Origin of the sequence: Streptomyces sp. NPDC058246 (genome assembly GCF_042881985.1) — a bacterium.
GTDB lineage: Bacteria > Actinomycetota > Actinomycetes > Streptomycetales > Streptomycetaceae > Streptomyces.
This window is the reverse complement of sequence record NZ_JBHVWZ010000038.1, coordinates 1-57,671: the sequence shown is the minus strand read 5'-3', so window position 1 is coordinate 57,671 and position 57,671 is coordinate 1. Positions and strand designations below refer to the sequence as shown.

The 57,671-nt window shown below is 70.9% G+C and carries 48 protein-coding genes and 1 pseudogene (1 of these 49 running past the window's edge); 17 read left to right on the top strand and 32 right to left on the bottom strand.

Going from position 1 to position 57,671, the window contains the following annotated elements; translation table 11 throughout:
* From ACFVXA_RS35655 to ACFVXA_RS35630, 6 genes are all read left to right on the top strand, one after another.
* Positions 1-241 carry the 3' end of a sugar ABC transporter permease gene (locus ACFVXA_RS35655; RefSeq protein ID WP_383908731.1) on the top strand. It extends 668 nt beyond the left edge of the window, so only the last 241 of its 909 coding nucleotides appear in the window; its start codon lies beyond the left edge, outside the window; the stop codon is at positions 239-241.
* A 180-nt stretch (positions 242-421) separates the two neighbouring features.
* Complete coding sequence (locus tag ACFVXA_RS35650) at positions 422-2,101, top strand: glycoside hydrolase family 13 protein (RefSeq protein WP_389514335.1); 1,680 nt, start codon at positions 422-424, stop codon at positions 2,099-2,101.
* A gap of 282 nt (positions 2,102-2,383) precedes the next feature.
* Positions 2,384-3,766, top strand: a complete 1,383-nt coding sequence (locus ACFVXA_RS35645; RefSeq protein WP_362026204.1) for an alpha-amylase family protein — start codon at positions 2,384-2,386, stop codon at positions 3,764-3,766.
* Between the two features lie 144 nt (positions 3,767-3,910).
* A complete protein-coding gene (gene pulA, locus ACFVXA_RS35640; protein ID WP_390028297.1) occupies positions 3,911-9,316 on the top strand; it encodes a pullulanase-type alpha-1,6-glucosidase in 5,406 nt (1,801 codons plus the stop codon).
* 73 nt (positions 9,317-9,389) lie between these two features.
* Positions 9,390-11,036 (top strand): SpoIIE family protein phosphatase, encoded by a 1,647-nt coding sequence (locus tag ACFVXA_RS35635; protein WP_384024334.1) that lies wholly within the window; start codon positions 9,390-9,392, stop codon positions 11,034-11,036.
* 99 nt (positions 11,037-11,135) lie between these two features.
* Positions 11,136-11,492, top strand: coding sequence for a 5-carboxymethyl-2-hydroxymuconate Delta-isomerase (locus ACFVXA_RS35630; RefSeq protein WP_390028287.1), 357 nt, complete (start codon positions 11,136-11,138; stop codon positions 11,490-11,492).
* A 17-nt stretch (positions 11,493-11,509) separates the two neighbouring features.
* Here ACFVXA_RS35630 and ACFVXA_RS35625 read toward each other — a convergent pair whose 3' ends face one another.
* From ACFVXA_RS35625 to ACFVXA_RS35615, 3 genes are read right to left on the bottom strand one after another with little or no spacing between them, the layout of a single operon-like run.
* Positions 11,510-12,211 carry a TetR/AcrR family transcriptional regulator gene (locus ACFVXA_RS35625; protein ID WP_362026217.1) on the bottom strand — a complete coding sequence of 234 codons (702 nt, stop codon included), beginning with the start codon at positions 12,209-12,211 and terminating at the stop codon, positions 11,510-11,512.
* 56 nt (positions 12,212-12,267) lie between these two features.
* Positions 12,268-13,320, bottom strand: a complete 1,053-nt coding sequence (locus tag ACFVXA_RS35620) for a PDR/VanB family oxidoreductase (protein WP_390028285.1) — start codon at positions 13,318-13,320, stop codon at positions 12,268-12,270.
* Positions 13,320-14,225 carry a metal-dependent hydrolase gene (locus tag ACFVXA_RS35615; RefSeq protein WP_384024330.1) on the bottom strand — a complete coding sequence of 302 codons (906 nt, stop codon included), beginning with the start codon at positions 14,223-14,225 and terminating at the stop codon, positions 13,320-13,322. The genes ACFVXA_RS35620 and ACFVXA_RS35615 overlap by 1 nt, the downstream gene beginning before the upstream one ends.
* A gap of 344 nt (positions 14,226-14,569) precedes the next feature.
* On the opposite strand from ACFVXA_RS35615, the gene ACFVXA_RS35610 reads away from it, so the two are divergent.
* Entirely contained in the window at positions 14,570-16,081 is a 1,512-nt protein-coding gene (locus ACFVXA_RS35610; RefSeq protein ID WP_389471527.1) for an FG-GAP-like repeat-containing protein, read from the top strand.
* An 83-nt stretch (positions 16,082-16,164) separates the two neighbouring features.
* On the opposite strand, the gene ACFVXA_RS35605 is transcribed toward ACFVXA_RS35610, so the two are convergent.
* Together ACFVXA_RS35605 and ACFVXA_RS35600 are read right to left on the bottom strand one after the other, a co-directional pair.
* Positions 16,165-18,096, bottom strand: coding sequence for a hypothetical protein (locus tag ACFVXA_RS35605; protein ID WP_362026229.1), 1,932 nt, complete (start codon positions 18,094-18,096; stop codon positions 16,165-16,167).
* A gap of 48 nt (positions 18,097-18,144) precedes the next feature.
* A complete protein-coding gene (locus ACFVXA_RS35600; protein ID WP_362026232.1) occupies positions 18,145-18,654 on the bottom strand; it encodes a tetratricopeptide repeat protein in 510 nt (169 codons plus the stop codon).
* A gap of 156 nt (positions 18,655-18,810) precedes the next feature.
* Here ACFVXA_RS35600 and ACFVXA_RS35595 point away from each other — a divergent pair, with 156 nt between their 5' ends.
* Entirely contained in the window at positions 18,811-19,233 is a 423-nt protein-coding gene (locus ACFVXA_RS35595; protein ID WP_362026235.1) for a hypothetical protein, read from the top strand.
* A 113-nt stretch (positions 19,234-19,346) separates the two neighbouring features.
* On the opposite strand, the gene ACFVXA_RS35590 is transcribed toward ACFVXA_RS35595, so the two are convergent.
* The 9 genes from ACFVXA_RS35590 to ACFVXA_RS35550 form a co-directional block, all read right to left on the bottom strand.
* Complete coding sequence (locus ACFVXA_RS35590; RefSeq protein ID WP_383747174.1) at positions 19,347-20,918, bottom strand: DUF1996 domain-containing protein; 1,572 nt, start codon at positions 20,916-20,918, stop codon at positions 19,347-19,349.
* Positions 20,919-21,162: 244 nt separating this feature from the next.
* Entirely contained in the window at positions 21,163-21,819 is a 657-nt protein-coding gene (locus ACFVXA_RS35585; RefSeq protein ID WP_384024314.1) for a LuxR C-terminal-related transcriptional regulator, read from the bottom strand.
* Complete coding sequence (locus ACFVXA_RS35580; protein ID WP_389471531.1) at positions 21,804-23,075, bottom strand: sensor histidine kinase; 1,272 nt, start codon at positions 23,073-23,075, stop codon at positions 21,804-21,806. Before ACFVXA_RS35580 ends, ACFVXA_RS35585 begins: the two co-directional genes overlap by 16 nt.
* Before the next feature lie 306 nt (positions 23,076-23,381).
* Positions 23,382-24,380: an NAD-dependent epimerase/dehydratase family protein gene (locus tag ACFVXA_RS35575; protein WP_389471534.1), complete on the bottom strand. Its 999-nt coding sequence runs from the start codon at positions 24,378-24,380 to the stop codon at positions 23,382-23,384.
* Positions 24,381-24,487: 107 nt separating this feature from the next.
* Positions 24,488-25,102 carry a winged helix-turn-helix domain-containing protein gene (locus ACFVXA_RS35570; protein WP_389513805.1) on the bottom strand — a complete coding sequence of 205 codons (615 nt, stop codon included), beginning with the start codon at positions 25,100-25,102 and terminating at the stop codon, positions 24,488-24,490.
* Between the two features lie 329 nt (positions 25,103-25,431).
* Positions 25,432-26,352 carry a DUF6891 domain-containing protein gene (locus ACFVXA_RS35565; protein WP_389937950.1) on the bottom strand — a complete coding sequence of 307 codons (921 nt, stop codon included), beginning with the start codon at positions 26,350-26,352 and terminating at the stop codon, positions 25,432-25,434.
* A gap of 102 nt (positions 26,353-26,454) precedes the next feature.
* Complete coding sequence (glnII, locus tag ACFVXA_RS35560) at positions 26,455-27,483, bottom strand: glutamine synthetase (protein WP_362026254.1); 1,029 nt, start codon at positions 27,481-27,483, stop codon at positions 26,455-26,457.
* Between the two features lie 367 nt (positions 27,484-27,850).
* Entirely contained in the window at positions 27,851-28,528 is a 678-nt protein-coding gene (locus ACFVXA_RS35555) for a hypothetical protein (protein ID WP_390028284.1), read from the bottom strand.
* A gap of 275 nt (positions 28,529-28,803) precedes the next feature.
* Positions 28,804-29,163, bottom strand: a complete 360-nt coding sequence (locus tag ACFVXA_RS35550; protein ID WP_384024306.1) for an arsenate reductase family protein — start codon at positions 29,161-29,163, stop codon at positions 28,804-28,806.
* 164 nt (positions 29,164-29,327) lie between these two features.
* On the opposite strand from ACFVXA_RS35550, the gene ACFVXA_RS35545 reads away from it, so the two are divergent.
* Entirely contained in the window at positions 29,328-29,636 is a 309-nt protein-coding gene (locus ACFVXA_RS35545; RefSeq protein WP_362026263.1) for a hypothetical protein, read from the top strand.
* Between the two features lie 239 nt (positions 29,637-29,875).
* Here the strand turns inward: ACFVXA_RS35545 and ACFVXA_RS35540 are convergent, their stop codons facing one another.
* Complete coding sequence (locus ACFVXA_RS35540) at positions 29,876-31,090, bottom strand: winged helix DNA-binding domain-containing protein (RefSeq protein WP_390028283.1); 1,215 nt, start codon at positions 31,088-31,090, stop codon at positions 29,876-29,878.
* Between the two features lie 184 nt (positions 31,091-31,274).
* Here ACFVXA_RS35540 and ACFVXA_RS35535 point away from each other — a divergent pair, with 184 nt between their 5' ends.
* Complete coding sequence (locus ACFVXA_RS35535; RefSeq protein ID WP_389748840.1) at positions 31,275-31,751, top strand: hypothetical protein; 477 nt, start codon at positions 31,275-31,277, stop codon at positions 31,749-31,751.
* A gap of 99 nt (positions 31,752-31,850) precedes the next feature.
* Here ACFVXA_RS35535 and ACFVXA_RS35530 read toward each other — a convergent pair whose 3' ends face one another.
* Complete coding sequence (locus ACFVXA_RS35530; protein WP_390028282.1) at positions 31,851-32,648, bottom strand: alpha/beta hydrolase; 798 nt, start codon at positions 32,646-32,648, stop codon at positions 31,851-31,853.
* A 397-nt stretch (positions 32,649-33,045) separates the two neighbouring features.
* Here ACFVXA_RS35530 and ACFVXA_RS35525 point away from each other — a divergent pair, with 397 nt between their 5' ends.
* Positions 33,046-33,339: a hypothetical protein gene (locus ACFVXA_RS35525; protein ID WP_362026276.1), complete on the top strand. Its 294-nt coding sequence runs from the start codon at positions 33,046-33,048 to the stop codon at positions 33,337-33,339.
* Between the two features lie 18 nt (positions 33,340-33,357).
* Here ACFVXA_RS35525 and ACFVXA_RS35520 read toward each other — a convergent pair whose 3' ends face one another.
* The 3 genes from ACFVXA_RS35520 to glnA form a co-directional block, all read right to left on the bottom strand.
* On the bottom strand, positions 33,358-33,978 hold the full coding sequence (locus ACFVXA_RS35520) for a hypothetical protein (protein WP_383747155.1): 621 nt from the start codon (positions 33,976-33,978) through the stop codon (positions 33,358-33,360).
* A 24-nt stretch (positions 33,979-34,002) separates the two neighbouring features.
* Entirely contained in the window at positions 34,003-34,926 is a 924-nt protein-coding gene (gene htpX / locus ACFVXA_RS35515) for a zinc metalloprotease HtpX (protein WP_362026346.1), read from the bottom strand.
* 322 nt (positions 34,927-35,248) lie between these two features.
* Positions 35,249-36,658, bottom strand: a complete 1,410-nt coding sequence (gene glnA, locus ACFVXA_RS35510; protein ID WP_362026282.1) for a type I glutamate--ammonia ligase — start codon at positions 36,656-36,658, stop codon at positions 35,249-35,251.
* Between the two features lie 199 nt (positions 36,659-36,857).
* Between glnA and ACFVXA_RS35505 the strand changes: the two genes are divergently transcribed.
* A complete protein-coding gene (locus ACFVXA_RS35505; RefSeq protein ID WP_389748838.1) occupies positions 36,858-37,328 on the top strand; it encodes an RDD family protein in 471 nt (156 codons plus the stop codon).
* 151 nt (positions 37,329-37,479) lie between these two features.
* Here ACFVXA_RS35505 and ACFVXA_RS35500 read toward each other — a convergent pair whose 3' ends face one another.
* From ACFVXA_RS35500 to lipB, 4 genes are all read right to left on the bottom strand, one after another.
* Complete coding sequence (locus ACFVXA_RS35500) at positions 37,480-38,181, bottom strand: DUF4191 domain-containing protein (RefSeq protein WP_362026288.1); 702 nt, start codon at positions 38,179-38,181, stop codon at positions 37,480-37,482.
* A gap of 81 nt (positions 38,182-38,262) precedes the next feature.
* Positions 38,263-38,460: a hypothetical protein gene (locus tag ACFVXA_RS35495; protein WP_362026291.1), complete on the bottom strand. Its 198-nt coding sequence runs from the start codon at positions 38,458-38,460 to the stop codon at positions 38,263-38,265.
* A gap of 293 nt (positions 38,461-38,753) precedes the next feature.
* Positions 38,754-39,719: a lipoyl synthase gene (gene lipA, locus ACFVXA_RS35490; RefSeq protein ID WP_362026294.1), complete on the bottom strand. Its 966-nt coding sequence runs from the start codon at positions 39,717-39,719 to the stop codon at positions 38,754-38,756.
* Positions 39,720-39,958: 239 nt separating this feature from the next.
* The gene (gene lipB / locus ACFVXA_RS35485) at positions 39,959-40,756 is read right to left on the bottom strand and encodes a lipoyl(octanoyl) transferase LipB (protein WP_383748224.1); all 798 of its coding nucleotides are present in this window, start codon (positions 40,754-40,756) and stop codon (positions 39,959-39,961) included.
* 384 nt (positions 40,757-41,140) lie between these two features.
* Between lipB and ACFVXA_RS35480 the strand changes: the two genes are divergently transcribed.
* Complete coding sequence (locus tag ACFVXA_RS35480; RefSeq protein WP_383748222.1) at positions 41,141-42,619, top strand: regulator; 1,479 nt, start codon at positions 41,141-41,143, stop codon at positions 42,617-42,619.
* 12 nt (positions 42,620-42,631) lie between these two features.
* On the opposite strand, the gene ACFVXA_RS35475 is transcribed toward ACFVXA_RS35480, so the two are convergent.
* Both ACFVXA_RS35475 and ACFVXA_RS35470 read right to left on the bottom strand, forming a co-directional pair.
* Positions 42,632-44,017, bottom strand: a complete 1,386-nt coding sequence (locus ACFVXA_RS35475) for an NAD(P)/FAD-dependent oxidoreductase (RefSeq protein ID WP_390028281.1) — start codon at positions 44,015-44,017, stop codon at positions 42,632-42,634.
* Positions 44,018-44,364: 347 nt separating this feature from the next.
* Positions 44,365-45,282, bottom strand: a complete 918-nt coding sequence (locus ACFVXA_RS35470) for a TIGR01777 family oxidoreductase (protein WP_390028280.1) — start codon at positions 45,280-45,282, stop codon at positions 44,365-44,367.
* A gap of 62 nt (positions 45,283-45,344) precedes the next feature.
* Here ACFVXA_RS35470 and ACFVXA_RS35465 point away from each other — a divergent pair, with 62 nt between their 5' ends.
* Positions 45,345-45,842, top strand: a complete 498-nt coding sequence (locus tag ACFVXA_RS35465) for a GNAT family N-acetyltransferase (protein ID WP_383748217.1) — start codon at positions 45,345-45,347, stop codon at positions 45,840-45,842.
* Between the two features lie 122 nt (positions 45,843-45,964).
* Here the strand turns inward: ACFVXA_RS35465 and ACFVXA_RS35460 are convergent, their stop codons facing one another.
* Positions 45,965-46,630, bottom strand: coding sequence for a TetR family transcriptional regulator (locus ACFVXA_RS35460; protein WP_362026310.1), 666 nt, complete (start codon positions 46,628-46,630; stop codon positions 45,965-45,967).
* Between the two features lie 142 nt (positions 46,631-46,772).
* On the bottom strand, positions 46,773-47,957 hold the full coding sequence (locus ACFVXA_RS35455; RefSeq protein WP_384026529.1) for a MarP family serine protease: 1,185 nt from the start codon (positions 47,955-47,957) through the stop codon (positions 46,773-46,775).
* 135 nt (positions 47,958-48,092) lie between these two features.
* Between ACFVXA_RS35455 and ACFVXA_RS35450 the strand changes: the two genes are divergently transcribed.
* On the top strand, positions 48,093-49,037 hold the full coding sequence (locus ACFVXA_RS35450; RefSeq protein WP_384026526.1) for a peptidoglycan recognition protein: 945 nt from the start codon (positions 48,093-48,095) through the stop codon (positions 49,035-49,037).
* Positions 49,038-49,229: 192 nt separating this feature from the next.
* A complete protein-coding gene (locus ACFVXA_RS35445) occupies positions 49,230-49,472 on the top strand; it encodes a hypothetical protein (RefSeq protein ID WP_362026319.1) in 243 nt (80 codons plus the stop codon).
* A 123-nt stretch (positions 49,473-49,595) separates the two neighbouring features.
* Here the strand turns inward: ACFVXA_RS35445 and ACFVXA_RS35440 are convergent, their stop codons facing one another.
* From ACFVXA_RS35440 to ACFVXA_RS35425, 4 genes are all read right to left on the bottom strand, one after another.
* Complete coding sequence (locus ACFVXA_RS35440) at positions 49,596-50,114, bottom strand: DUF4240 domain-containing protein (protein WP_362026349.1); 519 nt, start codon at positions 50,112-50,114, stop codon at positions 49,596-49,598.
* Positions 50,115-50,260: 146 nt separating this feature from the next.
* Positions 50,261-51,238, bottom strand: a complete 978-nt coding sequence (locus ACFVXA_RS35435) for a helix-turn-helix transcriptional regulator (protein ID WP_390028279.1) — start codon at positions 51,236-51,238, stop codon at positions 50,261-50,263.
* 217 nt (positions 51,239-51,455) lie between these two features.
* Positions 51,456-54,161, bottom strand: coding sequence for a pyruvate dehydrogenase (acetyl-transferring), homodimeric type (gene aceE, locus ACFVXA_RS35430; protein WP_362026328.1), 2,706 nt, complete (start codon positions 54,159-54,161; stop codon positions 51,456-51,458).
* Between the two features lie 275 nt (positions 54,162-54,436).
* A complete protein-coding gene (locus ACFVXA_RS35425) occupies positions 54,437-55,060 on the bottom strand; it encodes a GntR family transcriptional regulator (RefSeq protein WP_362026331.1) in 624 nt (207 codons plus the stop codon).
* A 277-nt stretch (positions 55,061-55,337) separates the two neighbouring features.
* Between ACFVXA_RS35425 and ACFVXA_RS35420 the strand changes: the two genes are divergently transcribed.
* Positions 55,338-56,252 (top strand): hypothetical protein, encoded by a 915-nt coding sequence (locus ACFVXA_RS35420; RefSeq protein ID WP_390028278.1) that lies wholly within the window; start codon positions 55,338-55,340, stop codon positions 56,250-56,252.
* Positions 56,253-56,452: 200 nt separating this feature from the next.
* Here the strand turns inward: ACFVXA_RS35420 and sucB are convergent.
* Positions 56,453-57,595, bottom strand: a pseudogene (sucB, locus tag ACFVXA_RS35415) (2-oxoglutarate dehydrogenase, E2 component, dihydrolipoamide succinyltransferase); the annotation flags it as partial.
* Positions 57,596-57,671 lie beyond the last annotated feature (76 nt).

Below are 57,671 nucleotides of genomic sequence, written 5' to 3'. Positions count from 1 at the left end.
CGCCGCCTTCTACAGCTTCATCACCGCGTTCGGCGAGGTCGCCTTCGCCTCGACGTTCATGCTGGACGACACGAAGTACACCTTCGCCGTCGGTCTGCTGAGCTTCGTCAGCGAGCACGACGCGCAGCGCAACCTGATGGCCGCCACGGCGGTGCTGGTGGCGATACCCGTCTCCGCGTTCTTCTACCTTGTGCAGAAGAATCTGGTGACCGGCCTCACCGCGGGTGGGACGAAGGGCTGACCCTTCCCCACGAGGACTCCCGCGCGCTCACGGCGCGCGGGTGGCGGCCGCGGTGCCCCTCCGACCCCGCCGGCACCGTGGCCGCCTCATTTCCCCGCCCCCCGACGCATCCAAGACCCGAACTCCTCCCCACTCTCGGCTCCACTCGAGCGGGGGGACCCCCATCGCATCAAGGACGCCATGAGCCAGCACTCCGCCGACCAGGCCCCGAACTCCGCTCTCGCCACCGTCGCCGGCCACCGCGACTGGTGGCGCGACGCGGTGATCTACCAGGTCTATCCGCGCAGCTTCGCCGACAGCAACGGCGACGGCATGGGCGACCTGGAGGGCGTACGTTCCCGACTCCCGTACCTGCGCGACCTCGGCGTGGACGCCGTGTGGCTCAGCCCCTTCTATGCCTCGCCGCAGGCCGACGCCGGGTACGACGTGGCGGACTACCGGGCCGTCGACCCCATGTTCGGCAACCTCCTGGACGCCGACGCCCTCATCCGCGACGCCCATGAACTGGGCCTGCGGATCATCGTCGACCTCGTCCCCAACCACTCCTCCGACCAGCACGAGTGGTTCAAGCGGGCCCTGCGCGAGGGCCCCGGCTCGCCGCTGCGGGAGCGCTATCACTTCCGCCCCGGCAAGGGAAAGAACGGCGAACTCCCGCCCAACGACTGGGAGTCCATCTTCGGCGGCCCGGCGTGGACGCGGGTGACCGAGCCGGACGGCACCCCCGGCGAGTGGTACCTGCACCTCTTCGCGCCCGAGCAGCCCGACTTCAACTGGGACCACCCGGCCGTCGGCGACGAGTTCCGCTCCATCCTGCGCTTTTGGCTGGACATGGGAGTGGACGGCTTCCGCATCGACGTCGCCCACGGGCTCGTCAAGGCCGAGGGCCTGCCGGACCTGGGCGACCACGACCAGCTGAAGCTGCTGGGCAACGATGTCATGCCCTTCTTCGACCAGGACGGCGTGCACGCCGTCTACCGGCAGTGGCGCACGATCCTCGACGAGTACGACGGTGAGCGCATCTTCGTCGCCGAGGCGTGGACCCCCACGATCGAGCGCACCGCCAACTACGTGCGCCCCGACGAGCTGCACCAGGCCTTCAACTTCCAGTACCTGGGCACCCATTGGGACGCGGCCGAGCTGCGCTCCGTCATCGACCGCACCCTCGACGCGATGCGCCCGGTGGGCGCCCCCTCCACCTGGGTGCTGTCCAACCACGACGTGACCCGGCACGCCACGCGCTTCGCCAACGAGGCCGGGCTCGGCACCCAGATCCGTACCGCCGGCGACCGGGAACTGGGGCTGCGCCGCGCACGGGCGGCGACCCTGCTGATGCTCGCGCTGCCCGGCTCCGCCTATCTCTACCAGGGCGAGGAACTCGGCCTGCCGGACGTCGTGGACCTGCCGGACGAGGTGCGCCAGGACCCCGCCTACTTCCGGGGCGCCGGCCAGGACGGGTTCCGCGACGGCTGCCGGGTGCCGATCCCCTGGACCCGTACCGGCTCCTCGTACGGCTTCGGCAGCGGCGGCAGCTGGCTGCCGCAGCCCCCCGAGTGGGCCGAGCTGAGCGTCGAGGCGCAGACCGGGGTGGAGGACTCCACTCTGGAGCTGTACCGCGGCGCGCTGGCCGTCCGGCGTGCCGAGGCCGACCTCGGCGCGGGCGACACCGTCACCTGGCTGAAGGCGCCCGAGGGCGTACTCGCCTTCCGTCGCGGCGCGTTCGTCTGCACCGCGAACACCGGGGGCGAGGCCGTGACCGTTCCGGCGTACGGCCGTGTCCTGCTCGCCAGCGGCGAGGTGAGCCTCTCGCGGCACGGTGAGGCGAAGCTGCCCGCGGACACCACCGTGTGGTGGGCGGTCTGACGCACACGTGAGGGGTGCTCCGGTCCCGGGGGGATCGGAGCACCGCCGTCCGCGTCGCTCGCGCTGCTTCCCGCAGTTGTCGGCCGCCACCGCCGACGTGCCGGTCGTGAGGGTGCTGTTGGCGCGAGCCGCCCGGGGGCTGACACCTTGGAGCGTGGGACTGCTGAAGGGGCTGAGTCAATAAGGTAGTTGAAAGTTCTTACGACATCTTGCTGAAACTTGATTGCAAGGGATACCTTCCGGAATCCCCCCACCCGCACAACGAAGTGCAGGAGCAATCACATGGCAAGGAAAACGCTCGCCGCCTCGTTCGCCCTCGCGGCGGGACTGGCGGTCTCGGTGGCCGTCCCCCCGGGTACGGCGGCGGCCTCCCCGCCCGGCACCAAGGACGTCACGGCCGTCCTCTTCGAGTGGAAGTTCGACTCGGTCGCCAGGGAATGCACCAACACACTGGGCCCGGCCGGTTACGGCTACGTCCAGGTGTCCCCGCCCGCCGAGCACATACAGGGCTCGCAGTGGTGGACCTCGTACCAGCCCGTGAGCTACCGGATCGCCGGCCGGCTCGGTGACGCGACCGCGTTCCAGAACATGGTCAGCACGTGTCACGCGGCGGGCGTCAAGGTCGTGGCGGACACGGTGATCAACCACATGGCGGCCGGTTCCGGCACCGGCACCGGCGGCTCTTCGTACACGAAGTACAACTACCCGGGCCTGTACTCCTCGTACGACATGGACGACTGCACCGCCACCATCAGCGACTACACCAACCGTGCCAACGTGCAGAACTGCGAGCTCGTCGGGCTCGCGGACCTGGACACCGGCGAGGAGTACGTCCGCAAGACGATCGCCGGGTACATGAACACCCTGCTCGGCTACGGCGTCGACGGCTTCCGGATCGACGCGGCCAAGCACATACCGGCGACCGACCTCGCCAACATCAAGTCGCGGCTGAGCAATCCGTCGGTGTACTGGAAGCAGGAGGTCATCTACGGCTCCGGCGAGGCCGTCCAGCCGACCGAGTACACGGGCAACGGCGACGTCCAGGAGTTCCGGTACGCGTACGACCTCAAGCGGGTCTTCAACAACGAGAACCTCGCCTATCTGAAGAACTACGGCGAGGGCTGGGGCTATATGAGCAGCTCGGTCGCGGGCGTCTTCGTCGACAACCACGACACCGAGCGCAACGGGTCGACCCTGAACTACAAGGACGGCGCGAACTACACCCTGGCGAACGTCTTCATGCTCGCCTATCCGTACGGCGCCCCCGACATCAACTCCGGCTACGAGTGGTCCGACGCGGACGCCGGCCCGCCCAACGGCGGTACCGTCAACGCCTGTTGGCAGGACGGCTGGAAGTGCCAGCACGCCTGGCCGGAGATCAAGTCGATGGTCGCCTTCCGCAACACCACCCGCGGCCAGTCCCTCAGCAACTGGTGGGACGACGGCGCCGACGCCATCGCGTTCGGCCGTGGCAGCAAGGGCTATGTGGCCATCAACCACGAGTCCTCCACCCTGACCCGGACGTACACCACCTCGCTCGCCGCGGGCACGTACTGCAACGTCCAGAACAACACGAGCGTCACCGTGAACAGTTCGGGCCAGTTCACGGCGACCCTGGGCGCCAACACGGCACTGGCGATCTACGCCGGCAAGTCCAGCTGCTGAAAGCCCTTGCCGCACCTTGCAAGACTCTTGCTGTAAACCTTGCGTGAGCGATACGGTCACGCGGGCGTTCGGCACCGAAGCCGGAACGCAGCGCGGGGTCGGACCCGAGTACGCCGTAATCGCTAGGAGTTCACACCTGTGGACCTGATACCGAGAGGGCCGGCGCGCCGCCCCGGCCGCTTCAGGCTGCGCGCAGCCGTCCTCGCCGCCGCGCTGGCCGTATCGCTCGCACAACCCCTCGCCGCGCGGGCCGAGACCCCGCCGGCGCCCCCCTCCGACGCGAAGCTCGCCGCCGCGCCCGCCCGGCACGACGACACCCGCGAGCAGTTCTACTTCGTGCTGCCGGACCGGTTCGCCAACGGCGACACCTCCAACGACGAGGGCGGTCTCACCGGGTCACGCCTGGCGACCGGCTACGACCCCACCGACAAGGGCTTCTACCAGGGCGGCGACCTCAAGGGCCTGACCAAGAGGCTCGACTACATCAAGGGGCTCGGCACCACCGCCATCTGGATGGCGCCGATCTTCAAGAACCAGCCCGTGCAGGGCACCGGCAAGGACGCCTCGGCCGGCTACCACGGCTACTGGATCACCGACTTCACCCAGGTCGACCCGCACTTCGGCACCAACAAGGACCTGGAGACGCTGATCTCCAAGGCCCATGCCAAGGGCATGAAGGTCTTCTTCGACGTCATCACCAACCACACCGCCGACGTCGTCGACTACGAGGAGAAGTCCTACGACTACCTCTCCAAGGGAGCCTTCCCGTATCTGACCAAGGACGGTGTGCCCTTCGACGACGCCGACTACGCGGACGGCACCTCCAAGTTCCCGGCCGTCGACACCGACTCCTTCCCCCGCACCCCGACCGTGCCGGCCGCGAAGAAGAACACCAAGGTCCCGTCGTGGCTCAACGACCCGACGATGTACCACAACCGCGGTGACTCCACCTTCGCCGGCGAGAGCTCCACGAACGGCGACTTCTCCGGCCTCGACGACCTGTGGACCGAGCGTCCCGAGGTCGTCGGCGGCATGGAGAAGATCTACGAGCGGTGGGTGCGCGACTTCGGCGTCGACGGCTTCCGGATCGACACCGTGAAGCACGTGAACATGGAGTTCTGGACGCAGTGGGCCACCGCGCTCGACAAGTACGCGGCCGAGCGGGGCCGGAAGAACTTCTTCATGTTCGGCGAGGTCTACTCCGCCGACACGTCGATCACCTCCCCGTACGTCACCCAGGGCCGGCTCGACGCCACCCTCGACTTCCCCTTCCAGGACGCGGCACGTTCGTACGCCTCCCAGGGCGGCAGCGCCAAAAAGCTCGCCTCGGTCTTCGGTGACGACTACAAGTACACGACCGACAAGGCCAACGCGTACGAGCAGGTCACCTTCCTCGGCAACCATGACATGGGCCGCATCGGGTACTTCCTGAACCAGGACAACCCCAAGGCGACCGACGCTCAGCTGCTCGCCAAGGACAGGCTCGCCAACGAGCTGATGTTCCTCAGCCGCGGCAACCCCGTCGTCTACTACGGCGACGAGCAGGGCTTCACCGGCGCGGGCGGCGACAAGGACGCCCGCCAGACGATGTTCGCCTCCAAGGTCGCCGACTACCTCGACGACGACGAGATCGGCACCGACCGCACGCACGCGAGCGACGCGTACGACACGAGTGCACCGCTCTACAAGGAGATCGCCGCTCTCTCCAAGCTCCGCAAGGACAACCCGGCGCTCGCGGACGGCGTGCAGACGGAGCGGTACGCCGCCGACGGCGCGGGCGTGTACGCCTTCTCGCGTACGAGCACCGGCACCGACAGGACCGAGTACGTCGTCGCCGTCAACAACGCGGGCGAGGCGAAGACGGCGACCTTCGCCACCGGTTCCGCCGACACGGCCTTCCAGGGGATCTACGGGACCTCGTCCCGGCTGACGAGCGACGCCGACAAGAACGTCACGCTCACCGTCCCGGCCGGTTCCGCCATCGTCCTCAAGGCGGCTCGACCGCTCGGCGCCCCTGCCGCGAAGCCGTCGCTCACCCTGAAGGCGCCGGACGCGGGCGCGACCGGCACCGTCGAGCTCGGCGCCGACGTCACCGGCGGTCAGCTCAATCGCGTCGTCTTCGCCGCCCAGGTCGGCAACGGAAAGTGGCGGACCCTCGGCTCCGCCGACCACGCCCCGTACAAGGTCACGCAGGTCATCGGCAAGGACGTACCGGCCGGAACGGTCCTACGCTACAAGGCGGTCGTGGTCGACTCGGCCGGGCGCACGGCGAGCGCGACGGCCGCCGGCACGACGGGCAGCCCGCCCGCCGAAGAGGTCCCGACGGCCTCCTCGCGGGACTACGCGATCGTCCACTACAAGCGTACCGACGGCGACTACACCGACTGGCGGCTCTACGCCTGGGGCGACCTCGCCGACGGCGAGTCGACGACCTGGCCCGCGGGACACGACTTCATCGGCCGTGACGCCTACGGGGCCTTCGCCTACGTGAAGCTGAAGCCGGGCGCCTCCAGCGTCGGTTTCCTGGTCATCGACAAGGACGGCAACAAGGACGTCTCCGCCGACCGCACGATCGACGTCACGAAGACCGGCGAGGTCTGGGTCGAGCAGGGCAAGGAAGCCGTACGGACCGAACGGCCCGACTACCCGGCGCAGGACAAGACCAAGGCGGTCCTGCACTACCACCGTGCCGACGGCGACTACACCGGCTGGGGACTGCACGTCTGGACGGGCGCCGCGACGCCCACGGACTGGTCGAAGCCGCTGGAGCCGGTGCGGACCGACGCCTACGGCGCGGTGTTCGAGGTGCCGCTCGCCGAGGGTGCCACCAGCCTCAGCTACATCATCCACAAGGGCGACGAGAAGGACCTCCCGACCGACCAGTCGCTCGACCTCACCGCGAACGGCCACGAGGTGTGGCTGGTGAACGGCCAGGAGAAGTACCTGCTCCCGCAGCCCGCGGGCAGCGCGGCCGCGCTCGACCTGACCACCTCCAAGGCGGTCTGGATCGACCGGAACACGGTCGCCTGGAACGGCTCCGAGGCCGCGGCCTCCACTCAATTGCTGTACTCCCGCGACGGCTCGATCGCGGTCAAGGACGGGACGCTGACCAGCGACGACGAACGCTGGATCCGGCTGTCCAGGACCAGCCTGACCGACGCCCAGAAGGCCGCGTTCCCGCACCTCAAGGACTACACCGCCTGGTCCGTCGACCCGCGCGACCGCGACCGGGTGCGCGAGGCGCTGAGCGGTCAGCTCGTCGCCTCGCAACGGGCTGCAGGCGGCGCCGTGCTCGCGGCGACCGGCGTCCAGATCGCCGGCGTACTGGACGATCTGTACGACGCGACCAAGGCGCAGCTGGGTCCGACGTTCCGCGACGGGCGTCCCACGCTGGCCGTGTGGGCGCCGACCGCGCAGAGCGTGGCACTGGAGCTCGACGGCTCCACGGTCGCCATGAAGAGGAACGACACCACCGGCGTCTGGTCGGTCACCGGCGCGAAGTCCTGGCGGAACAAGCCCTACCGGTACGTCGTCAAGGTGTGGGCGCCCACCGTCCACAAGGTCGTCACCAACAAGGTCACCGACCCCTACTCGGTGGCCCTGACCGCCGACTCCGAGCGCAGCCTGGTCGTCGACCTCGGCGCCAAGTCCCTTGCCCCGAGCGGCTGGTCGCACCTCGAGAAGCCGAAGGCCGTGCCGCTGAAGGACGCCCAGATCCAGGAGCTGCACATCCGGGACTTCTCGGTGCAGGACACGACCGTCCCCGCCAAGGACCAGGGCACCTACCTCGCCTTCACCGACAAGAACAGCGACGGCTCGAAGCACCTGAAGCAGCTGGCCAGGTCCGGGACGTCGTATGTGCACCTGCTGCCCGCCTTCGACATCGCGACGATCCCCGAGAAGAAGTCCGACCAGGCGAGGACCGACTGCGCCCTCGCCTCCTACGCGGCCGACTCCCAGAAGCAGCAGGAATGCGTGGCGAAGACCGCCGCGAAGGACGCGTACAACTGGGGCTACGACCCGTACCACTACACGGTGCCGGAAGGCTCGTACGCGACCGACCCCGACGGCACCGCGCGCACGGTCCAGTTCCGCAAGATGGTCAAGTCGCTGAACGAGGACGGCCTGCGGGTCGTCATGGACGTGGTCTACAACCACACGGCCGCCAGTGGTCAGGCGGACACCTCCGTGCTCGACAGGATCGTGCCCGGCTACTACCAGCGGCTCCTCGCCGACGGATCCGTCGCCACCTCCACTTGCTGCGCGAACACCGCCACCGAGAACGCCATGATGGGCAAGCTGGTGGTCGACTCGATCGTCACCTGGGCCAAGGAGTACAAGGTCGACGGCTTCCGCTTCGACCTCATGGGTCACCAGCCGAAGGCCAACATCCTCGCGGTCCGCAAGGCCCTCGACGCGCTGACCCCGCAGAAGGACGGCGTCGACGGCAAGAAGATCATCCTGTACGGCGAGGGCTGGAACTTCGGCGAGGTCGCCGACGACGCCCGATTCGTGCAGGCCACCCAGAAGAACATGGCCGGGACCGGGATCGCGACCTTCTCCGACCGGGCGCGTGACGCCGTACGCGGCGGCAGCCCCTTCGACAGCGACCCGGGCGTCCAGGGTTTCGCGTCCGGCCTCTACACCGACCCCAACTCCTCGACCGCGAACGGCACATCGGCCGAGCAGAAGGCGCGGCTCCTGCACTACCAGGACCTCATCAAGATCGGTCTGACCGGCAACCTCGCCACGTACCGCTTCACCGACTCCGACGGCAAGGAGGTCAAGGGCTCCGAGGTCGACTACAACGGGCAGCCCGCCGGATACGCGGACGCGCCGGGTGACGCGCTCGCGTACGCCGACGCGCACGACAACGAGTCCCTGTACGACGCGCTCACCTACAAGCTGCCCGCCGCCACGAGCGCGGGCGACCGGGCCCGGATGCAGGTCCTCGCCATGGCGACGGCCACCCTCTCGCAGGGCCCGGCCCTCTCCCAGGCGGGCTCGGACCTGCTCCGCTCCAAGTCCCTCGACCGCAACTCGTTCGACAGCGGCGACTGGTTCAACGCCATCCACTGGAACTGCCAGGACGGCAACGGCTTCGGGCGCGGGCTGCCGATGGCGGCCGACAACCAGTCCAAGTGGCCCTACGCCACACCGCTGTTGACCTCCGTCAGGGTGGGCTGCGAGCAGATCGAGGGCGCCTCCGCCGCATACCAGGAGCTGCTGAAGATCCGTACGACCGAGCGCGTCTTCGGACTCTCCACGGCCGGCCAGGTGCAGTCCAAGCTCTCCTTCCCGCTGTCCGGGAAGGACGAGACGCCCGGGGTGATCACGATGGAGCTCGGCGACCTCGTCGTCGTCTTCAACGCGACGCCCGACAAGCGTGAGCAGACGATCGGCGCGCTGGCCGGGACGGCGTACGCGCTGCATCCGGCGCAGGCGTCGGGCGCGGACCCTATCGTCAAATCCTCGTCCTACGCGGCGAAAACGGGCACGTTCGCCGTTCCGGGCCGTACGGTGGCGGTTTTCGCCCGAACCTCGTCATAGCGGACTAGTTTGCTGGGGGCAGGCCGGAGAGCCCGGTCTGTCCCCATCACCCGTGCCCCGAGGGACTGTTCCCATGGACGGCTACGACATGGACGGCGACGACATCGAGCCGACCGACGCGGTGGACGGCGACTCCACCGTGATGGTGGTCGACGACACGGCGGCCAACCGCTACGCGCTGGGCGCCCTGCTCCGCCGCGCCGGGCACCGTGTCATCCCGGTGGCCAGCGCCGGCGAGGCGCTCGTCGAACTCGATGTACGGCTGCGCGCGGGCCTCCTGCCCGACGTGGCGCTGGTGGACGTCGGCCTGCCCGACATGACGGGCTTCGAGCTGTGCCGCAGACTCAAGGCGCGGCCGCCCACGGCCGGCCTGCCCGTCGTGCACTTCTCCGCCATGTCCGCGGGCCCCGCCGACCGTTGCCGGGGACTGGACGCGGGCGGCGACGCCTACTTGGCGGTGCCCGCGGAACCCGAGGAGATCCAGGCGGTCGTACGCGCCGCGGTGCGCGGAGCCAGGATGCGCACGGGCGCCGAGACGCTCGTACGACGGCTGACGCTGCTGTCCGAGACGATCGCCGCCGTCCAGACGGCGCGCTGCATGCGGGAACTCGCCGACGCCGCGGCCGAGGGCACCGCGCGGCTCACCGGCGCACCGGCCGCCGTGTTCGTCCTCGCCGAGGACGGCGAGCTGTACCGGGGCATGTCCCCGAGCAGGGCGCGGGCGGCACTGCCGGACCCCGGCGCGCACCAGGCCGTGGCCCGGCTGATCCGGCACGCCACCGCCGGACGCACCGGGGTGCGCCGCACCGTCGTGCCCGCCCCGCTGTGGCCCGCGGGCTTCTTCCGGCCCGGCGCGCCCGACGACGCGCGCCTCGTGCTGGCCCAGTCCCAGGACGGCCGGACACCGGTGTGCCTCGCCACGCCCGCGCGCGCCGACCGCGAGGCACCGCCGGAGACCGGCGCCCTGGTGGCCCGGCTCGCCCGCGCCACCGCGCTGGCCGCCGAACCGCTGCTCATGTACCAGGCCGAACGGCATATCGCGCTGACCCTGCAACACAGCTTCCTGCCACAGCAGTTGCCCGAGCTGCCGGGCGTCGACGTGGTCGTCCGCTATGAGCCCGCCTCCCGGCAGACCGAGATCGGCGGCGACTTCTACGCGGCGCTGCACACGGCGGGCGGGGTGCTCACGGCCGTCGGTGACGTCGTCGGGCACTCGCTGGAGGCGGCCACCGTGATGGTCGAGATCCGGCACGCGCTGCGCGCCCACTGCGTCGAGGAGTCCGACCCCGGGGTGCTGGCCCGGCGGCTGGACCGGATGCTCCAGCACTACCACCCCGACGTCACCACCACCGTCTGTCTGGCCCTGGTCGACCCGGTGAGCGGGCGGACCCGGATCGCCAACGCGGGCCACATCCCGCCGCTGATCGTCGCCGCCGACGGCACCGCCGGCTACGTCAAGGCGCACGGCCCGCTGCTCGGCCTCGGCCTGGACCGGCCGCCGCCCACCGAGGTGACCCTGAAGCCCGCGGACCGGCTCCTCATGGTCACCGACGGCCTCATCGAGACCCGCGGCATCGACCTGGAGGTCTCCATGGAACAGCTGCGCACCGCCGCGGCGGTCGCCCCGCCCGGCACGGCGGCCCTCTGCGACACCCTGCTCGACTGCTTCGGCCGGGACCGGGAGGACGACATCGCGCTGCTGGCGCTACGACTGGAATGACGATTCGAGCGCTGCGGCTCGGGGCCTGTCCGGCGGATCACGCCGGAGACGCGGGACAGGCCCTAGGGTGACCGGGAGATCCCTGGAACAGGAGTGCCCATGCCGCAGATCACCGTCGACTACTCCGCGCCGCTGGAGGACGCCTTCGACCGGCGCGGGTTCGCGCTGGCGCTGCACGCGGAGGTGGTCGAGACGGCCGCCGCGAAGATCGGCGCGTGCAAGACGCAGTTCCGCCGGACCGAGGACACCGTGGTGGGCGCCGACACCGACGGGCACGCCATCGTCCACGTGACCCTCGCTCTCCTGGCCGGACGCACCGACGAGACCAAGGTGAAACTGACCGAGGCCGTGCTGGAACTGCTGAGGACGTATGTGAAGCCGGCCGGGGGACTGGAGCTGCACGCCTCCGCCGAGGTGCGCGACCTCGATCCGTCGTACCGGAAATTCGAGGCGTAGCCCTCAGGGGTCAGTGGTTACGCCGCCGGGGGCGACGCCAACGAGATCAGCCGGACGACGAGGTCGCTGAACGGCCCGTCGCCCGGCTCGTCCTTGAGCCCCCTGCGCAGCAGCTCGCTCATCTCCTCGTCGTACGCGGCGCTCACCGCCGCCAGCGCCGCGAAGTCGTGCACGAGCTGCACCTCCAGCTCGCCGCGCGGAATCCGCCGCCCGTCCAGCCAGATCAGCGCCGTCGACTCGACGAGCGAGATCCAGGAGCGGATCACCAGCTCCAGACGGGCGGGCGGGTTCTCGACTTTGAGATGCGAAAGGATCTGGACATACGCGGCCTGCCGTACGGCGTCGATCAGGGCGTTGGTGGTGGAGGAGCCGACCGCGGGGCCGCCCCGCATCAATGCGGCGAAACCGGGCCCGTGGTCGTCCACGAAGTCGAAGAACCGGCGCATCACCCGCAGCAGCCGCGCCCCCAGCGGGCCGTCCTGCGGCTCCACGAACCGGCTCGCGAGATCGTCCGACGCACGCTGCAACGCCGCCTCGTACAGGCTGAGTTTGCCGGGGAAGTAGTGGTAGACCAGCGGTCGTGAGATGCCCGCGGCCGAGGCTATCTCGTCGATGGAGACCTCGTCGGGCGAGCGTCGGCTGAACAGTTCGAGGGCGACGCCGATCAGCTGCTGCCGTCGTTCCTCGACACCCATCCTGCGGCGTACCCCGGTAGTCATACGAACACCTTACCGATCGGATCCGGCCCGGAACGGGCCGGTCCGGCCACGGTCGTTCACATGTCCAACACGATTCTCTCACCGCGTGCCCGCGATACACAGATCAGCATCGAGTCGCCACGCTCCGCATCCGTCAGCAGTTCGTCCCGGTGCTCGATCTCCCCTTCCAGCACCCGCTGTTGGCAGGTCCCGCAGAACCCCTGCTCGCAGGAGTACACGGTGCCCGGCAGTTCCGCGCGCACGGCGGCCAGCACGGTGGAGCCGGCGGACACGGTCACCGTGCGTCCACTGCGGCGCAGTTCCACCTCGAAGGCGCTGTTGCCCTCGCTCGACGTGACCGGTGCGAAGCGCTCCAGATGGAGCGCCGCCCCGTCCGGGACGCGGGCCTCGACTTCTTCCATCAGCCCCTTCGGGCCGCAGCAGTAGACCGCCGTGCCCTCGGGCAGATCCGCCAGCAGCGCGTCCAGGTCCGGCCGCCCGTCCGCGTCCTCGGCGACGACGGTGACCGTGCCGCCGGGCAGCTTCTCGATCTCCTCCAGGAACGGCATCGAGGCGCGTGTCCGCCCGCCGTACAGCAGCCGCCAGTCCACGCCGTCCCGCTGGGCGGCCCGCAGCATCGGCAGGACCGGCGTGATCCCGATACCGCCGACCACGAAGACATACGCGGGGGCCGCTACCAGGGGGAACCGATTCCGCGGCCCGCGCACCTCGACCTCCATGCCCTCCAAGAGCCGCTCGTGGACCTCGCGCGAGCCGCCCCGCCCGTCCTCGACCAGCCGGACCGCGACGGTGTACGACGAGGTGTCCTCCGGGTCCCCGCACAGCGAGTACTGCCGTACGAGGCCCGACGGCAGCACCAGATCGAGGTGCGCGCCCGGCTCCCAGCCCGGCAGGTCCCGCCCTTCCAGGCGCAGTTGTACGACACCGTCGGCGACCCGCTCGTGCCCGGCGACCAGCAGCCGCAGGGCCCGCGATCGCGGCCGGCCGGAGATCGGGTTCTCCAGGGCGGGCAGCGGCCACAGGGGCGAGGTCCCGATCCGGCGCCGCATCGCGCGCCTGACGAGCAGGGCCCCACCGGCGACGGCCACGACGGTCCGCAGCCGGGGCATCACGCCACCCCCCGTTCCGCCGCCGTCGCCGCGGGGGAGGAGGCGAGATAGGCGACGGCCTGTTCGGTGGAGCCCTCCTGGGAGGGGTGATAGGTGCGGCTGAGATAGCGGGGTATGGACCTCAGCATGTCCCCGGTCGAGGGCAGCACCGCCCGCTTCCCGCTGACGTAGAAGTCCTTGAAGCTCGCCCTGCCCGCCGCCAGTGTCGGATCGTTCTCCATGAAGAACCGGGCTCCGCGCTGCCACAGGAAGACCAGCGCGGTGAACGCGGTCGCCCAGGTCCGCGCACGCCGCCGGTAGCTCCCGTCGACGTGCAGGAAGAGCTCGAAGGCCACGGACCGGTGCTCGACCTCCTCCGCGCCGTGCCAGCGCAGCAGGTCCAGCATGGTCGGATCAGCGCCCCGCCGGTCCAACTCCTCCGCGTTCAGTACCCAGTTGCCGAGGAAGGCGGTGTAGTGCTCGATCGCCGCGATGATCGCGACGCGCTCCATCAGCCACCATGTGCGGGCCTTGCCGGGCGGCAGGGTGCGGTCGCCGAGCAGCTTCTCGAAGAGCCAGTCGACCTGGGCGGTGTACGGCGTCGGGTCGAGCCCCAGTTCCTTGAGGTGCGGCAGCACCTCGTCGTGCGCCTGCGAGTGCATCGCCTCCTGCCCGATGAACCCGATGACGTCCTCGCGCAGCCGCTCGTCCCGGATGTAGGGCAGCACCTGCTTGTACACATGCACGAACCAGCGTTCACCGGCCGGCAGCAGCAGATGCAGCACGTTGATGGTGTGCGAGGCGAAGGGCTCCCCCGGAACCCAGTGCAGGGGCGTGTCCTCCCAGGAGAACGACACCTTGCGCGCCTTGAGCGCCGTCCGCTCGGACTCGACCGGCCGGGGCAGCCGGGTCTGCTTGTTAGACATGCCGTCAATGTACTGATGAGTAAGTCCGTGGGGAACCCTCGTGCGGGGACGGAGTCGGAACCCTCGTACGGAGACGGACCCGGAGTGCGGGGACGGAGTCGGAACCCTCGTACGGAGACGGACCCGGAGTGCGGGGACGGAGTCGGAACGCTCGTACGGGGAGGGACCCGGAACCCTCGTACGGAGACGGGCCCGGAACCTTCGTGCGGAGACGGATCCGGAACGCGCCGAGAGCGACCCGGGGGCGTACGCACAGACGGACTCATGGATTCCGTACAACCAAACCCGCGGCACGCGGGTCACTTACGCGCCAACCCGCACGAACACCAACGGGAGACCCTTCGGTGCACCTGCCCCTCAGACGTGTCCTCGCCTGCGCCGCCACGGCCGCCCTGGCCGGCGGCGGCCTCGTCGCCACCTCCGCCCCCGCCGCCACGGCGGCCCCGGCCAAGCGGCTCGTGGACGACTTCAACGGCGACGGCTACGGCGACGTGGTCCTGAACCTGCGCCTGTACTCCACGGCCACGCTCGACAAGAGCGGCGCCGTCCTGGTGCTCTACGGGTCGCCGAGCGGTCTCAGCCGCACGCACCGCACGCTGATCACCGAGAGCACCGCCGGGGTGCCCGGCACCGCCGAGTCCGCCGACTGGTTCGGCGAGGCCACCACGACGGGCGACTTCGACGGCGACGGCTATGCGGACCTGGCGGTCTCGGCTCCCGGCGAGGACTACACCTCCGGCGCCACCTCCTGGAAGGACGCCGGTCAGGTCAAGCTGATCTGGGGCGGCCCGAACGGCCTGACCCACCACGGTGCCACGACCGTCAAGCTGGGCACCCCCGCGGTCCAGGGGCTGCTGGCCGGCATGGACCTCGCGTCCGGCGATTTCAACGGCGACGGCAAGCGGGACCTCGCCGTCGGCAACGGCCGTGGCGGCGAGGCCGGATCGGTGCTCTTCGGCCCGATCGACCGCACCGGCGCTCCCGCGTCGCGCAAGCCGCTGGGCCTGGACACCGGCGAGCCCCACTACGCCGACACCATGCTCGCCACCGGCGACCTGACCGGCGACGGCCTCACCGATCTGCTGGTGTCCTGGGACACCGGAACGCTGAAGAGCACACACGGGATCCATCTGCTGCGCGGCGGCGCCGGCGGTTTCACGAATGCCGGGTACCTCAAGGATGCCAACGGGGCCACGATCGACCACCGTGAGAGCGAACGACTGGCCACCGGCGACCTCGACCGCGACGGCCACGACGACGTGATCGTCCCGCAGCCCTTCGCCCTCGGCCACAAGGGCGAGTTCCTCGTCGTCTACGGAGCGGCGAACGGCCAGGACCCGGCCCGCAAGCCGGTGCACTTCAGCCAGGACACGCCCGGCGTGCCGGACACGAACTCCGACGGCGGCTCGGACCACTTCGGCAAGCAGGTCGCCGTCGGCGACGTCGACGCGGACGGCTATCCGGACGTGATCGCCACCAGCCCCGACGAGAACCACAGTCAGCTGACCAATCCCGGCAAGGTGACCGTCCTGCGCGGCGGTCCCGGCGGCCTGACCGGAACGGGCGCCACCGCGTTCACCCAGAACACCCCGGGCGTGCCGGGCTCCTCGATCGGTGAGGGCGGCTTCGGCATGGGCGCCAAGGCCACCGACGTGAACGGCGACGGTCGAGCCGACGCGCTGATCGGCGTGCACGCCGTCGACGAGGTCGGAGTGAGCAGCCACGCCGGCGGCCTGTGGGTGCTGCCGGGCAGCGCCACCGGCACCACGGCCACCGGCTCGAAGGGCTTCACACCGGTCGACCTCGGTCTGCCGCGGGACGGTTACCTGTACGTGGGCTGGTCCTTCAACCGCTGACGGGCCGACGGCCCCGAGGAGGCGCACCCACTGCGGTGCGCCCACCGCAGTGCGCCCACCGCAGTGCACCAACCGCAGTGCACCTACCGCAGCGCGCCGATCGAACTGCCGTCGCTCAGCGTCCCCTTGAGGCCGGCCTGCACGCCCTGCTTGGTCCGAACGGCCAGCAGGTTGCCCTGCGACGCGGCGTGCGCTCCGCCCGTCGTCCGGATCGACTCGGTGTCCTGGCTGCCCGCCGCCAGCAGGTACCAGGACCCGCCCGCCGACTTCCACAGCACCCCCGCCAGGACGTGCGGGTCGCGGGAGCCGCACGCGGGGGAGTTCTCCGCCTTCGCGGCGACCGCCCCGTACGGGCTGCCCGGGGTGTGGAACTGGGCGAGCACCCGCGTGCCGCCGCCCCGCCAGGTGTCGGCCCGCGTGCAGACCCACTCCGCGCTGCCGCTCGCGTCGGGCAGCGACTGCTGGGTGTACTGCCAGGCGTTCACGGACCGCACGCCCTGGGAGCGCACGGAGGCCAGGGAGCAGGCGAAGGGGGCCCAGCCGCGCAGCGCCTCGGCGCCGGACGCCTCGTGGGGCGACGAGGGGCGGCCCGCGGTGAGGTGCGCCGGGGTCAGCTCGCCGAGGTCGCTCATCAGGCGGGTGCCCCTGTCGTCCTTGAGCTGGAGCACGTTCCACGAGGTGCAGGCGCCGGTCTTCTGGGCCGGGCTGGCCAGCGGAGAGGTGACGCCGTCGGCCGAGAGGGTGAGGTCCATGGCGCCGGAGGACGGCTTGAGCAGGTCACGCTCGGCGGCCTTGGACACCCAAGGCGCCGTCAGATAACGGACGTTGCCGTCGGTCCTGTCCACCACGACCGCCTGTGCCTCGGACCCGGTCGCCCCGTCGACGCGCGCGAAGTCGAGGGCCGCCGCGTTGGTCCCGTCCTTCGGCTCGGCGTACCGCACGATGCGCAGACCGTCGTACAGGAGCACCACGCGCGCCTGGTCGACATCGCCCGCGTACAGCAGCTGCGGCGGTCCGGCGGGGGCGCCCGAGGGGGTACCGGGTGTCGCGGAGACCGCCACGGACTCGCCGGGCCGCGCCCAGACGGCGAGCGCGCGGCGCAGCAGCGCGGTGTCCCCGGTGAGGTTCCCGCGCGCGGGCCACACGGAGAAGTCGGTGCGCGCGGAGGACTCCCAGGCCGTGGCCACCACCTTGGTCAGCTTGGCGGGGTCCAGGGCGGCTTCGGCCGCCGGGTTCTGCGCGTACGAGGGTGCCGCGGCGCCGTCGGGACCCCATCCGTCGCCGGGCAGGCCGAGCAGCGCGCCGCAGACCGCGACGGCCGCGGCGGCGGCGAGCGCGGCCTTCATGTGCTGCCTGCGCCGCATCAGATCGGTGGGCCGGGCGTGCAGTGAACAGGGGTCGAACTCGGGAGAGTCGAGCAGCGAGTCCTGGGCCTCGACGCCACCGGCCCCGGCCAGCGCCGCGCCCGGGTCCTCGACCCCGGCCGCCGTCAGCACCCTGTGCACATGCGCGTCGGACAGCTTCTCCAGGCCACGCAGTACGTACGCGGCGCGGGCGGGTCCGGAGAGCGCGGACAGCCGCTGGTCCAGCGCGAGTTCGTCGGCGCCGCCCGAGCGCGGGAAGAGCCTGAGACCCCACACCTGGGGCAGCAGCGGCGGCAGTTGGGACCGCTTGGGCCACGCCCGGCGCTTCAGCGGGAGACCCGCCTCCAGGGCCGTGCGCACCACTTGGAGGCGTACGAAGGCGTAGCCCGGGTCGCCGTCGCGGCCGCCGCCCGTCTGCTGGGACGGGATGACCGAGGCGTCACCGGACGTCCGGCCGCGGGGGAGCGCGCGCTGGGTGAGGGCGTGCGCGGTCAGCACCCGGCGGTTGCGGCCGAGGCTCGGCGGCAGCACCAGATAGGCGAGCCGGACGAGCCGCGGGTAGTGCTCGACGAGCGCGGCCTCGGCCTGCTCGACGTCGACGACCGGTCCTGAGGCGGGTGCGGGGCGCGGGGCTACATCCTGTGACTGCACGTTCAGCAAAACGAGCGAATCGGTGGATGGTCACCTGCCCCGGGAGAGTCAGTCCTCGGGGTGGACGAGCAGCCGGGCGTAGTTCGCCATCGACCGCTGGTAGCGCGGCAGATGGGGTGCCAGGGCGCCCAGGACGAGGGAGAGGCCCTCGCGGTCGCGGCCCAGGCTGGACAGGCACAGGGCGAGACAGGCGCGTACCGCGTCGTCCAGCTCGTCGCAGGGCGCGTCGAGTTCCGGGGTGAGGAGCTTGACCCCCTCCTCCGCCTGTCCGATGTTCCGCAGGGAGCTGGAGAGCTGGATCTTGGCGCGCCGGCCCTTGTAGCCGCTCAGGCCGCGCGCGAGTGCCTCCCGGTACAGCGGCGCGGCCTTGTCCGAGTGGCCCGTCGAGTCCCAGGCGCAGGCCTGCTCGAACGGTCCGAGGGGGCTGCCCTCGGGCAGTTCGGCGACCAGGGCGTCGATCACGGCCCGGAAGTCCGCCGCGCCCGCCGTCCCCGCTTCTTCGTAGGCGCCGAACGTGGCCCAGGCGGCCGCCGTACGCTCTTCCCAGTCTTCGTTCACGGGGGACACTCTCGCACATCTGTGCCCCTGGCGGCGTGGGCTTTACCGCCCGGAACGGCGGCCCATTGAGCACGGGGCGGGTGGGAGCCGTATCGAAGGGTGAGTCCCCGCCGGGGCTCTTATCGGCGTGAGCGCCGACAGGTACCGGAGGAACGTATGAGGTTGACACGCGAGAAGCTGCCGGCCGGGGCGGCCGTGGCCGTGGCCCTGCTGGCGCTGACCGGCTGCGGCGGATCGGGCGAGAAGGCGGCCACGCAGGACACGGTCCCGGCCACGGCGACAGGCAGCCTGGAGGATCTGGCGGCCGAGGTGAAGTGCACGCCGGACATCCAGACGGACGCCGACGAGATCCGGCAGGGCGTCTGCAAGGTCAGCGACGGCAAGTTCATCCTGGCGACCTTCGCCACCGACCGAGGCCAGCGCGAGTGGCTCAACGGGGCCAAGGACTACGGCGGTTCGTATCTCGTCGGCGCCAAGTGGGTCGCGGTGGGGGACCAGAAGATGGTCACGACGCTGCGCGGCCGGCTCGGCGGGACCCTGGAGGAGGGGACTTCGCACGCCGGTCACCACAGCGGCTGACCGCGCGGGACCTCGGGGCGACAAAAAGCCGGTGGTGGGAGATCCCACCACCGGCTTTCTCGGTGCCTCACTGCCATGTGCCTCAGTGCGTCACCGCTACGTGCGTCACCGCGCTAGTTGCAGCGCCTGCCCGTGTTGATGCAGTTGACCACCTTGTTCATCAGGTTCACGTCGAAGACGTTGATGAAGTCGTCGTGGTCGGTGGCAGGCTTGTGCAGCTGTTCCGGGAAACCGTCCACCGCGTAGGCGTTCTTGACCTGCCCGTTCTGGATGGTCGGCGCCGGCACGTTGTACACCAGGCGCATCGTCAGCTGCGGGATCGCCTTGAAACCATTGGCGCAGTTGCCCTGGGCGTCGGCGAAGGCCACGTGCGTCCGGTGGTTCGCGCTGTCGATGTTCTGGCCGTCCCAGCAGCTCTGGAAGGCGAACGTGCGGACCACCTTGCTGCCCTGGGGGCAGATCGGGTACTGCGTCGTCAGCTGCACCTTGTTCTCGAAGCCGGTGCAGCTCCAGTGGGCGTTGGCGTTCGCGAGGCCGTTGGTCGTGGTCTTCGCGTCACCGGTGATGATCCGCAGGAACTTCGGCATCGCGACGACCTTGTTCTTCGCGTTGCCGACGAACTTGATCTGCGCCTGCTGGGCCTGCTGGATCTGGCCGACGTTGCCTTCCTTGCCACCGCCGTCGTTGTTCTGGTCGAAGTCCTGCGTCCCGTTCTGGACCCGCACGACCGGCCAGTAGTACGACGACTTGTCGCCCTGGTTGCTGCAGCTGGTCTGGGCCGCGGCGAACGTGTCGTTGTTGGCGAAGGCGTCGTTCGACTGGTTGCCGACGTAGTCGTGCAGGTGGTGCGCGCCGTTGGTGACACCCGGCGCCACGATCACGTTGTCGGTGTTGAACTTCTTGTTGGCGTTCACACCGCAGGAGCTGGTGAACGTGCCGCTCGAACCGCCGGCCCGGGTCCGGGCCTTCTTGGAGACATTCGGCTGGACCTTCGTGATGTCCACGAAGTCGGCGGCGACGGGACCGTTTCCGGCCTGACCGCCATTGCCGGCCTGCTGACCGCCGTTGCCGTTCTGCTGGCCGCCGTTGCCGGCGGGCTGGCCGGCGGACGCGCTCGGGGCCGCGCTGGCCGTGGCGCCGCCGTTGTTCTGGCCACCGTTGTTGTTCTGGCCGCCGTTGTTGTTCCAGCCGCCACCCGCGTTGGTCTGGGCCTGGTCGGCGGTGGTGCCGGTACAGGGGGCGAGACCGTCCAGCGAGTCCGGCGCGGTGCCGCCGACCCGGCTGATCTCCAGCTGGATCCGGTCGATGATCACCGCTCGACGGTCCTTGAGCGGTCCGAGCACGGAGTTCTGGACGAAACTGGCGTCCCTGGCCTGTGCGTCCCGTGTGGTGGCCAGGCGCTGGTACGCGTCGGTGATCTGCTGGTCGAGCGTGGCGAGCTCGCCGTCGACTTCCGTACGGGCCTGGTTCGGCACGTCGGAGAGCTTCTGCCCGACGTCGGGGCAGCTGATCGTGGCGACCTGAGCGGCGGCGGCCTTCGTGGTGTTGGGGGAGTTGTTCTCCTCGTGTGCCGAGGCGTAGAAATTCGCCCAGATCAGCCCGCCCCCACCGATCGCGAGAGCCGCCGACGCGGCAACGGCGCGAACGGCCAGTGGCGAACGGCGTTTTCGTATGTTGCGTCCCATGGAACTCCTCTGACTTCCTTGCGGGGCAGCGAGGCGCCCGACAGGAGTGAAGCGGCTCCATTCCATACGGAGGGGGCGCGTGAGGTGTTCAGAAACCTCGGAGATTCTTAGAAGTTCGTGAGGTCAATTCAGGCACAATGGGCTCAGAAGCCCGCGTTCTTCCGGGAGTTGATCTCGCACATCAGGTTTGACTGCTGCTTTTGACTGAAATTCAGCATCCCTGATCTCCGCTCTCCGATCCCATTCAGCGCGAGCCCTGGTCCAAATAGGCGAGCACCGCGAGGACGCGCCGGTTGTCGTCGTCGGAGACCTCCAGGCCCAGCTTGGCGAAGATGTTGGAGGTGTGCTTGGCGATCGCCCGCTCCGTGACGACGAGGTGGGCGGCGATCGCCGCGTTCGACCGGCCCTGCGCCATCAGTTCGAGCACCTCCAGCTCGCGCGGGGTGAGCCGACCGAGCGGCTGGTCGACAGTGGCCCGCCGGGACAGCAGCTGCTGGATGACATGCGGGTCCATCGCCGTACCGCCCGCCGCGACCCGTCGTACGGCATCGATGAACTGCTCCGCCTCGAACACCCGGTCCTTGAGCAGATACCCCACCCCGCCCGTCCCGTCGGCGAGCAGCTCCCGCGCGTACAACTGCTCCACGTGCTGGGAGAGGACGAGCACCGGCAGCCCGGGCCGCCTGCGCCGGGCCTCCAGGGCGCACTGCAGCCCCTCGTCCGTGTGCGAGGGCGGCAGCCGCACGTCGACGACGGCCACGTCCGGCGCCAACTCGGCCAGCGCACGGCTGAGTTCGGGCCCGCTCTCGACGGCGGCGGCGATCTCGAAGTCGTATGCCTCGAGCATCCGGACCAGTCCGTCGCGCAGCAGGAACAGGTCTTCGGCTAGGACGACGCGCAAGGGATCTCCATGGTGACCATGGTGGGACCGCCGGCGGGACTGCTGACGGCCAGGACGCCGTCGAATGTACCGAGCCGCCGCTCCACCCCGGCCAGGCCCGAGCCCGCGCCGATGCGCGCGCCGCCCTTGCCGTTGTCGGTGACGGAGATACGCAGCATGCCATCGGTGTGGTGGAGGTCGATCCAGAGGCGGTCGGCGCCGGAGTGCTTGACGGAGTTGGTGAGGATCTCGCTGACGGCGAAGTAGGCGGCGGCTTCGACGGGCGCGTCGGCACGGCCGTCCAGCTCGACGTCCACCTCGGTCGCGAGCGGCATCCGCAGCGCCAACGCCCTGACGGCGTCGCCCAGTCCGCGCTCCGCGAGCACGGGCGGATGAATGCCCCGCACGAGATCCCGCAGCTCGGCGAGCGCGTCGGCGGACGACTGCCGGGCCTGCGCGAGAAGTGCCTTCGCTTTGGCCGGATCCTTCTCGATCAACGCCTCGACGGTCCCCAGATCCATGCCCATCGCGACGAGCCGCGCCTGTGCCCCGTCGTGCAAGTCCCGCTCGATGCGCCGCAGTTCGGCCGCCGAGGTGTCCACGGCGTCCCGCCGGGTCTCGGTCAGTACCCGCACCCGCTCGGCGAGCTCGCCCTGCCCGGAGGCGAGGACCGACCGGGTGAGCCGGAAGTGGAGGCGCAGCAGCGCCGGGCAGAGGTGGTAGGCGCCGACGAGGAGTACGGCGGCGAGGGCGGCCGCGAGGAGGGCGGTGCCCTGACCGGAGACCGGCACGAACCCGTACCACCATCCGACATACGTGCCGTCCGTGAAGACCCGCCACAGTCCGAGCGCGAGCGCGAATCCCTCCAGGGGATAGAGCAGCAGCACGGCGGGCAGCAGCGCGGTGACGAACCCGGCGGTCATGTCGACCGGCAGCCAGGCCAGGTCCCGCCAGGTGGCGGGGTCCCCGAGCATCCGGAAGCACCGGGTCCAGGGGTTGGCGCCGGCGGGCACGGGGCGGTACGCGGCCGGGATCCGTACTCCGCACCACTGCGCGGCGGCGACTCGGCGGACGTTCGCGAAGGCGCGTACGCCGGTGAGTACCCACGGTGTCGTGACGATGCCCACCCCTAGCGGGACGAGGGCGATCGACACGACGGTCAGCACGAAGAGGACGATGGATCCGGCCAGCCCTCCGACCGCGAGGGCGAGCGCCCGCACCCCGGCCACGACGCTCTCCCGACCTCGCGCCCGCACCTCTGTCTGCCTGGTCTCCATGCCCTCAGTCTCACCGACCGCGGTGGAGCGGGTCACTGGGTCGGGCACCCCGGGCGGGGGTGGTGCCAGCATCACTCCCGCGCTCGTGGGTGGGTTTTTCGCCCCCGCCGTCCCGGCCGCCCCCGCCGTCCCGGCCGCCCCGCCGTCCCGGCCGCCCCGCCGTCCCGGCCGCCCCCGCCCTCGCCGTCCCGGCCGCCCCCGCCCTCCTCCAAGCTCTCGGCTTCGCTCGAGCAGGGGGACCCCCGTCGTCTCTGGGGGCTGCGCCCCCCAGACCCCCGCCAAGAGGTCGCGCAGTTCCCCGCGCCCCTATTCAGGGGCCCCGAGGAGCTTCGCCTCCACCACGGGGTCCAGCCCCACCGCGGGCCGGTCGGGCCGTTGCGGCGCCACCCCGCCGAGGCTCTGCAGCCAGTCCCATGTGTCGGCGACGGTCTCCAGAACCGGCCGACAGCGGAGCCCGGCCCCCACCGCGAGGGAGACATCCGCCGAGTGAAGCGCGTCATGGAGGTCACTCCCGGCCGGCACCCACACCGGCAACTGCGTCCACGGCTCGATCCCGGCGCCGAGGATCGCGTCGGGATCGGTCCACCGGAGGTCCCCCCGGCCCCCGGTGACCTGGACGCACGCGTCGAGCAGCGCCCCCATCGTCGTATGCCCCGGCGGACTGACGAGGTTGTACGCGCCGCCCAGCCCCGCCTCCACCGCCCCGAGCACCCACTCGGCGAGATCGCGGACATCGACGTACTGGAGCGGCAGCTCACGCGGCCCGGGCGCGAGTACCGGACCGCCCCGCGCGACCCGGTTCAGCCACCACGGCAGCCGCCCGATGTTCTCGTACGGCCCGAGGATCAGCCCGGACCGCACCAGCAGCGAGCCCTGTGCGCCGAAGGCGTCGAGGGCGGCCAGCTCCCCGCCCCGCTTGTCCCGGGCGTAGTCCGTCCGCTCGGCATTCGCGTCCGCCCCCGCCACGAGCGGCGCGTCCTCGCCGTACCCGGCGGCCGGCGCCCACGCGTACACGGAACAGCTGGACACATACACATAGCGGGACACCCGGCCGGCCAGCAGGCGCGCCGAGTCCCGGACGGCCCGCGGCGCCCCCGACCAGGTGTCGACGACGACGTCCCACTCACCTTCGGAGAGCGCCGCGAGCCCGTCGGGGGCGGTGCGGTCACCGTGCGACGACCGCGCGCCGGCGGGAGCTTCGTGCCGGCCCCGGTGGAAGACGGTCACTTCCCAGCCACGGCCGAGTGCCGCCTCGACGACCGCCCGCCCCACGAACTCCGTACCGCCCAGCATCAGAAGTCTCATACGGACGACTCTGCACGCACGCCCCCGCCGGACGGAACCGATATCTGCTGACAGAAGACCGGCAGCCGAAAGACCACGGTCGACGGGCTACGGTCAACGGGCTACGGTCAGCGACCCGTCGGCGGCGCGTACTTGTACCCCACCCGGCGTACCGTCTGGATCGTCTGCCGGTGCTGCGCCCCGAGCTTGCGCCGCAGCCGGGCGACGTGGACGTCGACGGTCCGCCCGTCACCCACGTGCCCGTAGCCCCACACCGTGGTGACCAGCTGGTCGCGGGTGTGCACCCGGTGCGGATGCGCGACGAGATGCGCGAGCAGCTCGAACTCCAGGTAGGTGAGGTCGAGCGGTCGTCCGTCGACCTCGGCGGTGCGCTGCACGGAGTCGATGCGGACGAGCGGGTCGCCGTCCGCGGCGCCCGTGGCCGGCTCGGGCCGGTCGGGCACGGCGACCGGCAGTACCGGGTGCTGGTCGGCCGGGACGAGCACCAGGTAGCCGATCATCGGCGGCTGTCCCGGCAGGACCGGCAGGGTGTGCTGGGGAGCGGGCAGCCAGGTGGCACCCGGCGGCAGGAAGTCGGCGACGTCCACCACCTCGTCCCGGTCGACGGCACGCAGTCGGTGCCGTCCGGAACCGGTGGAGGGGGCGGATGGAGGTCCCCCCGCTCGAACGGAGTTGTGCGTGGGGGAAGTCGCGACGGAGGAGAAGGAACGAGTGGTCGCCATGAGAGGTCAGCTCTTTCGCGCGAGGAGTTCGTCGGGAAGGTCGACGACCGCGAGTTCGTGGTCGGGGCCGTCGAGGACGTACGTCGTGCGCGCTGGCCGAAGGCCGGGGTGTACGGCTTTAGAGGGCCGGCGCGTTCATCGCGCGGCAACACACCCGGTCGAAGTCGTGGTGCTGACGGGAAGGCCAGAAGGGCTCGAGGTCATGGCGACCCGTCGCGGTGTACTTCTGGAAGCTGGCCATACCTCCATTGAAGCAGAACCCGGAGCCGGCCAGGAGACTCCTCTCACAGGTCGGACGCTTCCTTGGCGTGAACTTGACGTTGCGCGCCTCAGCCCACCAGCCGTTTGTGCCAGGTCAGCGAGGTGACCTCGATCGCCTTGTCCGGATTCCCGTCCCACTCCGTGGACAGTCCGGCGGCGGTGAGGGTGGTGACGACCTCGTGCCCGACGGCCGTCGTGGTCTGGGCCGATTCGTCGAACCCGCCGTAGTGGAGGGCGAGTCCGTACCCGTCGGCGGCGTGCTCCGTGACCTGCTGGTGGAAGAAGACGAATCCGCGCGCGCCCTCCCGCTCCGCGCCTATCTCCGCCAGGCCGCACCCCCGGCAGCAGGCGAAGTTCTCCCGGGCCGTGATGCCGCTCGCCTCCAGCGTCTCGAAGGCGCGCGTGAGCCGCTCCGGATCGGTGACGCCCTCCCAGGTCTCCTGCTCGGCCAGCCGCTCCAGCCACAGCCGGTTCACCAACCGCCACGCCTGAGCGCTCGACACCGGCCGCTCGTCGCCGTCGACCAGGTGGTCCTCGGCGATCTCGGCCAGCACCTTCCGGCTGTCGTAACCGCAGCGCAGCCTTGTCCGCACGCGCTCCTCGACCTTCTCCCGCACCTCGTCGGGCAGCTCGGGAACCCCCTCCCGGGGCCCCAGGTCGACCGGCTCCCACACGACGCCCGCGTCCCAGCCGGCCTCCTGTCGCGCCCACCCCGTCAGGAGGTCCGCCACCCGGCCGGGGTCCGTGAGATTCGTACCGAGGAAATCGTCCTCGCCGAGCCGGTGCTCCAGCCGGTAGTCCCCGCCCTCCTCGTGCCATACCTGTGCGAACACATCCGGGATGTCCGGTATCCGCTGCACCACCAGATAGCGGTCCTGATCGCCCCCGATCCGGTGCACCAGCTCGCCCAGCCGCAGCGCCGAAATCCGCGCGAACGTCTGCCAGTTCTCCGTCTCGACCTTGATGGCGAGGCCCCCGTCGATCTCCATGCCCCCACCATGACACGCACCACTGACAACGCGAGAGGGCGCTCACCGCGACGGTGGACGCCCTCTCGATCAAGCCTCGGACAGGGTGGATCAGACCTGGGATCAGACCTGGCCGGCCTTCTCCAGCGCCGTGCAGCAGGTGTCGACGAGCAGGCGCGTCACCACGTACGGGTCGACGTTGGCGTTCGGACGGCGGTCCTCGATGTAACCCTTGCCGTCCTTCTCGACCTGCCACGGGATACGGACCGAGGCGCCGCGGTTGGAGACGCCGTACGAGTACTCGTTCCACGGGGCGGTCTCGTGCAGACCGGTCAGGCGGTCGTCGATGCCGGCGCCGTAGTTCTTCACGTGGTCCAGCGGCTTGGAGCCCTCACCCAGCGACTCGCACGCGGTGATGATCGCGTCGTAGCCCTCGCGCATCGCCTTGGTGGAGAAGTTGGTGTGCGCGCCCGCGCCGTTCCAGTCGCCCTTCACCGGCTTCGGGTCGAGGGTCGCGGAGACCTTGAAGTCCTCGGCGGTGCGGTAGAGCAGCCAGCGGGCCACCCACAGCTGGTCGGAGACCTCCAGCGGCGCCAGCGGGCCGACCTGGAACTCCCACTGGCCCGGCATGACCTCGGCGTTGATGCCGGAGATGCCCAGACCCGCCTTGAGACAGTTCTCCAGGTGCGCCTCGACGACGTCACGGCCGAAGATCTCGTCCGCGCCGACGCCGCAGTAGTAGCCGCCCTGCGCGGCCGGGAAGCCGCCGACGGGGAAGCCGAGCGGGCGGTCGCCCTCGAAGAAGGTGTACTCCTGCTCGATGCCGAAGATCGGCTCCTGCGCGGCGAACTTCTCCGCCACCTCGGCCAGCGCGGCACGCGTGTTGGACTCGTGCGGCGTCATGTCGATGTTCAGGACCTCGCACATGACGAGGACGTCGTCGCCGCCGCGGATCGGGTCCGGGAAGGTGGCGACCGGCTTGAGTACGCGGTCCGAGGCGTGGCCCTCGGCCTGGTTCGTGGAGGACCCGTCGAAGCCCCAGATCGGCAGCTCGGCACCCTTGGCGTCGTCGCCCAGTATCTTCGTCTTGGAACGGAGCTTGGCCGTCGGCTCGGTGCCGTCGATCCAGATGTACTCAGCCTTGAAGGTCACGGGCCACATCCTTCGGGTGGGTCTTGAGGCGCACTTGCGGGTGCTGCGGCGCTGCGGCACTGGGGCGCCGCTGGGGATGCCCGGCAGCCTGTCAACAGGCGATTTCCCGATCATTGCCCGAATGTGAACCCCGTGTTACCCGCCCTGTGTGTGCCCGTTCTCACGCGCCCCCGAGCGAGCGGAGTGTTCGCGCGGGAGCGTTCGCGACCGCGACGCGCGACCCCGCCGATCGGGCGGGTCCCACCGGTCCCGGCCGCGCCGGCTCGTATGCGATGGGCGTGAAAGCGATATGGGCGCATACGCATGGGTCGGCCCTGCCGCTCCCGACGAGGAGCGGCAGGGCCATCGACGTGCGGCCGGCCGGCCGTTACCCCACCTTCTCGATACGAGCCTTGCGGATCAGGAACTTGCCGGGCTCCCTGACCTGCTCGAACGCGGCGTTGTTCAGCAGGACGCAGCTGCCGGACACCGACGTGACCGTCACGGTGGTGGACTTGTTGTTGTCCAGGTTGGTGACCTTGAGTTTCGTGCCGGCCGGGAACTGGTTGCTGGACGCGGCCGGCGCGCCGCCCTCACCGGAGAGCGTGACGGTCGAACCGGCGCAGACCTGCTGACCGGTGGCGGCACCGGCACCACCGTTGTTCGCGGGTGCGCTCTGCGCCGGAGCCGAGGCCGCCGGAGCCGATGCCGCCGGAGCCGACTGGGCGGGCTGCGTGGAGCCCTGGGCCTGGGAGTCCTGAGCCGACTCCCCGACCGCGCAGCCCGACGCCTGCTGCTGAACCTTGATCTGCGCGATGACGGCCTCGCGGTTGGCGATCCGGGCCGCCGACTGCGCGTCCGGGTTGGCCCGTTGACCGTCGATGAACTTCTGGTTGTTGCCGAGTGCGGTGGCGAGCCCCTTGCAGACCGTCGAGGTCTGCGCGTTCTGCACCGACGCCGCGTTCGAGGTGGCGGCCAGGGCGAAGGCCCCGCCTCCGGCCACGGCCGCGGCGCTGACCAGCAGGGCGAGCTTCTTCTTGGCGCTGAGCTTTCTCCTACGCGACATGCGCGCCTCCGGGGTGAGGGGGAGCGTTACGCCGCTAAGTACGAGATACCGAACGGGGTTACTCAATAGTCACCGCAGTCACTGAAGTAACGTACGTCACAAGGAAGTTGGCTGTCCGGTCGGTCGCCGAGGACTTCCCGTACGCCCGACGGGACAAGGCTTCCGGTGCGCCTAGCCGGGCACGGCTGCCCGGCCGCCTAGCGGGACACGGCTGCCCGCGTGCCTAGCGGAACACGGCTTCCCGTGGGTCTAGCGGGACATGGCTTCCCGTGGGTCTAGCGGGACATGGCTTCCCGTACCGCCTCGTCCGTGCGGGCCACGACCGCCGTCCCGTCGTCCGCGGTGATGATCGGCCGCTGGATCAGCTTCGGATGCTCGGACAGCGCCTTGATCCACCGCTCCCGCGAACCGGCGTCCCGAGCCCACTCCTTCATCGCCAGTTCCTTGGCGACGGCTTCCTGGGTCCGCGTGATGTCCCACGGTTCGAGTCCCAGGCGATCGAGTACGTCGCGGATCTCGTCCTCGGTCGGTACGTCCTCCAGGTAGCGGCGGACGGTGTAGTCGGCGCCCTCCGCGTCGAGCAGGCTGACGGCGCTGCGGCACTTCGAACAGGCCGGGTTGATCCAGATCTCCATACCGCACACGTTACGTGAGACACGCTTCTGCGCTGGTGTCACGGCACCCCCAAAGCCCCAGTGGCCAGCGGCTTTTGTCAGTGGCCGGCGGTAGAATAGAAGCAGTGTTCGAGGGTGCCGCCGGGGGGTCCGGACGGTTCCCTGACCGCGACAGGAGGATGCCTGTGCCCGCTGCCGCACTGAAGCCGCTGCCCACTCAGTCCACATCCAAGAGGGCGGTCCTGATGGACCTGCCGTACGAGCCCGTGGAGAAGCGCCCGCTGCCACCGGGGCGTCCCCGGGAGTGGTACGTCACGCACAACCGCCGGCTCAAGGCGATGCGCCTCGCCATCGCCCTGCTCGACTCCGGTGTCCATGTGCCGAACCAGGCCCGCAACGAGAAGATCCGCAGCACTGCCCAACTCATCGGTGTCCACCCGCCGTCGGACATCACGTGCCACATGGTCCGCGCGCTGATGAGGTACAGCCGCTAGTCGCTAGTCGCTAGTCGCTAGTCGCCAATCGCCAGTTGCTTGCCGCTAGCGATTAGCCGCGGATCCGGTGGGGCGGGGGTGGGCGTTTTCGCCCCCTCCGCCCCTGCACCGTACCTGGGGCTGCAGGACCCAGACCCACAGATCCCCAGACCCACAGATCCCCAGACCCACAGATCCACAGATCCCCAGACCCACAGATCCCCCTGACGCTCCCCCCATCGGCCTGGACAGTCTCGTCCTCACGCGCCGGCCGGGAGGGAACCCGAGGACAGCTCCCGTTCCAGCGGTGTCCGGAAGCGGGGAGTGATCCGGGTCGGGCCCAACCAGGCCCCCAGCCGCGCGGCCTCCGTCGCGATCGCGTCGCGCGCGTCCCGCCCGAGCCCCTCCTCGTCCAGCAGCCGCCACACCAGCTCCCCATCGGGCCGCTGCGCCCACCCCCCGACCACCCGCCCGTCCCACCACACCGTCGGCCCGACATTCCCGCTGCCGTCGAACAGGGCGGGCCGAAGCGACGACGCGAGGTACCAGTCCCGTTCCTGCCACCCCATGGCGGAGGGATCGAGCCCGGGCAACAGGGCGGCCCAGGGCGACGAGGGGCCGGCCACCGGACCGTCGTCGCCCGCGGCCACGTACCCCGTGCCACCGTCGTCGAGCGACACGGCCACCGCCCCGATCGCGCCCAGCGCCCGCCGTACGTCCGTGACCTTCCACCCGGTCCACCACTTCAGGTCGCCCTCCGTGGCGGGCCCGCACGCGGTGAGCCGGCGGCGCAGCAGCTCCAGCTGGGCCTCGGCGGCCGGGAGTTCGGGATGCGGCGGGGCGACCGCCCAGCGGAACTGGCTCGACGTCCACGAGCCGAGCGGGCGCCCCCGCACCACCCGCCCCTCCACACCCAGCACCCGCATCAGCCGCGACGACACGGTGTGAGGACTCTCGTAGCTCTTCCCGGCCCCGTAGGTGAACTGTTCCTTCAACCGCGGTTCGTCCCGGGTGAGTTCGTTCACCGTGGCCTGTCCGCGCCGGGCCAGCGCGGCGAGCGCGGACGCCTCGACCTCCGCCAGCCACTCCTCGGTCAGCCGGCCGCCGCTGCCCGTGGTCATGTCCTTGATCAGCCCGGACCTGGCCTTCGCGGCGATCGCGAGCCCGGTCGAGGCGTGCACCACGGCGGCCAGCTCGGTGGGGAAGACGAACACGGTATGCCGCATGCCGTGCATCCGTACCAGCGTCCGGTCCTCGTACAGCGCCCGGTCGACCTCTGGCACCGTCTTCCCGGCGTCCGCCAGCCGCGCGCCCACGGCCAGGTACACCGTGGCGGGATCCGTGCCGTGCAGCGCGACCAGCGACTCCGCGACCTCCTCGGGACGCGCCGCCCGCGCGGCGACCGCCAGCCGCTGCCGCAGCGCGAGCCGGGCCCGCCGCTCCGCCACCCCGATGTGCCGCAGTCTCTCGCCCATTCCGCCTCCACCCGGTCCCGCCGTTCCCGTGGCCCTCATCCTCTCGAACACGCGCCCAGCCCCGGGCGCGCCTCACCCGTTCGCCGTACCCGGCATGCGTACGCCCTGCTCACAGCCTTGACTGGGACCACCGCGACGAGCGGATTCCGCAGGAGAGCGACCAAGGAGCACGTCGGGAGACGCGATGCAGAGGCACGGCATACGAGGGCTGGTCCTGGCGGTGGCAGCGGCGGCGGTCCTGACCGCGCCCCTGACCGGCTGCTCGAACGACAACACCCCCTCCGGCGTCGCCTCCCAAGCCGCGTCCGCCGTCTCCGCGGCCGGTGACGCGCTGGCCTCCGCGACCGCCGAGGCCGGCCGGAAGTTCGGCGAGTTCAAGAACGGCGTGGACGCCAAGGGCGACGTGAAGCTCGACGACCACGTGACCACCGACTCGGCCGGGCGCTCCACCGTCAAGGTGACCGTCACCAACTCGGCGTCCTCGACGAAGTCGTACCTCGTCCAGGTCGACTTCCGCGACAAGGACGGCAACCTCCTCGACGCGGCCGTCGTCACCCTGGGCGATGTCGCGGCGGGCGCCTCCAAGGACGCCACCGCCCGCAGCACCCGTACCCTCTCCGGCGACGTCACCGCCGGCGTCGCCCGCGCCGTGCGGCACTGACGGCCGTGGCCCACAACGGTGCCACGCGGTGGCAGCGGAGGTGGCCCCGGCGGCGCCGGAAGTCCGAGCGGGCCTAGCAACCGTCGTTCGGCGGAGAGCTCACCCGAGCGCGGGCGGAGTGCTCACCCGAGCGCGGGTCGCCGTCCCTTCCGCGTCCCCGAGCCCGGTGACCACGAGGTCCACGAACCGCCGCCGGTCCTCGGCGTGGTCGTGGAACCAGAAGCCCAACATGTGCTCCGCGTCGGGTACTTCGAACCGGGTGAACCGGGCACCCGCGGCGAGCGCGGCCGTCACGGCCTCGGTCACGGCGGGCGGGATCACGGCGTCCTTGCCCGGTACGGCGAGCACCGCCCGCCCCGTGAACGCCCGCAGGACGCCGAGCGCGGGGGCGTCCCGCCAGTTGTCCGGCGTACGGATGATCTCGCTGAAGCGGCTGTCGCCGTCCCCGAACGGAACCTGCCACGCCTGCGCGCCGTACACCGCGGGCGCGCACAGCCCGAGCGCCACCACGCGCTTCCCGTAGTGACCCGCGAGATCCGCCACCGTCTGGCCGCTCATGCTGAAGCCGACGAGGATCAGCGGACCGTCCGCCGGAACCGTCGCGTCGATGACGGAGACGGCCTGCTCGAAGCGGCGCCGAAGGCTCAACTCCCGCAGCTCACCGGAGCTTTCGCCGTGCCCGGAGAAGTCGAGGGCGAGACCTCGGAAGCCACGCGCGACGAAGTCCTCCAACAGCGGGAGCAGTCGCGCCTTGTTGCCGATGCCCGCCCCGTGCAGCAGGACGGCGGTGGCCGTCTCTCGATCGCCGGCGCCACCGCCACCGCCACCGCCGCCGCCACCGCCGCTGACGCAGCTCAGTCGTTCACCGTCGTGTTCGTGGAGGAAGGAGGAGAGCATCCCTCATTTACTCATGGCGCTCAGGCCGCCGGCGTACTGGCGCTCAGGCCAGGGGCGTACCGCTCTTCTTCGTCGTCCGGGCGGCCGCCACCGCTTCGTCGTCCGGGCGGCTGCCACCGCTTCGTCGTTCGGCCGGCCGCCACCGCATCGCGCTCGACGAGATGCTCCTTGGACGGCTCGAAGGCAGGTCGCGAGAAAAGGAGATGCACGCGGAGTGACCGAGTCCCTACGCTGGACACGCGTTTCGGAGCCGCTCACCACCGCTTACCGCCGGACAGGCATCACTCGGCGGGCTCAGGGCTACTCTCTACGCACCGACTGGCGGACGCCCACCCCCAGCGCCCCGTCGGACGCATCAGACACACCCAGTCATCACCCACGCTCACGGAGGCCCGTCATGGGCACCATCGTCATTTCCGGGACCGTCGTCCTGGTCGTCCTGGGATTCGGTCATCACATCTGGTGGCTCGCCGCGGTCGCCGTTCTCTTCCTGTACCTCCAGTACGGTCGGGGCTCGTCCTCGGCGTCGTCGTCCGGCGGCGGATCCACCCCGGGACCTGCCTCGGCGTCCACGCCCGCGTCGTACAAGGCATACCGCGATCGCCGTGACCGGCAGGCGAAGTGGGAACGCCGCTACCGCCGCGAGCGCCCCCTGGAGTCCCGCCGTCAGTCACGCGAACAGAGCAAGTAACCCCTCCCGGTCGGCCTCTCACAGACCGGGCGCGCCCCAGATCGGGAACCAGCGGCTCAGATCCTGCTCGATCCGCAGATCGTCGGTGAGCACCGCCTTGATCTGGAGTTCAAGCGCGTTGTCGCGCCGTTGGCCCTCTTCGGCCGACGGCGCGAAGGGGTAGAACGTTCCGCGTTTGTAGAGGTAGACGAGCCACAGCCGCCGGTGTCCGGTGTCCTGGAAGGCGGCCACCGAACACAGCAGCTGCGGCCCGAAGCCGCTGCCCTCCAGCGCGGTGTTCACCGCGTGCAGATCGCTCACCAGCGCGGGCAGATCGTCCGGCTCCCGCCGCGAGACCAGCCACGAGTACCCGTACTCGTCCTGGGTCAGCTCCACCGGCGGCTCTCCTCCAGCCTCTCGACTTCGCTCGCCCGCGGGGGACTTACGCTCGGCGTCCGCTTCCAGCAGCGCCAGCACCTCCTGGTGGGCCTCGGCGAAGGCCGCGCCCTCGACGCTCGCGAAGCACACCGCACCCGTCCCGGTCGGGGTGAACCCGGCCGCGGCCTGGAGGGTCACGGCCGCCGACGGCAGCCCGAAGAGCTGGTCGAGATCGGGAGCCACGGCTTTGCTGCGACCGAGCAGGATGTCCAGGAGACCCATGCGGTGACCTTTCCGGAGAGAGGGTCAGACGGCCTGTCCGGGTGTCGCCGGCTCGCCCAGCTCGGCGGAGATACGGGCCAGCTGTTCGAGCCGCTGCTCCAGACTCGGGTGGGTGGAGAAGAGCTTGGAGAGGCCCGGCTCGGAACCGAAGGCGGGCGTGAAGTAGAAGGCGTTGAAGGCCTGCGCGGTCCGCAGGTCCTTGGTCGGAATCCGTGCGATGTCCCCGGTGACCTTGGTCAGCGCGGAGGCCAGCGCCGAGGGCCGCCCGGTGAGCAGGGCCGCGGCCCGGTCGGCGGCCAGCTCGCGATACCGGGACAGCGCCCGGATGAGCAGGAAGCTGATCGCGTACACGGCCGCGGAGACCGCCATCACGGCCATGAAGATCGCGATGGTGTTCTGGTCCTTGCGTCCCCGCCCGCCGAAGAGCTGCGAGTAGAACGCGAATCGCACGATCAGTCCGGCGATCACCCCGAGGAACGACGCCACGGTGATCACGGCGACATCCTTGTGCGCCACGTGCGACAGCTCGTGCGCCAGCACACCTTCGAGCTCGTCGGGCTCAAGGCGCCGCAGCAACCCGGTGGTCACACACAGCACGGCGTGATCGGCGTTGCGTCCGGTGGCGAACGCGTTCGGCATGTCCAGGTCGGACACGGCGACGAGCGGCTTGGGCATGTCGGCGACGGCACACAGCCGGTCCACGACTCCGTGCAGCTGGGGATACTCCTCCCGCTCCACGATCCGCCCGTGCATCGCGTACAGCGCGATCCGGTCCGAGAACCAGTACTGCGCGCCGAGCAGCGCGGCCGCGATCACGACGACCAGCACCCAGGACTTCAGCAGCACGATCAACGCGGCGACGAACGCCACGTACAGCAATCCGAGCAGGAAAAGCGTGACCGTCATCCGTACGGTCAGCCGCCGATCGCTCCGGAACCGGCTCTGCATCATGCATCACCCCGCACTCAGGCACTCGTCCCGCTTCCCATTGTGCGCCCGCGCTGTCCCATAATCAGGCCGCGGTCGGCCCAGGGAGAGCAAAGATCTGCCCTGTCAAGAGCCACTTATTTATGCGGAGCACACCATGGGCACGCGGCAACGGAGCCGGCCTCCGGGGCCATGCGATGACGCAGCCCGGGCGAGGCAAACGACGGAGCCCCGCCGCCGTTGGAAGGCAACGACGGAGCCCCGCCACCGCCGGAAGGCGATGACGGGGCTCCGTACCGAAAGCCGTGCCGACGTACGACGCTCACGCGTCGTACCAGTCGTCTTACACGTCGTAGTACAGCTCGAACTCGTGCGGGTGCGGGCGCAGCTGGAGCGGCGCGATCTCATTGGTGCGCTTGTAGTCGATCCACGTCTCGATCAGGTCGGACGTGAAGACGTCGCCCGCGAGCAGGAACTCGTGGTCGGCCTCGAGGCGGTCGAGGACGGCCGGGAGCGAGGTCGGGACCTGCGGGACGCCCGCGTGTTCCTCGGGAGCCAGCTCGTAGAGGTCCTTGTCGATCGGCTCGGCCGGCTCGATCTTGTTCTTGATGCCGTCCAGGCCCGCGAGCAGCAGCGCGGAGAAGGCCAGGTACGGGTTGCCGGAGGAGTCGGGCGCGCGGAACTCGACGCGCTTGGCCTTCGGGTTCGAGCCGGTGATCGGGATACGCATCGCGGCCGAGCGGTTGCGCTGCGAGTACACCAGGTTGACCGGGGCCTCGAAGCCGGGGACCAGACGGTGGTACGAGTTCACCGTCGGGTTCGTGAAGGCGAGGAGCGAGGGCGCGTGCTTGAGGATGCCGCCGATGTAGAAGCGGGCGGTGTCCGAGAGGCCGGCGTAGCCCGCCTCGTCGTAGAACAGCGGATCGCCGTTGGCCCACAGCGACGAGTGGACGTGCATGCCCGAGCCGTTGTCACCGAAGATCGGCTTCGGCATGAAGGTCGCGGTCTTGCCGTTGCGCCAGGCGACGTTCTTCACGATGTACTTGAAGAGCTGGAGGTCGTCGGCCGCGGCGAGCAGCGTGTTGAACTTGTAGTTGATCTCGGCCTGGCCGGCGGTGCCCACCTCGTGGTGCTGGCGCTCGACCTGGAGGCCGGACGCGGCCAGTTCCAGGGAGATCTCGGCACGCAGGTCGGCGAAGTGGTCGACCGGCGGGGTCGGGAAGTAGCCGCCCTTGTAGCGGACCTTGTAACCGCGGTTGTCCTCGAGGGCGCCGGTGTTCCAGGCGCCGGCCTCGGAGTCGATGTGGTAGAAGGCCTCGTTCGACTTGGTGTCGAAGCGGACGCTGTCGAACACGTAGAACTCGGCCTCGGGGCCGAAGTACGCGGTGTCGGCGATGCCGGTCGACGCGAGGTAGGCCTCGGCCTTCTTCGCCACGTTGCGCGGGTCACGGGAGTACTGCTCGCCCGTGATCGGGTCGTGGATGAAGAAGTTGATGTTGACCGTCTTGTCGCGGCGGAAGGGGTCGACACGCGCGGTGGACAGGTCGGCGCGGAGCGCCATGTCGGACTCGTGGATGGCCTGGAAGCCCCGGATCGAGGAACCGTCGAACGCGAGCTCCTCGGCCGGGTCGAAGGCCTCGGCCGGAATCGTGAAGTGCTGCATCACGCCCGGCAGGTCGCAGAAGCGGACGTCGACGAACTTGACGTCCTCGTCCGCGATGAACTTCTTGGCCTCGTCGGCGTTCTGGAACATCCAGCTCCTCCTACTCCCGCCCACAGTGGACCGGGGTGGTAGTTCGTTCGTGCGGCCAGTGCGGTGGCACACGCTGGAGCCGACCATAGGGACGGGGGATTTCTCAAGCGTGACCCATTTGTTTCGCCCAAGTTAACCGGACTGAGTCCCCTGTACCCCGCCTGTCGGGAGGCGAAAACGGGCGCAGTACCGTGGACGGGTGGACAACAGGCAAGCAATCGGATCGTGGCTCTCCGGACCCCGCGCGGCCATGGAGGACGCCGGAGCCGACCTCGGACACCGGGGCGCACAACTCGGTCTGCCCGAGCACGGACCGGGCTCGATCGCCCGCCCGGGCCGCCGCCTCGGCGCCCTCGCCGTCGACTGGGCCCTGTGCCTGCTGATCGCATACGGACTGATCACCCACGGCTACAGGCCGGGAGCGACCGGCAACTGGGCCCTGCTCGTCTTCTTCGCGCTCGGCGTGCTCACCGTCGGCACGGTCGGCTTCACCCCGGGCAAGCGCCTGCTCGGTCTCCGGGTCGTCTCCGAGGGCGGCGGCCGGCTCAACCCCCTCCGCGTCCTGCTGCGGACCGTGCTGCTGTGCCTGTTCATCCCCGCGATGATCTGGGACCGCGACGGCCGCGGCCTGCACGACCGGATCGCCCGCACCATCGAGGTGCGGATCTAGTACTTCTCGCCGTGCGAGTCGTGCGTGTCGTGCGTGTCGTACGAGTGGTACGAGTGGTGCGAGCCGTACGAGTGGTGCGAGTTCGTACGACGATGGGGGCGCCCGGAGATCTCCGGGCGCCCCCATCGTCGTACGGACTCTAGGAGGGGTGTCAGCGGGCCTTCGGTCCGCCGCGCGGCATCCGCATGCCCTTCGGCATCGGACCCTTGGGAAGCGGCATGTTGCTCATCAGGTCACCCATCGCGCGCAGCCGGTCGTTGGTCGCGGTGACCTGGGGGCCGGTGAGGACGCGCGGCAGCTTCAGCATCGTGGTGCGGAGTTTCTTGAGCTCGACCTGGCCCTCGCCGGTGCCCACGAGAATGTCGTGCACGGGGACGTCCGAGACGATCCGCGCCATCTTCCTCTTCTCTGCGGCCAGCAGGCTCTTCACCCGGTTCGGGTTGCCCTCGGCCACCAGCACGATGCCGGCCTTGCCGACCGCGCGGTGCACCACGTCCTGGCTGCGGTTCATCGCCACCGCGGGGGTCGTGGTCCAGCCTCGGCCGACGTTGTCGAGCACCGCCGCGGCCGCGCCGGGCTGACCCTCCATCTGTCCGAAGGCCGCTCGCTCGGCCCTGCGCCCGAAGACGATCGCCGTCGCGAGGAAGGCGAGCAGAAGGCCGAGAATGCCGAGATAGACCGGGTGGCCGATCAAGAAGCCGATCGCGAGGAAGACACCGAGGGTGAGAATTCCGACAGCCGCGAGTACAAGACCGATCTTGGAGTCGGCCTTGCGGGTCATCTTGTACGTCAGGGCGATCTGCTTGAGTCGCCCGGGTTCAGCAGCGTCCGCTGCGGTTTCCTTCCTCGCCATGCCACGAAGTCTACGTGGCCCGGGAGGCGCCGACGACGGCAGTACCGGGGGAAGCCGACCGCGGTACCGGGGGAGCGGACGTCACGAACGTGACGCGACGGCTTCCAGCACCTGCTGCGCCTCGACCCTGTCCTTGGCACGGCGACGGTCCTCCAGGACGGAGGTCCACGCATTGCGGCGAGCGGTGCGCTGACCGCTGCTCATCAGGATCGACTCGACGGCACGGAGTGCATCGGTGAACGACGGGATGGCGGTGGCGCGTACGGGCGCGGCCTGCATGATGGAGGTCCCCCCTCGGGATCGGCGGCTCGGGCTGGGGCTGTACGTGGCGTAAGACCAGGGTCACTGATTGGTGTTACCAGGGCGTGACCGACCGGTCAAACACCAATGAAGCCTTGATGCGGCGGGCCCGCATGTTGATGTGCTCCAAACGGCGTCCCCCAGCTGCGGGGACGGTCGGGACCATCCGGAACGGGTCGTGGTGGAGGGGGAGTTGCTTGTGCGGCGATTCACACAAAAGCGGTGGCACTCAGTGCCACCGCTCGTGTGTACGACTCGTGTCCTAGGGCGTGTCAGACCGCCTGCGAGGCGACGTACGCGCCTCGCTTCTCGACGGCCATCTGGTAGAGGCGGCCGGCGCGGTAGGAGGATCGGACCAGCGGGCCGGACATGACGCCCGAGAAGCCGATCTCCTCGGCCTCCTCCTTCAGCTCCACGAACTCGTGCGGCTTGACCCAGCGCTCCACCGGGTGGTGGCGCACGGAGGGGCGCAGGTACTGCGTGATCGTGATGAGCTCGCAGCCCGCCTCGTGCAGCTGCTGGAGCGCCTCGCTGACCTCCTCGCGGGTCTCGCCCATGCCGAGGATCAGGTTCGACTTCGTGACCAGACCGTAGTCCCGGGCCTCGGTGATGACCTTGAGCGAGCGCTCGTAGCGGAAGCCGGGGCGGATGCGCTTGAAGATCCGCGGGACTGTCTCGACGTTGTGCGCGAAGACCTCGGGGCGCGAGGAGAACACCTCGGCGAGCTGGTCGGGCTCCGCGTTGAAGTCGGGGGCGAGCAGCTCGACCTTGGTGCGGCCGGCCTCGCGGTCCGCGGTCTGCGCGTGGATCTGGCGGACCGTCTCCGCGTACAGCCAGGCGCCGCCGTCCTCCAGGTCGTCGCGGGCGACGCCGGTGATGGTGGCGTAGTTCAGGTCCATGGTGACCACGGACTCACCCACGCGGCGCGGCTCGTCGCGGTCGAGCGCCTCGGGCTTGCCGGTGTCGATCTGGCAGAAGTCACAGCGCCGGGTGCACTGGTCGCCGCCGATCAGGAAGGTGGCCTCGCGGTCTTCCCAGCACTCGTAGATGTTGGGGCAGCCCGCCTCCTGGCAGACCGTGTGCAGACCCTCGCTCTTCACGAGGCTCTGCATCTTCGTGTATTCGGGACCCATTTTCGCCCGGGTCTTGATCCACTCGGGCTTGCGCTCGATGGGGGTCTGGCTGTTCCGGACCTCCAGGCGCAGCATCTTGCGTCCGTCGGGTGCGACTGCGGACACATCGGCTCCCTGTAGCTTCGATTCTTCGGCGTACACCAGGGTACGCCCGTGCGGTTCTCGGTCCCCGGGGTGGGCAACCTTGGGGAGCGAGGGTGCATTCCCGCAGGGCCGCCGGCCCCGTGAGGGGCGCGGGGTACTGCGCGACCAGCCCCCGCCCACCCGCGGCCAGAACACGACCCAGGGGGTTCGGGGCGCAGCCCCCAGGTACGGGACGGGTAGGCGCGGAGGGGGCGAAAACCCTACGCCGACGCCCGCTCCACCACCCGCGGCCTGAGGTCGGCGTTCTCCAGCACCTCGCGCAGGTGCCGCTCGGCGATCGGCAGGACGTCGGAGATGGTGATGTCGCGGCCCAGCTCATTGGCGAGCGACGTGACCCCCGCGTCGCGGATCCCGCACGGGATGATCCGGTCGAACCACGCGTTGTCAGGGTTCACGTTCAGGGCGAAGCCGTGCATCGTGACGCCCTTGGCGACGCGGATGCCGATCGCCGCGATCTTGCGGTCCTCCCGGCGCTGCCCGGCGTTGGACGGCGCGTACTCCGGCCCGTTCAGCCGGGGGTCGAACTCCTCGTCGTGCAGGCGCGGGTCGAAGTCCAGGGACAGGCCGCCCAGCGAAGGCCGCTGCTCGACGGGATCGCCGAGCACCCAGACCCCGCTGCGGCCCTCGACCCGGCTGGTCTCGAGACCGAATTCCGCACACGTACGGATAAGTGCCTCTTCCAGGCGCCGTACATGTGCTACGACGTCCACCGGGCGGGGCAGCTTCTGGATCGGGTAGCCCACCAGCTGGCCGGGACCGTGCCAGGTGATCTTGCCGCCGCGGTCCACGTCCACGACGGGCGTGCCGTCGAGGGGGCGCTCGTTGTCCGCCGTGCGCCGGCCCGCCGTGTAGACCGGCGGGTGCTCCAGGAGCAGACAGGTGTCGGGGACCTCGTCCAGGAAGCGGGCGGCATGGACACGACGCTGCTCGTCCCACGCCTCCTGGTACTCGACGGCCTCGGCACCGAATCCCATGCGGACGAACCGCAACTCACTCACGGCAAGCGCCTCCCTAGAAGGTTCGTCGGGCACGCGGCGGTGCCCGTGTGGGGCACGCGGAAGAACCTTTCGGCAGGTACGTGGCCGGTACGGAGGAACCATGCGTCAGGTACGTGGCGCGCCCACGCCACTGTACGTCCGGCCGACGCCCGTCAGCCTTGCGGCCAATCCTCACACGATCGGATGAATGAACGTCGAAGGGTGCGATGAGGTGCTCACGCTCCGCTACATTCGCGCCGTTCACGAGGCCATAAGGGCTGCTCACAGGCGATCCGGGCGCCGGGTGGCCTCGGGGAGGTGTGCGTGCGTGCCGAACGACGTGGGAAGCACGCGCACCTCCCCGAGATCGCCCGGGGACCCGAAAGGCAGGAGACCGCACCGCAGATGACGGAACGACCCGCGCAGCGCACCCCCAACCGCCAGCTCGCCGCGCTCATCGCAGAAGCGGGGTTCTCCAACGCAGGTCTCGCCCGTCGCGTGGACCAGCTCGGCCTCGAACACGGACTCGACCTGAGATATGACAAGACATCGGTGACCCGGTGGCTGCGCGGGCAGCAGCCCCGCGGGACCACACCCGCGCTCATCGCGGAGGTGTTCACCCGGCGCCTGGGCCGGCGGCTCACCGCGCAGGACCTCGGGCTCGACGCCTGCGCCCCGGTGTACGCGGGGCTGGAGTTCGCCGGGAGCCCCGAGGAGGCCGTCGACATCGTCAGCGGGCTGTGGCGCAAGGACTCCGGCAGCCACGCCGAACTGCGCAAGATCGCCTTCACCCCGGCGGGACTCGTCGTCCCCAGCCGGGACTGGCTGATCGGGCGCGCGGACGACCGGGTCGGCCGCGGTGAACCGGCGCCGGCCCGCGTCCCCGCCCAGGGGCGCCCGGCGTCCCCCAAGTCGCCGGCTCCGCTCGTACAGGGGGCACCCACGTCCCGGCAGCGCAGCCAGACCGAGCGCGGCCCCGGCCAGAAGGTCACCGGCGGCGACATCGCCGCGCTCCGCTCGGTCGGCGAGCTCTTCCGCACCCTCGACCACGCCTACGGCGGCGGCCACGCCCGCCAGGCCCTGGTCCGCTACCTGGAGCACGAGGCCGAGCCGATGCTGCGCGGCTCGTACGGCGAGCAGACCGGCCGGCGCCTGTTCGCCGCCGCCGCCGACCTCACCCGGCTCGCCGGCTGGACCTCGTACGACATCGCCGCGCACGGACTCGCGCAGCGCTACTTCGTCCAGGCGCTGCGGCTCTCGCAGGCGGCCGGGGACCGGGCGTACGGCTCCTATGTGCTGGTGACGATGAGCCGCCAGGCCGTCTACCTGGGCCATGGGCGGGAGGCCGTGCAGCTCGCGCGGGTCGCCCAGCAGGGCGTCGGATCGGCGGCGCCCGCAGCGGTGCAGGCCATGCTGCACGCGGTGGAGGCGCGCGGGCACGGGGTGCTGGGCGAGGTACGGGCCTGTACGGCGTCCCTGGTGCGCGCCGAGCGCGCGCTGGAGGCGTCCCGGTCCGGCGACGAGGTCCCGCACTGGGCGCGGTTCTTCGACGAGGCCCAGCTCGCCGACGAGTTCGGGCACTGCCACCGGGACCTTCAGCAGTTCCGGGCCGCGGCGCAGCACGCCGAGCGCTCGCTGCACCTGCGAGCGCCCGGCTATGCGCGCAGCCGGCTGTTCTGCCGCGTGGTGCTCGCCTCGGCACGCCTTGGGCTCGGGGAGCTCGACCAGGCCTGCCAGTTGGGCGCGGAGGCCGCGGGGCAGGCCGTCGAGATGCGGTCGGTACGGGCCGTCGAGTACGTACGGGACTTCGAGAAGCGGCTGGAGCCGTACAAGGACGCGGCGCCCGTACGCGGGTACCGGGACAAGGTGGCCGCGCTGGGCTGAGGCCGGTTCGGCTCAGGCCGCGGCCTCCAGGGGTTCGGTCAAGGGGGTCGGTTGGGCGCCCAGATCCCCGAGCAGGGCCTGGGCGGCCCGGCGGGCCGAGTGGAGGGCGCCCTGGACCGTGCTGGTGTCCCGGTGGTCGCCGCACACGTACAGGCCCGCCAGCAGCCGTACCGGGCGGCGCAGGTCGTGCGGCGGCGGCATCGCCGGGACCGCCTCGGGGGTGTGGTGGACCGCGAGGAGTTCCCAGCGGTTCGTCGACGTCCCGTACAGGCGGGCCAGTTGGTCACGGACCGCCGCGTCCAGGTGGGCCGCGGCCGGCGGTGTGCCGAGCACGGTCGAGGAGATGAGCGCGCGGCCCGCCGGGGCCCGCGTGGGATCGACCTGGCTCACGACAGCGGTGTGGGCCACCGGGCCGCCGCGGTCGGCGTCCAGGAGCAGCGCCGGGTCGGTGAGCGGGGGCTCGTCCGTGGTGTGGTGCAGGACCGTCACCGGGTGGAAGGCGGGCACGTGCAGACCCGGCAGCAGCTCGGCCGCGGCGCGCGCACCGGTCGCCAACAGGATGGCGCGGCAGGTGAGTTCGCCGTGCTCCCGCGTCGTCACGGTGGTGGTGGAGACCGAGGTGACCTGGACGCCCGTGTGGACCGTGCCCGGCGGCAGGTCGGCCGCGAGGAGCTCCGGGAGCGTGTCCGCGCCGCCCTCGGGCAGACACAGGCGGCCCGTCGCGAACGAGTGCAGCGCGAGGTCCGCGCAGCGGCTGGACGTCTGAAGGGCCGGGTCGCAGAGCAGCGCGGCCAGGAGGGGGCGCAGAAAGCCGTCGACCGTGCGCGCCGGGAGCCCCCGGGTGGTCAACGCCTGCGCGGCCGTACGGTCCGGGCGTGCGAGGAGGTGGTCCGGTGGGGTGGTGGCGAGGCGGCCGAGGGCGGCGGCGAGACGGGACTGGTCGAGCGGGCCGCCGAGGGGACCGGGACGTGGGGTCCCGCGCTGCGGGCGGGCCAGCGGGAGCGGACGGGGGAGCGCCCGGGGGAGACGGGGGGCGCTTGCGAGGGCGCGCGCGGTGCTGAGTGCGCCCCTTGCGCTCCGGGGGATGGCGGGGGCGGCGGCGCGGTGGTGGTGGCCGTCGCTGTGGAGCAGGACGCCCGGGGAGAACGTGCGAAGCGTCAGGGCCTCCAGGCCCGGGGTGCGGCGCAGTTCCGGGTACGAGGTGGACAGGAGCCGGCCCACTCGGTCCAGCCGGAAGCCGTCGACTTTCTCCGTGGACATGCGGCCGCCCACGTTCGGGGCGGCCTCCAGAACGGTCGTCGTGAGACCTGCCCTGGCCAGATGCCGGGCGGCGGCGAGGCCGGCCACTCCGGCTCCCACGATGACGACGTCCACGTCTTGGCGTGCGGGCTCTAGCACGTACCCCTCCTCGAGGTTGCGCGGCCGGTGGGAACGTCATGCCCCCAACAGGCTTCTGGGATACCCGAGTTCGGGTCGAGGGTGTGCCGGTGTCGGCGGGTGGGGGGAGTCGCGCGGTGGGTGTGCACGGGTGCATGGGGGGAGCATCTCGCGGGCCGCTGGGGGTGAGCCTTTGGGGTTGTTCGCCCCCGCCGCCCCTGAATGGGGGCGCGGGGAACTGCGCGATCTTTTGCTCGGGTCTGGGGGCGGCAGCCCTCGGGGACAAGGGGGGTTCCCCTGCTCGAGCGAAGCCGAGAGCTTGGGGGAGGGCAGAGGCGGCAGGGGCGGCCAGGGCGAAGAAACCTCTGTCAGCCGAGGGCGGCCCGCAACGCCCCCTCGATCGACGGGAACGCGAACGTGAAGCCCGACTCCAGGAGGCGGGTGGGCAGGACGCGCTGGCTGCCGAGGATGTCGTCGGACATGTCGCCGAGAGCGAGACGGAGCAGCGGAGCCGGCGTGGCGAAGAGGGTGGGCCGACGCAGCACGCGCCCCATCGCCTCGGTGATCTCACGGTTGGTGAGCGGCTCGGGGGCCGTCAGATTCACCGGCCCCGAGACCGACTCCGTGTCGATGAGGTGCCGGATCGCCGCCACCTCGTCATGCAGCGAGATGTAACTCCAGTACTGCCGCCCGTCCCCCATCCGCCCCCCGACCCCCGCCTTGAAGAGCGGAAACAGCTTCCCCCAGGCCCCGCCCTCCCGGGCGACCACCAGCCCGGTACGGGCGAAGACGGTACGGATCCCCGCCTCCTGCGCCGGCCCTGTCGCCTCCTCCCACTCCACACACACGGAGGGCAGGAACCCGTCCCCGGGCGGCGCCGACTCGTCCACCGCCCGAGCGCCCGTATCGCCGTAGAACCCGATCGCACTCCCGTTGACGAGCACCCGCGGCGGCTCGTCCAGGGACGCCAACGCCTCGGCCAGTGTCGCCGTCCCGAGCACCCGGCTGTCCCGGATCTTCCGCTTGTACGGCTCCGTCCAGCGCCGCGAAGCGATCCCCGCCCCGGCGAGGTTCACCACCGCCGCACACCCGACGAGCCCCACCGCGTCGATGCGTTCCCCCTCCGGATCCCACTGGACCTCGTCCTTCGCGCGCGGCGCGCGGCGCACGAGGCGGACCACCTCGTGTCCATCGGCGGCCAGGGAGCGCGTCAGCGCCGAGCCGATCAGGCCGGACGCGCCGGTGATCGCGATGCGGGAACCGGTGGGAAGGGGTGAGTCGCTCATGGGTCCATCCTGCCCGGGCGGCCCGGAAATCGCGGGACATGGACGGGCAGGGCCGCCGTACAGTGATCCGCATGCCAGTTCCGCACATACGTATCGCCACTCTCGACGACGGGGAGGCGCTCAGCCGGCTCGACCGCGACACCTGGTCCACGCTGCACGCCGTCATGCCGCGCCCCCAGCCGCCGTACGACCCCTTCTACAGCGAGCGGTTCGGTCCGCGGGACCACATCGTGGCGGAGCTCGACGGCCAGGTGGTGGGGTACATCCGGCTGGGCTTTCCGACCACGCTCGCCTGCAACGCGCACGTCCGGCAGATCCTGGGCCTCGCCGTCGCCGACCGGGCGCGCGGTGCCGGCGTCGGACGGGCGCTGCTGCGCGCCGCGCTGGAGGAGGGCCGCCGCCAGGGCGCCCGGCGCATCACGCTGCGCGTGCTCGGCCACAACACCCCGGCGCGCAAGCTGTACGAGGCCGAGGGCTTCGTGGTGGAGGGAATCCTGCGCGAGGAGTTCCTGCTCGACGGGGAGTACGTGGACGACGTATTCATGGGACGCTCGCTCTGACCGGTATCCGGTATTCCTGGCCTGACGCCTGACGCCTGACGCCTGACGCCTGACGCCTGACGCCTGACGCCTGACGCCTGAGCGGTACGTCTGCGCGACCAGTGCTCCCGCGTCAGATCAGTTCAGTTCTTCCCGGGGGCGAGCAACGGGCGCATGCCGCCCATGAGTTGACGCAGGCAGCGGACCGCCAGTTCGGCGGGTGACCCCGGGCCCCTGGTCGCGGCGTCCGTCTCCGCCCAGGTCTCCAGGGCGACCCGGATCGCGTCCGTGGCCGCCGCGGCGGCGAGGCGCGCCTCGAGCGAGTCCGCGGCGGGGCCGGCCAGGCGGGCCACCACCGGGATCAGCCGTTCCTCCGACTCCTGGTTCACGCGGTACCAGACGGCCCGCAGCGCCGGGTCGTCCACCGCCGCCCGCAGCAGCGCGCGGGTCTGCTCCAGGCCCTCCGCCGCGTGCTCGTCCGGGACGGACAGCGCGGCCTCGACCGCCTTCTCCAGCGCCTCGGGCACCGCCGTACCCGGCTCCGTCGCCGCCAGCAGAGCGCGCCAGCGGTCGCCGCCGGCGGCGAGCAACGGGCCCACGGCGTCCTGCTTGTTGCGGAAGTAGCGGTAGAAGGTGCGCAGCGCGACCCCGGCGCGACGGGCGATGTCCTCCGCCGTGGTGCCGTCCGGACCGTACGCCGTGAAGAGCTCCGCGGCCGCGCGCGCGATGTCGAGCTGGGTCGCCGCCTTGCGGCGCTCGGTCAGGGAGAGGGCGGGGGGTTCGGGCGCGGGAGGCGGCTGGCTGCTCACGGGGAAAGCGTACGCCCGGGAGAGGCGCTGGGACGCATCTTGCCATGACGGCAAAACGCGTCACATCGGCGTACCGTGCATCGCGTTTCGACTGCCGTTGCGGTGCCGGAAAAGATCTCGACGGCGAAATCCCCGAACGGGCCTAGGACGTCACCAGGTCGCCCGTGTCGACCGGTGCCGTGGCGTTCGCCGCCTGCCGGGCGTCGCCGGCGACCTCGTGCGCCGTCAGGACGTAACCCGTCTCGTTGTCCGAGGTCGAGCGGGCGAAGACGACGCCGTACACCTTGCCGTCGGTGCTGAGGAGGGGGCCGCCGGAGTTGCCCGGGCGGACGGTGGAGCGGATCGAGTAGATCTCGCGGGTGACGGTGCCCGTGTTGTAGATGTTCTGGCCCGTGGCGTTGATGCGGTTCGCGACGGTGGCCGCCTGGAGGTCGAGGCCGCCGTCCTGCGGGTAGCCCGCCACGACCGCCGAGTCGCCGCGCGAGGCGCTGTCGTCGAAGCTCAGAACGGGTGCCCGCAGACCCGGGACGTACAGCACCGCGATGTCCCTCTCGGGGTCGAAGAGCACCACCCGCGCCTCGTACGAGCGTCCGACACCGCCCACCCGTACGGTCGGCCGGTCGATGCCCGCCACCACGTGGGCGTTGGTCATCACATGCCGGGACGCGTAGACGAAACCGCTGCCCTCGCGTCCCTGGTTTCCCGAGGCGCCCTCGACCTTGACGGTGCTCAGCTTGGCGGCGTTCGTCGCGGACGCCGTGACGCTGTCTCCCGAGGGTTTCGCGACACCCGCCGTCGGCTCGTTCTCGAACGGGTTGAAGACCTGCGGGAAGCCCGCCTCCGTGAGCGCCGAGGTCGCCCGCGAGAACCAGGCGGGCGTGGTGTCCGGCATCGCGTTCTGCACCGCGCCCAGCAGCGCCGAGTTACGGATCGACTGTGTGACCACGGTCGAGGAGGAGGCGCCCAGGACGCTCGCGGCCACCCAGGCCACCAGCAGCACGGCCAGCGTGTTCGCCGCGGCCCCGCCGATGCCGTCGGCCACCCGCAGCGGCCCCCGGTCCAGTTCGTGGCGCAGCTTCAGCGCCAGCCGTCCCGCCAGCTCGTGGCCCACCACCGCGGGCACCAGGACGGTCAGCACGGCCGCCACCGTGGCCGCCGCGGTCCCCGCCGTGACCAGGTCCATGATCCACGGCAGCACCCATACGCCGATGACGGCGCCGCCCACGAAACCGGCCAGCGAGACACAGCCGGCGACCAGTCCTCGCCGGTAGCCCGACGCCGCGTAGACCAGGATCACCAGCATCAGCAGGAGGTCGAGCACGTCCACGGAGCCGCCTTTCTCTCGGGCCCCCTAGTACGCGCGGGGCGTGCCCAGTGATCAGCCACGCGCGCGCGGCCGCCAGGAAGCGGCCGCACATGGCTGGACCTGTGAACAACACATGCCTGGACCTCGGAACCACACATGCCTGGACCTGTAAAAACGTCCCGGACCGGGACGATGGTTCCACCGGGTGGCACAGCGCACATCGCGGATGGCACGGAGGGGGGTGAGGGTGGGGCCATGCGTGTCTTCCGGAAAACGCGGGGGGCGCCGAAACAGCGAGCGGGGAGCCGCCGACGTGCGGCGCGGCCGCGGTTGCCGCGCGCGGTGGTCGCGGTGCTCGGATGCGTGCCCGGGCTCGTCGCCGTCATGGCGCTGGTGCTCTGTGCGGTCGGTGTGGACCGGGCGATGGACCGTGCGAAGGGTCGCCCCGGCCGATCGCCGGTCGCCGCCCTTCCCGCCGCGGCGGGCAGGCAGGCGGCCCGGCCGCCCATCGTGCCGCGCTCACGATGGCTGGACGCCAAGAGCACCCGTGCGCAGCCGCCGCCGCGCTACGACGACCGGGTCGTCGCGATCTTCGTCCATCACACCGACTCGCCGAACGCGTACGAGTGCGACGACTCGCCGCGCGTCATCCGCCACCTCTACGCCGGCCAGACCGGCGCCAAGGAGTGGGACGACATCGGCTACAACTTCCTCGTCGACCGCTGCGGCACGATCTACGAGGGCCGCGCGGGCGGGGTCGACCGGCCGGTCACCGGGGCGCACGCGCAGGGCTTCAACCATCGGACGGCCGGGGTGGCGGCCATCGGTACGTTCACGGCGGGTACGACGGTGCCGCGGGCGATGAGCGAGGCGATCGCGGCGCTTGCCGCGTGGAAGCTGGGGCTGTCCGGGGTGGATCCGCGGGGCACGGTTCGCCTGGTCTCCAGCAACGACCTGAGCCGGTACCGGGCCGGTGCCGCTGCCGAGTTGCCCACCGTGGTCGGGCACGACGTCGCCTTCATGACCAGCTGCCCCGGCGCCGCCCTCACGGCCCGCCTCCCGGACATCCGGAGCCGGGCGGCCCGCCTGCAGGGGCGGTGAGCCTTTCTGTCCCGGCCGTCCCCTCCGTCCCGGCTGTCCCCTCCGTCCCGGCCGTCCCCTCCGCCCCCCGGCCCTCTCCGGCGCAGTTGCGGCCACCTGGCGGGCAGTCACAGTCCCGCCGCAGGCGACTCACAGAATCCCCAGAGCCGGGCGTCCTACCGTCGTCGTAGGCACTGACTGGAGGTGGGGATCATGAGGGGCAGGAGCAGTCGGACGGACGGCACGGCCACCGAGCGGACGGCCGGCTGGGCGAAGGCCGCGCGCAGTCCGTGGACGGTGGTCTGCGCGGTGGTGTCCGTCGTCCTGGGCCCGGCGGCGGTCACGGCGTCCGCCCTGGACCAGGCGAACGCGGCACCCATGTACCACGCCGTGCGGGCCGACCAGACGCAGGCGTACATCCCCTCGGACCTCAGCCGCCGACGCACCACGACGTGAACCGTGGTGGCCTTGACCGTGGCGACCTAAGCCGTGGCGGCGTGAACCGTGGTGGCCTCGACCGTGATGGCGTGAACCGTGGCGTGAACCGTGGCGCGCCGGGTCGGCGGCATCCACGCGCCGTCAGCCCCTGAACCGGTCCCACAGTTTGGGGTAGCGCTCCGCGATGACCGACTCGTTCTCGAAGTCGAGCGGGGTGCCCTCGGGCTCCGCGGCCGCGGGCGGGATGCCGAGGTCGGGGGCGACGGTGCCGGTGAGCTGCTCGTACGCCTCGTCCGCCGCGTAGCCCAACTCCTCGCCGTCGCCGTCGATCTCCTCGTCGAAGTCCTCCAGGAGCTCGCCGAGCGAGTCCGGGTCGTGCATCGCGCCCTCGAAGACCTCCCGGCCCTGGCCGATCAGCCAGCACCGGAAGAAGTCGAAGGCGTCGTCGCTGGCGCCGTCGAGCAGCACCCAGGCCGCGCCCCACAGGTCCCAGCGGTACGCGCGGTTGTAACGGGCCTCGAAGTGCCGGGCGAAGTCGAGGACCGCGTCGGGGTCCGACTGGACGAGTCGCTCGACGAGCAGGTCGGCCTGTTCCTCGGGGTCGCCCTCGGCGGCCTCGCGGGTCGTGTCCACCAGCTCCCAGAACTCCGTCTCGTCCATCACGGGTCAAGCATCGGGCCTGGACGGGAGGGACGCACGTGGAGTGGGGCAGATTGTTATGCGTGCACATGCCGAAGGTAAAACCGGCGGGTTCGTACGCATTTCAAGGGCGCCCGGACGGATGACGCCGCCGGCCTGTGCCGTGGTCACCGGTAGAGCTCCGCCAGCCGGACCGCGTCCCTGGCGAAGCGGTCCCGGAGCGTCGCCGGGGAGAGCACCTCCACCTCCGGTCCGAGTCCCGAGAGCTGGGTGTGGGCGACCTCCTCGGACTCGACGGGAAGCGTGACGGTCACCCACCCCCGGGCGTCGGGGGCACCCGGCGCGTCCAGGGCCTCCTCCGCGGAGGCGGGATCAAGCACGTACGGCAGTCGTCGCACACCGTCCGGAGACACCCGTACGACGACCTCGGCCCGCAGGATGGACCGGGCGAACTGGTCGGCCCGCTCCCGCCAGAAGCCGGGCAGGTCGAACTCCCCGTCCCGTCTGAAGCGCTCCTCGTCGAGGGTGACCGCGGTGAAGCGGTCGATCCGGTACACCCGGAAGGACCCCGCCTCCGCGTCCGGCACCCGCGCGCACACGTACCAGACCCCCGCCTTGAGCACGAGTCCGTACGGCTCCAGCGACCGTTCGACCTCCGCCTCACCCCTCCGGTAGCGCGCGACGATCCGGCGGTCGTCCCACACCGCGTCCGCGACCGCGGGCAGCAGCTCGGGCGTCTCGGGCTCGCTGAACCAGGCCGGCGCGTCCAGATGGAACCGCTGCGCGGCCGCCCGCGAGGCGTCCCGTACGGAGGGGAGAAGGGCGGCGGACACCTTCAGCCGAGCCGCCGAGGCCGCGTCCTCGAGCCCCATCTCGCGCAGCGCCCCGGGCACTCCGCTCAGGAACAGCGCCTCCGCCTCACTCCGGGCCAGCCCCGTCAGCCGCGTCCGATACCCCCCGACCAGGCGGTACCCGCCGGCCCGCCCCCGGTCCGCGTACACCGGGACCCCCGCCTCGGAGAGCGCCTGCGCGTCCCGCGTGATGGTCCGCTCGGACACCTCGAGCTCCCGCGCCAGCTCGGCGGCGGTCATCGACGGCCGTGACTGGAGCAGCAGCACCATCTTGATCAGGCGGGCAGCACGCATGGGTTCATGATGCAGGGCACCACTGACAACGCAGAGACCTACGACGGACACCTGAGGGGGACGCGGCAGAAAGGCCGGAGAGGCACGGCGCGAACGCCGGAGAGGCACGGCGCGAACGCCGGAGGGGCCTGGTGGAACGCCGAAGGGGCACGGCAGTCGCCGTACCCCTTCGCCGAGTTGAGCCTCAGGTCCGCCGGGGGCTGTAGCCCCGTCAGTCCTACAGGCCGTAGCGCTCCCGCGCCTCCTTCACCGCCGACGCCTTGACCTCACCGCGGCGGGCGAGCTGCGCCAGCGCCGCGACGACGATCGACTGGGCGTCCACGCCGAAGTGGCGGCGGGCCGCCTCGCGGGTGTCGGAGAGGCCGAAACCGTCCGCACCGAGCGAGGAGTAGTCCTGCTCGACCCACTGCGCGATCTGGTCCGGGACCTGGCGCATGTAGTCGGAGACCGCGAGGACCGGGCCCTCGGCGCCGTGCAGCGCCTGACGGACGTACGGCACGCGCTCCTCGCCGCGCAGCAGCGCCGCGTCGGCCTCCAGCGCGTCGCGCCGCAGCTCGGTCCAGGAGGTCGCGGACCACACGTCGGCGGCCACACCCCACTCCTCGGCGAGCAGCCGCTGCGCCTGAAGCACCCAGTGGATCGCGGTGCCGGAGCCGAGCAGCTGGATGCGCGGCGCGTTGGCGGCCTTGACGTCGACCCCCGCCGACTCGGCGGTGTTGAAGCGGTACAGGCCCTTGACGATGCCCTCGTCGATGCCGAGACCGGTCGGCTTCGCGGGCTGCGGCATCGGCTCGTTGTAGACGGTGAGGTAGTAGAAGACGTTCGGGTCCTCACCCGGGGCCGACTCGCCGTACATCCGGCGCAGACCGTCCTTGACGATCGCCGCGATCTCGTACGCGAACGCCGGGTCGTACGACAGCGCCGCCGGGTTGGTCGCGGCGATGACGGGGGAGTGGCCGTCAGCGTGCTGGAGGCCCTCGCCCGTCAGCGTCGTACGGCCGGCCGTGGCACCGACCAGGAAGCCGCGGCCGAGCTGGTCGCCGAGCTGCCACATCTGGTCGGCCGTGCGCTGCCAGCCGAACATCGAGTAGAAGATGTAGAACGGGATCATCGCCTCACCGTGCGTGGAGTACGCGGTGGACGCGGCGATGAAGTCCGCCATGGAGCCGGCCTCGGTGATCCCCTCGTTGAGGATCTGGCCGTCCTTGGCCTCCTTGTAGTACATCAGCTGGTCGCGGTCGACCGGCTCGTACGTCTGGCCCTTGGGCGAGTAGATGCCGAGGGAGGGGAAGAGGCTCTCCATGCCGAAGGTGCGCGCCTCGTCGGGGACGATCGGCACCCAGCGCTTCCCGGTCTGCTTGTCGCGGACCAGGTCCTTGACCAGGCGGACGAAGGCCATCGTCGTCGCCACGTTCTGCGAGCCGGAGCCCTTGTCGAAGGACGCGAACGCCTTGTCGGCGGGCGCGGGCAGCGGCGCGAGCGCGTGCGTACGGCGGGCGGGAGCGGGGCCGCCGAGGGCCGCGCGGCGTTCCTGGAGGTAACGGACCTCGGGGGAGTCGGCGCCCGGGTGGCCGTAAGGCACCACACCGTCGACGAACTGGCTGTCGGAGATGGGCAGTTCGAGCAGGTCACGCATCTGCTTGAACTCGTCCGTCGTCAGCTTCTTCATCTGGTGGTTGGCGTTCTTGGACGCGAAGCCCTCGCCGAGCGTGAAGCCCTTGACCGTCTGGGCCAGGATGACCGTCGGCGCGCCCTTGTGCTCGACGGCCGCCTTGTAGGCCGCGTACACCTTGCGCGACTCGTGGCCACCGCGCGAGAGGTGGAAACACTCGAGGATCTTGTCGTCGCTCAGCAGCTTCGCCATCTCGGCGAGCGCCGGGTCGGCGCCGAAGAAGTCCTGGCGGATGTAGGCGGCGTCGCGGGTCTGGTACGTCTGCACCTGCGCGTCGGGTACCTGACGCAGCCGGCGTACGAGCGCGCCCGTGGTGTCGAGCTGGAACAGCTCGTCCCAGGCCGAGCCCCACAGCGACTTGATGACGTTCCAGCCGGCGCCGCGGAACTGGGCCTCCAGCTCCTGCACGATCTTGAAGTTGGCGCGGACCGGGCCGTCGAGGCGCTGCAGGTTGCAGTTGATGACGAAGGTCAGGTTGTCCAGACCCTCGCGGGAAGCCAGCGCGAGTGCGGCCGTCGACTCGGGCTCGTCCATCTCGCCATCACCGAGGAAGGCCCAGACGTGGGACTGGGAGACGTCCTTGATGCCGCGGTTGGTGAGGTAGCGGTTGAAGCGCGCCTGGTAGATGGCGGAGAGCGGGCCGAGGCCCATCGACACCGTCGGGAACTCCCACAGCCAGGGCAGGCGGCGCGGGTGCGGGTACGACGGCAGACCGTTGCCGCCGGACTCCTGGCGGAAGTGGTCGAGGTGCTGCTCGGTCAGCCGGCCGTCGAGGAAGGCGCGGGCGTAGATGCCGGGGGAGGCGTGGCCCTGGATGTAGAGCTGGTCGCCGGACCCGTCACCCTCCTTGCCCTTGAAGAAGTGGTTGAAGCCGGTCTCGTAGAGCCAGGCGGCGGAGGCGAAGGTGGCGATGTGACCGCCGACGCCGTATTTGCTGCCCCGGGTCACCATCGCGGCCGCGTTCCAGCGGTTCCACGCGGTGATCTTCCGCTCCATCTCCTCGTCGCCGTCCACGACGGGCTCGGCGGCGGTGGGGATGGTGTTGACGTAGTCCGTCTCGAGCAGCTTGGGCAGCGCGATGCCGTTGCCCTCGGCGCGCTCCAGCGTGCGGCGCATCAGGTACGCGGCACGGTGCGGCCCGGCCGCCTTGGTGACGGCGTCCAGGGAGGCCTGCCATTCGGCGGTCTCCTCGGGGTCGCGGTCCGGGAGCTGGTCGAGCTCGCTCGGCTGGATTGCGGTGGGGTCGGTCATTGCGCCGCCTTCCGGATATGGAGGGGGGTTCCCTCATCGGCAAGGGGTTTTCGGGGGTGCCCTTGGTCTTTGGCAGGACAGGGCGGAGGGCTCTGGTTCGAGCCCGTCGGTGACTGTAACTCCCTGATCGATGATCGATCAAAGGGTTGAAGCGGAAAACCCCTCGGTATCGAGAAAGTCGGCACCCGGTGCCTTCAGGCCAGGCACCGGGTGCCTTGGAATCGAAGGTCGGTCGAGGGATTTTCGCAGGTGAGCGCGTACATGCTCGGCTGTCGTCACGCGCGCGGCGCGCATCCGAGGACATGCGCCTTCACGAGGTCGGCGATCAGCGGATCCCGGCGGCGGAAGGCGTCCACGAGGGCCTCGTGCTCCTCCGCGTACGACTGCTGCACGGTCCCCAGCCAGCGGATCGACAGGGCCGTGAACACCTCGATGCCGAGCCCCTCCCAGGTGTGCAGGAGGACGGAGTTGCCCGCGGCGCGGACGAGTTCGCGGTGGAAGGCGACGGTGTGGCGGACCTGGCCGGTGCCGTCCGACAGCCGGTCGGCCTCGTACAGCGCCGCCACGTGCGGCTCCAGGGCCGAGCAGTCCTCGGCGAGCCGCTCGGCCGCCAGCTCGGCGGCGATGGCCTCGAGACCGGCGCGTACGGGGTAGCTCTCCTCCAGGTCGGCGGCCGTCAGGTTCCTCACCCGTACGCCCTTGTTCGGCGCCGATTCGATGAGCCGCAGTGACTCCAGCTCGCGCAGCGCCTCCCGCACCGGGGTCTGGCTGACCTCCAGCTCGGTGGCGATCCGCCGCTCCACGATGCGCTCGCCCGGCTTCCAGCGCCCGCTGACGATCCCCTCCACGATGTGCTCGCGGATCTGTTCGCGCAGCGAGTGGACGACGGGCGCGGTCATGAAGGCTCCTTTGGGAGGGGCATGAGAGCCCCGAGGGCGTTTGACGTTTAGACAATAAGGCCGCGCCCCTGCCGGTGAGAGGCGCACGGGGGCGCTTTCATGCAGGTGAGACGAGACTTACACGCTGTCAGAGTGTCCGCGGCTGTAAAGACCCGTACCGGGTGGTGCCCGGAGGTGTCACGTCCGTGTCACCCCGCGAACCCGATGGCCCCCGGCGGTGTCGAGGTCGGCACAGGGGTTCCCGCGCGGGGCACCCCGTGAACGCCGGGGGGACGGCATGAGCGGTCGGGGACGAGAGCGAGGGCTGCGCTGGGCCGTGGCGGCGGTGGCGGCGACGGCGGCGGCGGTCGTGGGGATGACGGCCGGCTGCCGGCCGATGGACACGGGCGCGGCGGCACGGCCGAGCGACGGCACGCGGACGACGAGCACGTCGACGAGCACGTCGACGGGGGCTGGGACGGGGGCGGGGTCGGCTGCTCCGGGGTCGGTGGGTTCCGGGCCGGTGGCTTCCGGGTCGGTCGGTGGGGAGCCCGCCGACGGGGGTTCGGCGGGTGCGGGTTCGGTCGGCGCCGGTTCGGCGGGAGCGGGATCCGTCGGTGGAGGTTCGGGCGCCGGAGGATCGGTGGGCGGCGGAGTGGGCGGTGCCGGATCGGTGGGTGCCGGATCGGGCGGGCAGCCGCCCGGGCCCGGGGGCGCCTGTGTCTTCGTCAAGCCTGACGGCGCGCAGAAGTTCGGCCACACCGGCTGGGGCTTCCGCGTCACCGGCACCGACCGCTGGGAGTACGGGGCGGTCGAGAACCCGAGCAACGCGCTGTACACGCCTCCCGGCGGCGACATCGGCGCGTGGCACGCGGAGGGGACGTACGCCCAGATGCTGAGCGACATGTCCCGCGACGCCCACTACCCGGGCAAGTCCACGCACCCGTACAGCCGTTACCGCTGCACGTCCTCGTCCACGAGTGATGTGGGCTCGGCGCGCGCCATGATCCGTAGGGTCGAGAGCCGCGGTTTCCTCGTCGGCTTCGATCCGAAGACCGGAGACCTCGGCTCCCGTGACTGTCTCGACGCCACGTACGACGTCCTCAGGGCCTACCGGACACGGCACTTGACGCCCGCGTACCAGACGGAGATCCCCAATGTGTGGGTGGAGACGTTGGTGCTGTGGACGGACAAGACGCTCAAGCCACGCTAAGGAGCGGGACGCCGGGGCCGCGTGGGACCGGACGCCGAGGCTGCGTGGGACCGGACGCCGAAGCCGCGTGGGACCGCACGCCGAGGCTGCGTGGGACCGGACGCCGAGGCCGCGCGGGCCCGGACGCCGAAGCCGTGGGAAACGCGAAGCCCCCGTCCGGAGTTCCGGACGGGGGCTTCGCGTTCGACAAGCAGGCAGGACTACAGGCCGAGCTCGACCTCGAACTCGCCCGCCTCCAGGATCGCCTTGACCGCGGTCAGGTAACGGGCCGCGTCGGCGCCGTCCACCAGACGGTGGTCGTAGGAGAGCGTCAGGTACGTCATGTCGCGGACGCCGATGACCGTACCCTCCTCCGTCTCGATGACGGCCGGACGCTTGACCGTGGCACCGATGCCCAGGATCGCGACCTGGTTCGGCGGCACGATGATCGTGTCGAAGAGCGCGCCGCGCGAGCCGGTGTTGGAGATGGTGAAGGTCGCGCCGGACAGCTCGTCCGGGGTGATCTTGTTCGCCCGGACCTTGCCCGCCAGCTCGGCGGTGGCCTTGGCGATACCGGCGATGTTCAGGTCGCCCGCGTGCTTGATGACCGGGGTCATCAGGCCCTTCTCGGAGTCCACCGCGATACCGACGTTCTCGGTGTCGAAGTAGGTGATCGTGCCCTCGTCCACGTTGATCCGGGCGTTGACGGCCGGGTGGGCCTTCAGCGCCTGGGCCGCCGCCTTCACGAAGAACGGCATCGGGGAGAGCTTGACGCCCTCGCGGGCCGCGAAGGAGTCCTTCGCCTTCCCGCGGAGCTTCATCAGGCGGGTGACGTCGACCTCGACGACCGAGGACAGCTGGGCCTGCTCGTGCAGGGCCTTCACCATGTTGTCGCCGATGACCTTGCGGATGCGGGGCATCTTCACGGTCTGGCCGCGGAGGGGAGAGACCTCCAGGGCCGGGGCCTTCTTCGCGGCGGCCGGAGCGGCGGCAGCGGCCGGAGCCGGAGCGGCAGCGGCGGCCTTCGCGGCCTCGGCGGCGGCGATGACGTCCTGCTTGCGGATACGACCGCCGACGCCGGTGCCCTTGACGGCGGCCAGGTCGACGCCGTTCTCGGCGGCGAGCTTGCGCACCAGCGGGGTCACGTACGCACCCTCGTCACTGGCGGTCGCGGCGGGCGCCGGGGCCGGGGTGACGGGGGCCGGAGCCGGAGCGGCAGGGGCGGCCGGCGCCGGAGCCGCGGGCTGCGCCGGAGCCGGCGCGGCAGCGGCCGGGGCGGCGGGAGCGGCCGGGGCGGGAGCCGGAGCGGCGGGCGCGACGGGCGCCGGAGCCGCGGGGGCGGCCGGGGCATGGCGCGGACCGGCCCGGTGAAGATCGGGCTGCGCGGGCCGGGGCGGCACCTGTCTCTTTTACACATCTGAGCTGCCGACGCAGGTCGAG

Bases quoted from the DNA above. Each gene is read 5' to 3' on its own strand.
- ACFVXA_RS35650 (WP_389514335.1), top strand. From the start codon at position 422: ATGAGCCAGCACTCCGCCGACCAGGCCCCGAACTCCGCTCTCGCCACC.
- ACFVXA_RS35645 (WP_362026204.1), top strand. From the start codon at position 2,384: ATGGCAAGGAAAACGCTCGCCGCCTCGTTCGCCCTCGCGGCGGGACTG.
- ACFVXA_RS35635 (WP_384024334.1), top strand. From the start codon at position 9,390: ATGGACGGCTACGACATGGACGGCGACGACATCGAGCCGACCGACGCG.
- ACFVXA_RS35630 (WP_390028287.1), top strand. From the start codon at position 11,136: ATGCCGCAGATCACCGTCGACTACTCCGCGCCGCTGGAGGACGCCTTC.
- ACFVXA_RS35625 (WP_362026217.1), bottom strand. From the start codon at position 12,211: ATGACTACCGGGGTACGCCGCAGGATGGGTGTCGAGGAACGACGGCAG.
- ACFVXA_RS35620 (WP_390028285.1), bottom strand. From the start codon at position 13,320: ATGCCCCGGCTGCGGACCGTCGTGGCCGTCGCCGGTGGGGCCCTGCTC.
- ACFVXA_RS35615 (WP_384024330.1), bottom strand. From the start codon at position 14,225: ATGTCTAACAAGCAGACCCGGCTGCCCCGGCCGGTCGAGTCCGAGCGG.
- ACFVXA_RS35595 (WP_362026235.1), top strand. From the start codon at position 18,811: ATGAGGTTGACACGCGAGAAGCTGCCGGCCGGGGCGGCCGTGGCCGTG.
- ACFVXA_RS35590 (WP_383747174.1), bottom strand. From the start codon at position 20,918: ATGGGACGCAACATACGAAAACGCCGTTCGCCACTGGCCGTTCGCGCC.
- ACFVXA_RS35580 (WP_389471531.1), bottom strand. From the start codon at position 23,075: ATGGAGACCAGGCAGACAGAGGTGCGGGCGCGAGGTCGGGAGAGCGTC.
- ACFVXA_RS35575 (WP_389471534.1), bottom strand. From the start codon at position 24,380: ATGAGACTTCTGATGCTGGGCGGTACGGAGTTCGTGGGGCGGGCGGTC.
- ACFVXA_RS35570 (WP_389513805.1), bottom strand. From the start codon at position 25,102: ATGGCGACCACTCGTTCCTTCTCCTCCGTCGCGACTTCCCCCACGCAC.
- ACFVXA_RS35565 (WP_389937950.1), bottom strand. From the start codon at position 26,352: ATGGAGATCGACGGGGGCCTCGCCATCAAGGTCGAGACGGAGAACTGG.
- ACFVXA_RS35555 (WP_390028284.1), bottom strand. From the start codon at position 28,528: ATGTCGCGTAGGAGAAAGCTCAGCGCCAAGAAGAAGCTCGCCCTGCTG.
- ACFVXA_RS35550 (WP_384024306.1), bottom strand. From the start codon at position 29,163: ATGGAGATCTGGATCAACCCGGCCTGTTCGAAGTGCCGCAGCGCCGTC.
- ACFVXA_RS35540 (WP_390028283.1), bottom strand. From the start codon at position 31,090: ATGGGCGAGAGACTGCGGCACATCGGGGTGGCGGAGCGGCGGGCCCGG.
- ACFVXA_RS35535 (WP_389748840.1), top strand. From the start codon at position 31,275: ATGCAGAGGCACGGCATACGAGGGCTGGTCCTGGCGGTGGCAGCGGCG.
- ACFVXA_RS35530 (WP_390028282.1), bottom strand. From the start codon at position 32,648: ATGCTCTCCTCCTTCCTCCACGAACACGACGGTGAACGACTGAGCTGC.
- ACFVXA_RS35525 (WP_362026276.1), top strand. From the start codon at position 33,046: ATGGGCACCATCGTCATTTCCGGGACCGTCGTCCTGGTCGTCCTGGGA.
- ACFVXA_RS35520 (WP_383747155.1), bottom strand. From the start codon at position 33,978: ATGGGTCTCCTGGACATCCTGCTCGGTCGCAGCAAAGCCGTGGCTCCC.
- htpX (WP_362026346.1), bottom strand. From the start codon at position 34,926: ATGCAGAGCCGGTTCCGGAGCGATCGGCGGCTGACCGTACGGATGACG.
- glnA (WP_362026282.1), bottom strand. From the start codon at position 36,658: ATGTTCCAGAACGCCGACGAGGCCAAGAAGTTCATCGCGGACGAGGAC.
- ACFVXA_RS35500 (WP_362026288.1), bottom strand. From the start codon at position 38,181: ATGGCGAGGAAGGAAACCGCAGCGGACGCTGCTGAACCCGGGCGACTC.
- ACFVXA_RS35495 (WP_362026291.1), bottom strand. From the start codon at position 38,460: ATGCAGGCCGCGCCCGTACGCGCCACCGCCATCCCGTCGTTCACCGAT.
- ACFVXA_RS35480 (WP_383748222.1), top strand. From the start codon at position 41,141: ATGACGGAACGACCCGCGCAGCGCACCCCCAACCGCCAGCTCGCCGCG.
- ACFVXA_RS35470 (WP_390028280.1), bottom strand. From the start codon at position 45,282: ATGAGCGACTCACCCCTTCCCACCGGTTCCCGCATCGCGATCACCGGC.
- ACFVXA_RS35450 (WP_384026526.1), top strand. From the start codon at position 48,093: ATGCCTGGACCTGTAAAAACGTCCCGGACCGGGACGATGGTTCCACCG.
- ACFVXA_RS35445 (WP_362026319.1), top strand. From the start codon at position 49,230: ATGAGGGGCAGGAGCAGTCGGACGGACGGCACGGCCACCGAGCGGACG.
- ACFVXA_RS35440 (WP_362026349.1), bottom strand. From the start codon at position 50,114: ATGGACGAGACGGAGTTCTGGGAGCTGGTGGACACGACCCGCGAGGCC.
- ACFVXA_RS35435 (WP_390028279.1), bottom strand. From the start codon at position 51,238: ATGCGTGCTGCCCGCCTGATCAAGATGGTGCTGCTGCTCCAGTCACGG.
- aceE (WP_362026328.1), bottom strand. From the start codon at position 54,161: ATGACCGACCCCACCGCAATCCAGCCGAGCGAGCTCGACCAGCTCCCG.
- ACFVXA_RS35425 (WP_362026331.1), bottom strand. From the start codon at position 55,060: ATGACCGCGCCCGTCGTCCACTCGCTGCGCGAACAGATCCGCGAGCAC.
- ACFVXA_RS35420 (WP_390028278.1), top strand. From the start codon at position 55,338: ATGAGCGGTCGGGGACGAGAGCGAGGGCTGCGCTGGGCCGTGGCGGCG.